Raw genomic sequence first — 54,795 nt, 5'->3', positions numbered from 1 at the left:
GCGGCATGGAAAGCATGTCGAACGCGCCGCATCTGATCCCCAATTCGCGAACCGGTCAGAGGCTTGGCCATGGCCGGACGCTGGATCACATGTTTTTCGACGGGCTTGAGGACGCCTATGACAAGGGCGCGCTGATGGGCAAATTCGCCGAAGCCTGCGCCGATGAATACAGCTTTACCCGCGAGGCGCAGGACGGGTTTGCCATCCGCTCCTTGCAGCGGGCGCTGGCGGCGCAGGCGGCTGGTGCCTATGCCGCCGAGATCGTGCCCGTCACCGTGCGCACGCGCAAGGGCGAAACGCTGGTCGATCAGGACGAACAGCCCGGTGCCGCCCGACCCGAGCGGATTCCCCATCTGAAACCTGCCTTCCGTACGGACGGAACCGTGACGGCGGCCAGTTCGTCGTCGATATCGGACGGGGCGGCGGCGCTGGTTTTGGCCTCGGATGATGCGGTTGCCGGGGCGGGCCTGACCCCGCGCGCCTGGATCGCAGGCGCTGTCGGCCACGCGCAGGCCCCCGCGCTGTTCACCACCGCGCCGGTTGCGGCCACGCGCAAGCTGCTGGAAAGGCTGAACTGGGCGGTCCCGGATGTCGATCTGTGGGAGGTGAACGAGGCTTTCGCCGTGGTGGCGATGGCCTTCATCCGCGATCTGGGCCTGCCCGATGACCGCGTGAACGTGAATGGCGGGGCTTGCGCGCTTGGCCATCCCATTGGCGCATCGGGCGCGCGCATTGTCGTGACGCTGCTGCACGCGCTTGAGGCACGGGGGCTGAAACGCGGCATCGCCTCGATCTGCATCGGCGGGGGCGAGGCCCTGTCGATCGCCATCGAGAGGGCGTGACATGCCGGCGGTGTTCAGCGACGAACAGCGCCTGATCCGGCAGACTGCCCGCGATTTCAGCCGCGACCGGTTGGCCCCCGGCGCGGCGGCGCGCGAGGCGGCGGGCCGGATCGAGCCCGAGGTGATCGCCCGGATGGCCGACCTTGGTTTTCTGGGCATGACCGTGCCCGAAGATCAGGGCGGAATCGGTGCCGACTATGTATCTTACGCGCTTGCGCTGATGGAAATCGCAGCGGGGGATGGCGCGGTTTCGACCATGATGTCGGTCCATAACGCGCCGTTCTGTTCCATCCTCAGCCGCTTTGCCGCGCCCGCGCAGCAGGATCGCTGGCTGCGCCCGGCGGCGCGGGGTGCGTTCATCGGCGCATTCGCCCTGACCGAGCCGCATACCGGCAGCGACGCCGCGGCGATCCGCTGTTCGGCGGAACGGACTGCATCGGGCTATGTCCTGAACGGGTCGAAACAGTTCATCACCTCGGCCCGGATCGCCGGGGGTGTGATCGCCTTTGCCGTGACTGACCGTGCAGCGGGCAAGCGGGGGATCAGCGCCTTTTATATCGAGGCCGGAACCGCCGGGCTTGGCATTGGCGAACCCGAGCGGAAACTGGGTCAGAAGGCGTCGGATACCTGCGCGCTGACATTCGACGGGCTGGAAATCGGCCCCGAAAACCTGATCGGCTCCGAGGGCGAGGGGCTGAGGATCGCGCTGTCCTCGCTGGAAACCGGGCGGATCGGCATTGCCTCGCAATCGGTGGGCATGGCGCAGGCGGCGCTGGAGGTGGCGGCCGCCTATGCGCAGGAACGTCACGCCTTTGGCAAGCCCATCGTGCAGCATCAGGCCGTCGCCTTCCGGCTGGCCGATATGGACATGCAGGTCGAGGCTGCGCGCCAGCTTGTTCTGAACGCGGCCCGGCTGAAGGATGCGGGGCAGCCCTGCCTGCGCGAGGCCTCGATCGCCAAGCTGTTCGCCAGCCAGATGGCCGAGCGCGTCGTGTCGGACGCGATCCAGACGCTTGGCGGGTATGGCTGTCTGGCCGATTTTCCGCTGGAACGCATCTATCGCGACGTACGGGTCTGCCAGATCTATGAGGGCACGTCGGACGTGCAGCGCATCAACATCTCGCGCGAATTGCTGAAAGGGACGGGCCGATGACACCGGGGCCACAGATTGCCGCAATCGTGACGGGCGCGGCTTCGGGGCTTGGCCTTGCGGTTGCCGGGGCGCTATCGGCCCGTGGCGTCCGCGTCGGCATCCTTGACATGGCCGAGGCCGGGGCGCGCGATGCTGCCGCGCGTCTGGGCGGGGCCTTTGCACGCTGCGACGTCTCGGACGCGGCTTCGGTCGCTGCGGCGCTGGCGGCATTGCGCGCGGCCCATGGTCAGGAACGGGCCGGGATCGCGCCCGCCCATCGTTCCGTGACGCGCGAAGGCGCGCATGATCCGGCCCTGTTTGCCAGGGTTGTCGCCATCAACCTGACGGGCACCTTCAACGTCGCCACGCAATCGGCCGCAGGTATGGTTGCGCTGGACGCGGATGCCGGGGGCGAGCGCGGGGTGATCGTCAACACCGCCTCGATCGCGGCATGGGACGGGCAGATCGGTCAACTGGCCTATGCGGCATCGAAATGCGGGGTCGTGGGGATGACCCTGCCGATGGCGCGCGACCTTGCCCGCCACGGCATCCGCGTCATGGCCATTGCGCCGGGGATCTTTGGCACCGCGATGGTCAGCGCCTTTCCGCAAGAGGTGCAGGACGGTCTTGCCCGCCACGCGCCATTCCCCGCACGGCTTGGCCATCCCGAGGAATTTGCCGCGCTTGTCCTGCATATCGTCGAAAACCGGATGCTGAATGGCGAGGCGATCCGCCTTGACGCCGCAACAAGGATGCCAGCGAAATGAGCGACCCGCATCTGATCCACCCGCACCCGCCCGCGCGTCCCGATCAGGCGCCCGATTTCTCGGAGATCGAGATCCCGCCCGCCGGCAGCCTGCCGGTTCCTCCGCTGGACAGTGCCGCCGATGATTGCCTGCCTTTCGCGGTCGGCATGATACGGGTTCTGGACGACGACCATCGGGCCGTGGGGCCATGGGCGGATTATCTGGGTACGATTTCCGCCGATGCGCTGCGTCAGGGCCTGCGCGACATGCTGATGATGCGCGCCATTGACCGCCGGATGCTGAATGCGCAGCGGCAGGGCAAGACTTCGTTCTATCTGCAATGTACCGGCGAAGAGGCGATCGGTTGCGCCTTTCAGCGGCAGTTGGAACAGGGCGACATGAATTTCCCGACCTATCGCCAGCAGACCCTGCTGGTCGCGGCGGGTTATCCGCTGGAATCGCTGATGGGTCAGCTTTATTCGAACGATCTGGACCCCCTGCTGGGCCGTCAGCTTCCGATCATGCATTCGGCACGGGATTACGGGTATTTCTCGGTCTCGGGCAATCTGGGGACGCAATATGTTCAGGCCGTGGGATGGGCCATGGCCTGCGCCATCCGGGGAAACGGCAAGATCGCGGCGGGCTGGATCGGCGACGGGGCCACAGCCTCGAACGATTTTCACAGCGCGCTTTTGTCGGCCTCGGTCTATCAGCCGCCGGTGGTGTTGAACGTGGTGAATAACCAATGGGCGATCTCGACCTATACGGGCGTTGCCGCAGGGAAAAGCCGGACCTACGCGGCGCGCGCCCTTGGCTATGGGGTGCCGGCGCTGCGCGTGGATGGCAATGATTATCTGGCGGTCATGGCGGTGTCGCGATGGGCTGTTGAACGCGCGCGGTCCGGCCTTGGGCCGGTGGTGATCGAATGGTTCACCTATCGCGCCGCCGCGCATTCGACCTCTGACGACCCGTCGGCCTATCGCGCCAGGGGCGAGGCGGCGGCATGGCCGCTTGGCGATCCCGTTGACCGGCTCAAGGCGCATATGATCGCGCGCGGCGAATGGAGCGAGGAACGCCATCTCCAGACCGCGGCGGAACTGCTGGCCGAAGTGTCCGAGGTTCAGAAAACCGTCGAATCCCACGGTACCTTTATCAGGCCCAAGCCCGTCTCGCCGGCAGAAATCTTTCGCGGTGTCTATGCCGAGATGCCTGAACATCTGCGCCGTCAGCGGCAGGACATGGGGTACTGAGATGGCCAGCATGACCATGATCGAGGCGCTGCGCAGCGCCATGGATGTCTCGCTGGCCACGGACCCCTTGGTCATCGTGTTCGGCGAGGATGTCGGCTATTTTGGCGGGGTGTTCCGCTGCACATCGGGGTTGCAGGCGAAATATGGCGAGGAACGCGTCTTTGACACGCCCATCAACGAAAGCGCCATTGTCGGGCTGGCGGTGGGCATGGCCGCGCAGGGGATGAAGCCCTGCGTCGAAATCCAGTTCGCCGATTACGTCTTTCCGGCCTATGACCAGATCACGCAAGAGGCGGCACGGCTGCGATTCCGGTCAAACCAGCAGTTTTCCTGTCCGCTGGTGGTCAGGATGCCGACCGGAGGCGGGATTTTCGGCGGCCAGACCCACAGCCAAAGCCCCGAGGCGCTGTTTACCCATGTCGCCGGGCTGAAGGTTGCCATCCCCTCGACCCCCTATGACGCCAAGGGCCTGCTGATCGCCGCCATCGAAGACCCCGATCCGGTGATCTTTCTTGAACCCAAGCGCATCTATAACGGGCCGTTCTATGGCGATCATTCGGGCAAGTCGGTGCCATGGTCCGCCCATCCCGCCAGCGAGGTGCCCGAGGGTCGCTATGTCGTGCCTCTGGGGCAGGCCATGATCACCCGGCCGGGCAGTGATGTGACCGTGCTGACTTATGGCACGATGGTCTATGTCGCCGGGGCCGCCGTGAAACAGGCCGGGATCGACGCCGAGATCATCGACCTGCGCACCTTGCTGCCGCTGGATCTGGATACGATCCGCGCTTCGGTCGAAAAGACCGGCCGCTGCGTCGTGGTGCACGAGGCGACGCGGACCAGCGGCTTCGGCGCGGAACTGATTGCCGAGGTGCAAGAGGCCTGTTTCTGGCATCTGCGCGCGCCCATCCTGCGGGTTGCGGGTTGGGACACACCCTATCCCCATGCGCAGGAATGGGATTATTTCCCCGGCACCGACCGCATTGCCCGCGCATTGACAATGGTCATGGAGGATTGAGATGGCGATTTCCAGCATTCGCATCCCCGATGTCGGCGAAGGCGTGGCACAGGTGGAACTGGTCGAATGGCATGTGAAACCCGGCGATGTCGTGCGCGAGGATGATGTTCTGGCCGCCGTCATGACCGACAAGGCGACCGTGGAAATCCCCAGCCTCTATACCGGAACCATCCTGTCCCTCGGGGCGGCAATCGGAGATACGGTCGCGGTCGGAGCAGATCTGGTCACGATCGAACATGACGGCGAAGGCAGCGAGGCCGCCCGCCCCGCCGAACCCGCCGAAGCCGGGGAAACCCGTGCAAGGCCAGACACCCCGCCGCCGCCCATGCCCAAGCCGCCGAAACCGCAGCCCCCCGCGCAGCAGGCCCCCCGCGCACCGCGTCCCGAAGGTCAGGCACCGCTGGCCTCGCCCGTGGTCCGTGCCCGCGCCCGCGAGGCCGGGATTGACCTGCGGCAGGTGGCGGGCTCGGGCCCGGCGGGGCGGATCACGACAGCCGATCTGGACGCGGTCTTTGCCGCCGGTCCCGCCCCCGTGCCGGGCGGGGCGCGGCGCGAGGGGCGGCAGGACATCCGTGTCATCGGCCTGCGCCGCAAGATCGCCGACCGCATGTCGCTGGCCAATGCGCGCATCCCGCATATCACGGTGATCGAGGAAATTGACGTCACAGCCATCGAGGATCTGCGGGCGGCGTTGAACGCGGACCGGGGCGAGCAGCCAAAGCTGACCATGCTGCCCTTCATCGTCGCGGCCCTGTGCCGCGCGGTGCTGAAACACCCCGAGATGAACGCGCATTTCGATGACGAGGCGGGTATCGTCACGCGCCACGATCCGGTTCATGCAGGCATCGCCACGATGACCGAAAACGGGCTGATCGTGCCGGTCCTGCGCCACGCCGAGGCGCTTGGCCCCTTTGCCATGGCCGCCGAAATCCTGCGCCTGTCCGAGGCCGCGCGCAGCGGCAAGGCATTGCGCGACGAACTGACGGGATCGACCATCACTGTCACCTCGCTTGGGCCTCTGGGCGCGCTGGCGACGACGCCGATCATCAACCACCCCGAGGTGGCCATTCTGGGCGTCAACCGGATGGCGATCCGCCCGGTCTGGGACGGCGGGCAATTCGTGCCGCGCAAGATGATGAACATCTCGGCCAGCTTCGATCACCGGGTGATCGACGGCTGGGATGCCGCCAGCTTTGTCGCGCGGATGAAAAAGCTGCTGGAGACTCCGGCGCTGATTTTCATGGAGGCCGGGTGATGCGGCATGAAGCCTGCAAGCTGCTTGTCATCGGGGCCGGGCCGGGCGGTTATGTCTGCGCGATCCGGGCCGGACAGGCGGGACTGGACACCATCGTGGTCGATGAAGGCCGCCCCGGCGGAACCTGCCTGAATGTCGGCTGCATCCCCTCGAAGGCGCTGATCCATGCCGCCGACGAATTTCACATCGCGGCGGGCCTTTCGCGCCCGAATGCGCTTGGCATCACCACCGCACCGCCAGCCATCGATCTGGGCCAAACCGTCGCGTGGAAAGACGGAATCGTCGCGCGGCTGACCGGAGGTGTCGGCGCCCTGCTGAAAAAGGCGGCAGTGCGGGTGATCGCGGGCCGGGCGGTGATCGTCGATGGCAAGACGGTCGAGGTCGCGGGCCCGGATGGCCCCCTTCGCATCGCGGCCGAACGTATCGTCATCGCCACGGGCTCGCGCCCGCAGGAACTGCCCGCGCTGCCCTTTGGCGGCGACATCCTGTCCTCGACCGAGGCACTGTCTCTGGATCGAGTGCCGGACCGCCTTGCCGTGGTGGGCGGCGGCTATATCGGGCTAGAGATCGGTACCGCCATGGCCAAGCTGGGGGCGCAGGTCACAGTGGTCGAGGCCGCCGCGCGCATCCTGCCGCAATATGACGCCGAACTGACGCAGCCGGTCTTGCGGCGGCTGGCGACGCTTGGCGTTACTGTCCTGACCAGAGCGCGGGCTGCGAGCTTTTCCAGGGGTTCCCTGGCCGTGACCATGGGGGACGAGCCGCGCGACATTCCGGCGGACAAGGTTCTTGTCGCCGTGGGCCGCGCGCCGGTTACGGACGGGTTCGGCCTGAAGGAACTGGGGCTGACCATGAACGGGCGGTATCTGGCCATTGATGACCGCTGCCAGACTTCGATGCGCGGTGTTTACGCCATTGGCGACGTGACGGGCGACCCGATGCTGGCCCATCGCGCCATGGCGCAGGGCGCGCTTGTCGCGGGGATCCTGTCGGGCTCTGCCGCCCGATGGGACAAGCGCGCGATTCCGGCGGTCTGCTATACCGATCCGGAAATCGTGACCGTCGGCAAGTTGCCCGGCAACGCGCCGGACGAAGAAACCGCGCTGTTCCCCTTTGCCGGCAATGGCCGCGCGATGACCTTGGGCCGCGACGACGGCTTCGTAAGGATCGTGTTCCGCAAATCCTCGGGGCTTGTTACGGGTATTCAGGCAGTTGGCCCCGGTGTGTCGGAACTGGCGGGTGAATTCGCGCTGGCGCTTGAAATGGCGGCAACACTGACCGACATCGCCGAAACGATCCACGCTCATCCGACTCTGGGCGAAACGGTCCAGGAGGCCACGATGAAAGCCCGTGGACAGGCGCTGCATATCTGACGCAGATGGTTTTCCGTGACGATGCTTGAGCCATATAGCCTGACGACTTTATTCTGACTATGCCGTCAGGCTATAAGCTTTTGATTTCACGCTGATGCTGCGCGGACAAATGACTGTTCCCGAAGGTCTGGTCTTGCGGCGATGGCACGGTAGACCCGGCCCGCTATCAAGGCGGATTGCACCGCCGGGCGCCCTCCGTGCGGCACCATAACGGCGTTGACCCCGGCCCTCAGAGGCCGCCCCCCGCAATCGTCCGCTGGCCCGGTGCCGGGCACGGATGGCAGGGCGGCGGTGTCGGCGGGTACGGGTGATCCCGAGGGCCGTTGGTATCAGTCCATTGCGCGGAAACTGAACTCTCCGCCTTCCTTGATCCCCGAGGGCCAGCGCGCCGTGACCGTCTTGGTGCGGGTGTAGAAGCGAAAGGCATCAGGGCCGTGCTGGTTGAGGTCGCCGAAGCCCGACTTCTTCCATCCGCCGAAAGTGTGATAGGCCAGAGGCACGGGGATGGGAACGTTGATGCCGACCATGCCGATATTGATGCGGCTGGCGAAATCGCGGGCGGTGTCTCCATCGCGGGTAAAGATCGCGGTGCCGTTGCCATATTCGTGGTCAAGCGCCAGCCCGATCGCCTCTTCATAGGTTTTCGCGCGGATGGTGGACAGGACGGGGCCGAAAATCTCGGTCTTGTAGATTTCCATGTCGGGGGTCACGCGGTCGAACAGATGCGGGCCGACGAAAAAGCCGTTCTCATAGCCTTGCAGCTTGAAATCGCGGCCATCGACGACCAGTTCCGCCCCCTGATCTATGCCGGATTGAACCAGCCGCAGGATATTTTCACGCGCGGCGCGGGTCACGACGGGGCCGTAATCGACATCGTTGCCCGCCGTCCACGGCCCGACTTTCAGCTTTTCGATCCGGGGCACCAGCCGTTCGATCAGCGCATCGGCGGTCTTGTCACCCACTGGCACCGCAACCGAGATCGCCATGCAGCGTTCGCCCGCCGCGCCGTAACCCGCGCCGACCAGCGCATCGGCCGCCTGATCCAGATCGGCATCCGGCATGATGATCATGTGGTTCTTGGCACCGCCAAAGCACTGCGCGCGCTTGCCCGTTGCCGCCGCGCGTTCATAGATATATTGCGCGATGGGGGTCGAGCCGACGAAACCCACGGCCTGAATGACCGGGTTGTCCAGAATCGCATCGACGCTTTCCTTGTCGCCATTGATCACCTGCAACACGCCATCGGGCAGCCCCGCCTCTTGCAGCAGCGCGGCCAGCATCAGCGGAACCGAGGGGTCACGCTCGGACGGTTTCAGGATCATCGCATTGCCCGCCGAAAGGGCGGGGCCCATTTTCCACAGCGGGATCATCGCCGGAAAGTTGAACGGCGTGATCCCGGCGACGACCCCAAGCGGCTGGCGCATGGAATACATGTCGATGCCAGGACCGGCGCTGTCGGTGAATTCGCCTTTCAGCAGATGGGGCGCGCCGATACAAAATTCGATCACCTCAAGCCCGCGCTGCACATCGCCTTTGGCGTCGGGGAAGGTCTTGCCATGTTCCGATGACAACGCCTCGGCCAGCTTGTCCATGTCGCGGTTCAGCAGATCGACGAATTTCATCATCACCCGCGCGCGGCGCTGCGGGTTTGTTGCGCCCCATTCCCGTTGCGCCTCGGCGGCGCTGGCGACGGCGGCGTCCAGTTCGGCCTTGGTGGCCAGCGACAGCCTTGCTTGAACCTCGCCCGTGGCAGGGTTGTAGACATCCGAGAACCGCCCCGAGCGGCCCTTGTATTCCTTGCCATCGACCCAGTGATGAATCTCTTTCATCGCATCCTCCTTTGCGTGGTTGAGCCAAGCATAGCCTTGCGAAAATGCCGTCAAAAGGGGAAAATCGGCAAAGATGATTTGCAAAAATGCCAAGTCAGGTGGTCTGCCCTGCCGCGCGGCGATAACGGAACGGCGCGTCGCCTTTCGCCGTTTCAGCCAGCAATTCCAGCACGGCCCCATGATGCGGCGATTTGTGGCAGACCGGATCGGTCGCCCCCGCATCGCCCGCCAGCGCCAGCGCCTGACAGCGGCAGCCGCCGAAATCCACATCCCGGCGGTCGCAGCCCTGACAGGGCTCGGGCAGCCAGTCGGTGCCGCGATAGGCGTTGAAGGCTGCGCTGTCATGCCAGATCTCGGTCAGGGACCGGTCGCGCAGGTTGTCAAAATGTAGATGCGGGATGGTCTGCGCGGCGTGGCAGGGCAGTACGGTGCCATCGGGCGTCACGTTCAGCCCGCTGCTGCCCCAGCCCCCCATGCAGGCCTTGGGATAGTCCGAGTAATAGTCTGGCGGCACGAAATCAAAGGCCATCACGCCGCGCAGCCGTCCCTGTTCGCGGGCGACAATGGCTTTGGCGGCCTCGGTCTGCGCCCGCGTCGGCAAAAGCTGCGCGCGGTTCAGCGCCGCCCAGCCATGGAACTGCACGCAGGCAACCTCCAGCCGCCGCGCCCCCATTTCCAGCGCGATGGCGATGGTCGCCTCCAGATCGTCCAGATTGTGCCGGTGCATGACGGCGTTCAGGGTCAGCGGGATGCCGCGCGCGCCGATTTCGGCGGCCAGCCGCATCTTGCGGTCAAAGCCGCCCCTGTAGCCGCCGATCCGGTCGGCCAGCACGGCATTCGTCCCTTGCAGCGAAAGCTGGATATGGTCCAGTCCGGCGGTCTCCAGCGCGTCCAGCCGGGCAGGCGTCAGGCCGATGCCACTGGTGATCAGGTTGGTGTAAAGCCCGGCCTCATGCGCCGCGCCGGTCAAATCGGCCAGATCGGCGCGGGATGCGGGCTCGCCCCCCGACAGATGCAGTTGCAGCACGCCCAGAGCGGCGGCCTGCCGGAAGGCGTCGGCCCATGTCGTCGTGTCCAGGTCCGCCTCGCGGCCCTGCAACTCCCCCGGGTTCGAGCAATAGGGGCAGGCCAGCGGACAGCGATGGGTCAGTTCGGCCAGCATCGCGATGGGGGGCGGCGCGGTCATTTGCTGACCGTGACAAAGACGCGGGCGCGCAGCGTCGTCAGGAAACGCTGCACGTCCTGTTCGATCCGGTCACGCGGTGCGGCATAGGTAGCGGCCAGATCGTCCACGATCCCGGCAAAGCTTGTGCGGCCATCCACCCGCGACAGGATCGCCTCGCCGATGGCATCCAGCGCGATGACCTTTTCCGGGGCCAGCAGAACCTTGCCGCCGCGCACCCGGTCGTCAGCCATGCGCACCCCGCGCGGCAGGCAGGGACGGTCATCGGGCGTAAGCGACAGATCCGTCACGCCAGCCCCCCGTCGGGATGCCCCTCACCGGGACGCCATGCGCCGGGCGGAATGCGCGCCGGTTCGACATAGGCCGCCCAGATCGCGTCAAGCTGTGCCCACAGCACTTCGGTCTTGAAGATCAACGCCTGACAGGCGGCATCGGCCTTGTCGGGTGTATCGGCATGATCCAGTACCCAGGCCAGACCGTATTGCACGTCCTTCGGGGCCTCGTTCAGGCGGGTGCTGAAATAGGACAGGCTGTCGGCATTGGCGAAATCGTAATGTTGCAGCAGCCCCTCGATCCGGCGTTCATGGATCGCGGGCGCGAAAAGTTCGGTCAGGGACGAGGCCACCGCCTGCAACAGCGGCATGTCCCGCACGTAACGGATATAGGCATCGACGGCAAAGCGCGTCGCGGGCAGGACGCCCCGGCCCGAGGCGACATAATCCGGGTCAAGCCCCACCGCCTCGGCCAGTCGCAGCCAGCGGCGCAGACCCCCGCCTTCGGTGATGCCGCCATCGTGATCCTCGATCCGGCTGCGCCAGGCGCGGCGCATCTGCGGATCGTCGCAGCGCGACAGGAAGGCCGCGTCCTTCATCGGGATTGCCGCCTGATAGGCCCAACGGTTGATAACCCATGCCCGCACCTCGTCGGGCGTGCAGCGCCCCTCGTGCAGGCGGTGGTGAAAGGGGTGTTTGTCGTGGTAACGCTCTGCCCCGATGGCACGCAGCCGCGCCTCCAGTTCGGATTTCGTCACGGCCCTGCGGTCATGCGCGGTCATATCGCGACCTCCATGCCGTCAAAGGCGATTTGCCAGCCCTGCGCCTGCGCCAAAGCGCGCTCGGGGCTGTCGGGTCGCCAGACGGGGTTGGTGTTGTTGATGTGAACGAATGTCTTGCCTGCCCGCAGCCCGGCCAGCCGCGAGATTGATCCATCCGGTCCGCTGATCGGTACATGACCCATGCGCCTGCCGGTTTTCGCGCCCAGACCGGCGCGGATCATCTCGTCATCGCTCCACAGGGTGCCGTCGAAAAACAGGTGATCCACATCGCCAAGCTGCGCGATCAGGCCGTCGGTCACATCCGCGCAGCCGGGGATATAGCAGGCGGTCTTTGCGCCGTCGCTCAGGCGTACACCGACGGTTTGTTCGCCCATCAGATCGGTGCGCACCGGACCCTCTTCCATGAACAGAGGGATCTTTCCGGGAACGGCGAAAATCTCGGCCATCAGACCCGGCAGGATCGGGAAAGGGCTGCCCATCGCAATATGCCGGCGGCTGACCTTGCCGGGAGACAACGCATCGAACACCCGGTTCGCCGCCAGCAGCGCAAGAATCTCGCCTGTGGCATGAATCACGAAGGGTGTCTGCTCGCGCAGTGACAACAGGCCCGCGATATGGTCGATATCGCCATTTGTCAGCAGGACCGACGCCAGAGGCGTATCGCGTGGTCCCCGAGGGTGCATCTGCGGGCAATGCTGCATCTGCGACCGGATGTCGGGCGAGGCGTTCAACACCGCCCAGTCGCGCCCGTCCAGCGACACGGCCAGCGAAGATTGCGTCGCAGGCGCTATCCGGCCCGCGCGGGCATCCACGCAATTGCGGCATCCGCAATTCCACTGCGGCAAACCTCCGCCTGCCGCAGCGCCCAGCACCAGAAACCGCATGGTCTGCCCGGCGGCGGATCAGAACAGATCGTCGTCGCGACGCTCGTCTTCGGCCGGGGCGTACATGTTGATCTCCATGCCGCAGTTCACTTCTTCAAGCTTCGGGGCAGTCCAGGTCATCGGTTGTCCTCCGTCAACAGATTGTTGGTTCCGGTACGTTAGCACCCAAGGGAGGTGATGCAACTACGCCATTGGTAGCGGTCGGGTTTGGTAAAGTCTGGGCGGTGCAGGCGTAGCGGATGATGTTTTCATGCGCAGTGTCTTTGGAATGGCGTCAAGGTCCTGCCACCGACCACCTGCGCCGACGGGCACTGTGGTCTGCCCCAGCGCGGCAAGCGGGGGGTCCGGGGGGCGCAGCGCCCCCGGCCACCGCGGGACGCAAATTCGCGGCGGTGCCGTTACACCATGGCTGGCTGGTCAGGCGCGGTCCCGTTACCGGGCCACCAGATAGGGAGCCAGCGCCTGCTGGATCTGCGCCCGGATCAGTGCCTTGGCCCATTGCATGCCCTTTGCTTCAAGTGCTTCGGCGCGGGTGATCACTTGCGGCGCGAAATACTGCTCGCGCAGGGGCAGGGGGGCGGGGCTGGTCAGCGCGGCCAGCAGCGACCCGACCGCCTGCTGCGCCCGCGCCTCGGGCCAGTAGTACCGGATCCGGTCGGCATAGCCGAAATGGCGTTGCAGGCGCAGGCTGGCCTCGTCGCCGTGATAGTGTTTTTGCCAATGGGCCGGCTTGGCCTGCATCAGCGACTCCATCACGCGGCTCAGTTCCATTCCGTCGCGGGTGGAATCCAGCCGGGCCGACAGGTGGTCCAGCGCATAGAGCGCCTGACGATAGGCGAAGGTCAGTGCCGGGCCGACCTTGAGCACCGCGAAATGCCGCCGGGCCAGTTCGGGAAAGACCTCGTCATGCTGGTAATCGGTCGAATGCGCCTCGAATGCGATGCCGGTCGTGCCTTCCAGCGCGGCGGACAGGTGGTCGGGCGCGGTCATGTCGAAGCGGTCCACATGGGTAGGCGCAAATTCCAGCCCCGGCTGCACGACCAGCCCGACGACGCGGTCCCAGGCTGCCGACAGGTCCAGTTCCGCGAATGCGGCCCTGTGGCGGGCCAGCGTATGCGCGGCGCGGTCGGGGCGCGTGGGGATGATGGCCTGACCTTCTTCCTCGATCCGGGCACCGCCGGGGGGCGGCACCTCGGTACCGACGACATAGCACAACGCCGAGGGGTCGGGGGCGTGCGCCTCGCACACCGCTGCAAGGGCGGCGGCGCGGATGGCGCTGGTGTCGTCATCCACCTGCGCGGCTTCGCCCGCGCAGCCCTCTGAGCAATCCAGATGGATTTTGGTGAAACCCGCCTCGACATAGGCGCGCATCAGATCGGCGGCCTTTGCCATCGCTGCATCGGCGGGTTCGGCCCGCCAGACCTGCGGCCCCAGATGATCGCCTCCGAATGCGACCAGCGTCGGATCGACGCCCAGATCGCGCGCCATGTCGCGGACCCAGGCGATGAAATCGGCGGGTGTCATACCGGTATAGCCGCCGAACTGGTTGACCTGATTGCTGGTCGCCTCGACCAGGATCGGCTGCTGATGCTGCTGCGCCAGCAGCAGCGAGGCGGCCAGCACATCCGGCTGGGCCGAGCAGACCGAGGCCAGCGCGACAGCGGTTCCGGCGCGGTTTTGCGCCACTGTATGGGCAGTGATATTCATCGGGTCCGGTCCTTGTCGGAGTGAAGCGCCAGGATCGCGGCCCCTCGGGTGCCGCTGCTGTCGCCGAAACGGGGGGTCAGAATGGCGGGTTGGCGCAGGGATGGCAACGCTGCGCGGGTCAGCCCCCCGGCAAGGCGCGGTGCAAGCCCGCCGATCCGCGACAGCCCACCGCCCAGAACGATGCAGTCGGGGTCGATATGCAACTGGATCGTATGCAGCAGTTCGGCCGCCAGTTCGGTCCAGATTTGCAGCACGCGGGCATTGCCGGGATCGTCGGGGGTTGCCGCGATCTCGGGCGCAGAGCGGTCGATGCCCAGAATGGCGCGGGCAAGCTGCGCCATGCCTGTGCCCGAAATGAGGGTTTCGGTGCAGCCGGTGCGCCCGCAGCCGCAAGGCAGCAGCGGCAGGCCGTGACGCTGGATCAGATGCGCGGGCAGGCCGTAATGGCCGATTTCGCCCGGCAGTCCGTTATGGCCCAGAACCAGCCGCCCGTCCTGACACAGGCCGCCCCCCAGCCCGGTGCCAAGGATCAGGCCGAAAACGCGGCCATATCCCTGACCCGCACCACCATTGGCCTCGGACAGGGCAAAGCACTTGCAGTCATTCGCGGTGACGATATGGCCCCCGGCCCGCGCCGCCAGATCATGCGCCAGCCGCTGCCCGTTGGCGGGCAGGTTCGCGGTGACGGCCACGCCGGTCTGCGCATCGACCAGCCCCGGCATGCCGATGCCCACCGGCAGATCGTCCCGGCCCGAGGCCGAACGCAGCCCCTCGACCTCTTGCACGAGGGCGTCCAGCAGCGCCTCGTAGGATGCGCGCGGGGTCGGGCGGCGGCGTGCCGTCAGCGGGGTGGCATCCGGGCCGAACAGCGCGGCCTCGATCTTGGTGCCGCCCAGGTCGATCCCTGCCGAGATCGCGCCATGCGGATCAGGAATACAGCCGGACATTCGCCACCACCCGCGTCAGGTTGCGTCCGAAGAACGGGTCGTCCACGTTCAGATCCAGCGATTTGGACCAGGCGACGGCAAGGCGCTGCGCCACCAGCACGGCGATGGGCGTGTTCCAGACATCGTCCAGTCCGGTCCCGAACGGTATATCCGGTGCGTCGGTGTCCGGCATGGCGCGGCCCATCGTCGTGACGCTGACCGCCGGGAATTGCGCGCGGATCTCGGTGGCGATGTCCTGATCGTATTTGCGGGTCAGCGGATCGGCGGACAGCAGGATATACACCGCCGTCCGGTCGTCGATCACCGCCTTGGGACCATGGCGGAACCCAAGCGTGCTGTCCCATGATGTCGTGACCCTGCCCGCCGTCAGTTCCAGCACCTTCAGCGCCGATTCCCGCGCCGAGCCAAGAAACGGCCCCGCGCCCAGAAAGACCACGCGTTCGGGCCGGGCGGGCGCAAGCGGCAGGGCCAGCAACGTGCGGGCGGCAGCGGCCAGTTGTGCGCCGCGCGCCGCCAGATCGCCGGTCGGGCAATCGTCATCCAGACAGGCCAGCGCCGTCAGCAGCATCGTCGTATAGCTGGAGGTCATGGCAAAGCCGGAATCGTGGCAGGCATCTGGCAGGGTGATCACCCGCTGCGCGCCGCCATTGGCAGGCTCGCGCGTGGCCAGCGCGCTGGTGGCGTTGCAGGTGATGTTCAGCCTCGCTGCGCCGGGGGCCAGCCGGTCAAGAATATCCAGCGTGCCGATGCTTTCAGAGCTGTTGCCGCTGCGTCCGAAAGACACGACCAGCGGGCGCAACCCATCGCGGACGTAATCCTGCGGACGCGCAACCAGATCGGTGGTCGGAATGGCGCGCACCCTGTGGCCCGTGCGGCCAAGGGCTACAGCCAGCGAATCGCCGATAAAGGCCGAAGTACCGGCCCCGCAAAGCCAGATCTCGTCGGGCGCAATCGTCGCGATCCAGCCCCGGACATCCTGCGCGATTCCGGGCAATTCCTGCGACCAGCTTTCCCAGATGCCGGGTTGCGACGCGATTTCCCTGTCAGTTGCGGTTGATGTCATGCTGCGGGCCCTTCGTTTTGTGCCGGTCCGGCCGCCCGCCGGACAGAATCACGGTTATGTTAGCGCCGTGAATCGCGCGTGCGGCGACGCTTGGCAAGTTCTCGTCTGTATCGGCGAGGTAGTTTTAAGGACAGATCGCGCGTCAGGCCCTTTGCAAGTCCGGTGCGAACTTGAGGCTGCGGCGGCTTGCCGCTAACAAGACGCGGAAGCAGAGGAAATCCATGCCGGTCACACTGAACACGTCAGATTCCGATTTCAACGCGCGTTTTGCCGACATGCTGTCGGCCAAACGCGAGGATGCCAGCGATGTGAACGATGTCGTCGCGCGGATCATCGCCGATGTCCGGGCCGGGGGCGATGCCGTTCTGTGCGATCTGACGGCGCGGTTCGACCGGCTGGAACTGACACCGGACCGGCTGCGCTTTTCCCCGGACGTGATCGCCGCCGAAACCGCGCGGATCTCGGCCATGGATCGCGAGGCGCTGACCCTGGCGGCGGACCGTATCCGCGCCTATCACACCCGGCAGATGCCCTTGGATGAAAGCTGGACCGATGCGCAGGGCGCGATGTTGGGCTGGCGCTGGACGCCGGTTTCGGCAGCGGGTCTGTATGTGCCGGGCGGGCAGGCGGCCTATCCGTCATCGGTGCTGATGAACGCCATTCCGGCGCGGGTCGCCGGGGTCGGGCGACTGGTCATCTGTGTGCCGACGCCGGGCGGGGTGGTCAATCCGCTGGTGCTGCTGGCGGCGCAGCTAGCCGGGGTGGACGAGATTTATCGCATCGGTGGCGCGCAGGCGATCGCGGCGATGGCCTATGGTACCGCCACGATAACGGCGGTGGACAAGATCACCGGGCCGGGCAACGCCTATGTCGCGGCGGCCAAGCGGCAGGTATTCGGCAGGGTCGGCATCGACATGATCGCCGGTCCCTCCGAGGTTCTGGTCATCGCCGAGGGGGCGCAGAATCCCGACTGGCTGGCCTGGGATCTGCTGGCGCAGGCCGAACATGACGCCGATGCGCAGTCGATCCTGATCACCACCGATCCCGCGCTGGGGCATGCGGTCGCGGGGGCGGTGGACCGCATCCTGCCGACCTTGCCGCGTGCGGAAATCGCCGGGGCAAGCTGGCGCGACTATGGCACGATCATCATCGCCCGCGATCTGGACGAGGCCGCCGCCCTGTCGAACCGCATCGCCCCCGAACATCTGGAACTGTGCGTCGATGACCCCGAGGCGCTGGCCGCGAAATGCGTCCATGCCGGGGCGATCTTTCTGGGCGCCTATACGCCCGAGGCGGTGGGTGATTATGTCAGCGGGCCGAATCACGTCCTGCCCACGGCCCGGTCAGCGCGGTTTTCGTCAGGACTGTCGGTGATGGATTTCCTCAAGCGCACGACCATCGCGCGGATGACCCCCGGCGCGCTGGCGTCGATCGGCCCGGCTGCGATGCGGCTGGCCGCGTCCGAGGGGTTGCAGGCGCATGGTGCCTCGGTCGGGGCGCGGCTGGCGGCGCTGAACGACGGGGGCGCGCATGGCCCTGACTGACGTCATCGGCTTTCTGGCCGCGATTCTGGGGACGTTGTGCTGGCTGCCGCAACTGGCCAAGACGCTGCGCAGCCGCGAGGTCCGCGACCTGTCGCTTGGCACCAATCTGCTGCTGCTGTTCACGCTGCTGCTGTGGCTGGTATATGGCTTGCTTCTGGGTGAATGGCCGATGATTCTGGCCAATATCCTGTCAATTTTCTGTATCGGCACCATTGTGGTGGCCAAACTGATCTGGGACCGCCAATGAGCCATCTGACCCGTATCGAGATCGACGATTCCGCCATCCCTCCGGCCACTCCGGAAATGGAGCAGGAACGCCGCGTGGCGATTTTTGACCTGATCGAGGATACCAGCTTTGCCGTGCCTGGCAGCGACGGACAGCCCGCGCCCGATGTCCACTATGCGCTGGATCTTGCGATCCGCGAGGTGCGGCTGGTCTTTGAAGTAACCACCTAACCGGGCGAGAAGGTGGACGATTTTCACCTGTCCCTTGGTACGTTCCTGCAGGTGGTGAAGGATTATTTCCAGATCTTCGAAAGCTATTTCGACGCGGTCAAGAAACTGCCCCCAGCCCAGATCGAGGCCATCGACATGGCGCGGCGGGGCATCCACAACGAAGGCGCGCGCACCTTGCAGGAAAGGCTGGAAGGCAAGGCCGATCTGGACATCGACACCGCGCGACGCCTGTTCACCCTGATCTGCGCCCTTCTTCCGCAGGGATGACGGCATGACGCAGGGCAAGTTCCCTCATGCGGTGCTGTTTTGCTGCGACCATAACGCCGTCCGCTCGCCCATGGCCGAGGGGATGATGAAGAAATTCTATGGCCATTCCGCCTATGTGCAATCGGCGGGGGTCAGGAACGATATGGAGATCGACGGCTTTGCCGTGGCTGTCTGCGATGAAATCGGCGTGGCGCTGTCCGATCATCGCAGCCGCAGCTTCGAGGAAATGCAGGATTGGGGCGACGATCTGGGCGGGTTCGACCTGATCGTCGCGCTGTCCCCCGCCAGTCAGCGTCTGGCGCTGGAAATGACCCGCGTTTACCATCTGGATGTGGAATACTGGCCGATCATGGACCCGACCGGGCTGGCCGAGGCGCGCGAGGCCAAACTGAACCATTACCGTCAGGCCCGCGACCAGATCCGCACCCGCATGATCAGCCGTTTCGGTCCGCCGGTCGAAACGGATTAGTGGCGGCGCCAGTTCGGCGGCACGTCCCACATCCTGCGCGACAGTTCTTCCTCGACCTCGTCGCGGGTCAGGCCGATGTCGTGCAACTGTTCGTCGGTCAGCCGGGACAGGTCGATGCGGGTCTTGCGCAGGTCGAACATGGTCAGGATGCGTTCCATCCAGCCGGGCCGGGGCACAAGGCCCTGACCGGTCAGGATGCGCAGCATGGCGGTTGATTTGGCGGTCATCGTTCAATTTCCCTGATAGGTCGTATCATCAATCTGGATGAATAATTCTTTCCAATTCATCTTTCATATTGATATGATGGCGGGGCAGGACGCATTCGTAAAATGAATGTTCCTGATCCGATTCATCAGCAGGGGTGAACAATGCGAAATCTGGACATTGCCACGCTGCGATCCCTTCAGGCGGTGGCGGAATATGGCGCGGTGACACGTGCGGCCGAGGCGCTGAACATGACCCAAAGCGCGCTGTCGATGCAGATCAAGCGGCTGGAAGAGGTCTTTGCGCAGCCTCTGCTGGAAAAGCAGGGGCGGGGGATTGTGCTGACCGATTTTGCCCAGCTTCTGCTGACCGAAAGCCGCAAGCTGGTGGCGCAGAACGACGCGATCATCGCGCGCTTTACCGGGGTGCGGCCCGATTGCCGGCTGCGCGTCGGGCTGACGACCGACTGGCCGACCCTGCATTTCACCCGTGCCGTCCGGCGGTTCCGCGAAAATCATCAGAATGTCGAGATGATCCTGACCGACGGCGTCAGCATCGACCTGCGCAAGCAGTTCGAGCGCGATGATCTGGACGTGATCCTGACGACCGAGGCCGATTGCGGCCGCGATGGGATCATGCTGATGCAGATCCCGCTGATCTGGGTGGGGGCGACCGGGGGCACAGCGTGGCATCAGCGCCCGCTGCCGCTGGCAAACGGGCTGTTCTGCGCCTTTCTGAAAATGGGGACCGATGCGCTGGACTGCGCCGGGATCGCGTGGAAACATGTTTTGGGCATTGGTGGATGCGAACGCAACCAGATGCTGACCGCGGCCGATCAGGGCGTCAACATCCTGCTGAAATCCTTTCTGCGCGAGGGGCTGGCCGAGGTTCCGCATGGCGGTGCGCTGCCGCCTTTGCCCCCTGCCTGCCTGAACATGTATCTGACGCGCGGCAAGCTTGGGGCGCTGGCGGGCGAATTCGGGCTGTATCTGCGCCGCGCCGTGCAAGAGGAAACCGAAACGCGCGCGGCCTGATCGTCAGACCACGCAGGCCGCGCCCTCGGTTGCGTCGCAGGCATTGGCGCGGAAAAAGGCGAACATTTCGCGGCCCATACCCTCGCTGCTGGCTGACGGGTCAAATGCGGCGGGCGCGCGCTGTTCGAACCCCTCTGTCAGGCAGTCGATGCTGCCGGTGGTCGCGTCCAGCCGGATCACGTCGCCATCGTGCACCCGCGACAGCGGCCCGCCGACCGAGGCTTCGGGCGAGATATGGATCGCCGCCGGTACCTTGCCCGAGGCCCCCGACATCCGCCCATCCGTCACCAGCGCGACCCGCAACCCGCGATCCTGCAACACGGCGAGGATCGGGGTCAGCGAATGCAGTTCGGGCATGCCATTGGCGCGCGGCCCCTGAAAGCGGACGACGACCACGGTATCCGCCGTGAACTCGCCCGCCCTGAACGCTGCCTTGACCTGTTCCTGATCGGTAAAGACGCGGGCCGGTGCCTCGATCACATGGCGGTCTTCGGCCACGGCGCTGACCTTGATCACGCCGCGCCCCAGGTTGCCCTGCAACTGCTTCAGCCCGCCGGATTTCGCGAAGGGATCATTGGCCGGGCGCAGGATCCGGTCGTTCAGCGACTGTTTCGCGCCCTCTTCCCAGCGGATGCGCGCGCCATCCAGCCGTGGCTCGGCGGTATAGCCCTCCATCCCGGTGCCGTTGATGGTGCGCACATCGCGATGCAGCAGCCCCGCATCCAGCAACTGCCCGATCATATAGCCCAGACCGCCAGCCGCGTGGAAATGGTTCACATCGGCCAGACCATTAGGATAGACCCGCGCCATCAGCGGCACGGTTTCCGAAATGTCGTGGAAATCCTGAATGTCGATCAGTACGCCTGCCGCCCGCGCCATGGCCGGGATATGCATCACAAGATTGGTGGACCCGCCCGTCGCCATCAGCCCGACAATGCCGTTCACAAAGGCTTTTTCGTCCAGCACCTCGCCCGCCGGCAGGTAATCGTTGCCCAGCCGGGTGATCGCCGCCGCGCGTTCCACCCCGGCGACGGTCAGCGCGTCGCGCAGCGGCGTGTTCGGGTTCACAAAGCTGGAGCCGGGCAGGTGCAGGCCCATGAATTCCATCAGCATCTGGTTGCTGTTGGCGGTGCCGTAAAAGGTGCAGGTGCCGGGGCTGTGATAGGATGCCATCTCGGCCGCCATCAGCGCGTCGCGCCCGACCTCGCCCGTGGCGAATTGCTGGCGGATCTTCGATTTCTCGTCATTCGGCAGGCCCGAAGTCATCGGTCCCGCCGGCAGGAAAACGGCAGGAACATGGCCGAATGTGGCCGCGCCGATCACCAGACCGGGCACGATCTTGTCGCAAACGCCCAGATACAGCGCCGCGTCGAAACAGTCATGCGACAGCGACACCCCGGTCGCCAGCGCAATCACATCGCGCGAGAACAGCGAAAGCTCCATCCCGGCGCGGCCCTGCGTCACCCCGTCGCACATGGCGGGCACACCGCCTGCCACCTGCACCGTCGCCCCCGCCGCATGCCCCGCGCGGCGGATCAGGTCGGGATAGCGCTCATAGGGCTGATGCGCCGACAGCATGTCATTATAGGCCGTGACCACCCCGATATTCGGTTTGCGCGCCGCTGCCAGTTCCTGCTTGTCGGGCATGGCGGCATAGGCATGAGCCTGATTGCCGCAGGACAGATGCGCGCGGCGCGGGCCATCATTCGCGGCTTTGGCGATCTTTTTAAGATAAGCGTCGCGCGTCTTGGCCGAGCGTTCGCGGATGCGGTCGGTGACGTGGTCGATGGTGGCATGCAGGGACATGTCGCGGGCTCCGGTGATTTGTCGCGACTATATTCCGTTAGCGATAACATGGCAACTGTCATGCCGCAGTTCCGGTTAACCCGACGCCTTTTCCGCAGCCTTGGCCTGATCCCACAGGCGATCCATCTCGGCCAGGTCGCTGTCCTCGGGGCGGCGGCCATCGGCGGCCAGCGCGGCCTCGATGGCCTGAAAGCGGCGGGTGAATTTCGCGTTGGCGCGGCGCAGGGCCTGTTCGGGGTCGATGTCCAGATGCCGGGCCAGATTGGCCATGACAAAGACCAGATCGCCGAATTCTTCCTCAAGTGCACCGGGACCAAGGCTGTCGCGCGCCTCGACCAGCTCGGCGGTTTCCTCGGCAATCTTGGCCAGCACGTCGCCAGGGCCGGGCCAGTCAAAGCCCACGCGGGCGGCGCGGTTCTGCAACTTGATCGCGCGGGTCAGGGCGGGCAGGCCCATCGCCACCCCGTCCAGCGTGCCACGTTCGGCCTTGCCCGCGCGTTCCCTGGCCTTGATCTCTTCCCAGTCGCGGACCTGCTGGGCGGCGGACTTGTCGCGGCTTTCGTCACCAAAGACATGCGGATGACGAAAGATCAGCTTGTCGGAAATCGCGGCCGCGCAATCGGCGAAGCCGAACATGCCGGCCTCTTGCGCCATTTGCGCATGGAACACGACTTGCAACAGCAGATCGCCCAGTTCGCCGGGCAATTCGTCCCATGCCTCGCGTTCGATGGCATCGGCGACCTCGTGTGCTTCTTCGATGGTATAGGGCGCGATCGAGGCGAAATCCTGTTCGATATCCCAAGGGCAGCCCGTGGCCGGGTCGCGCAGCCGTGCCATGATGTCGATCAGCCGCAGGATTTCGGTCGCGGCATCCTTTTGGGGGCGGGTATCGGCCATGGCTGTCTGTCCTTCGCGTGGGTCCGCTGACGGGACTGCCACAGCGACCGGGTCAAGTCCACCGCGCAGCGCCGCCGCGCTGTCGCGTCCGTGACCGGCGCAGTCCGCGCAGTTTCTTGCCAAGGCCCGCGGCTGCGGATAGGTTGCGCGCCAATTCGAACCCGACCGATCGTTCACTGGCCCGGTCTGACAGCCAAGAGGATATTCCATGTTTGCTACCCCCGCCTATGCTCAGGCCGCCGGTGGCGGCTCTGCCGCCTTTGCCCAGTTCATCCCGCTGATCCTGATTTTCGTGATCATGTATTTCCTGATGATCCGCCCGCAGCAAAAGCGCGTGAAACAGCACCGCGAGATGGTCTCGGCGCTGAAAAAAGGCGATCAGGTGGTCACGCAGGGCGGCCTGATCGGCAAGGTCAGCAGCGTCCGGGACGAGGAACTTGACATCGAGATCGCGTCGGGCGTCAAGGTTCGTGTCGTGCGCGGTACCATCTCGCAGGTGATCACCGTGACCACGCCGGTCGCCGCCAACAAGTGAGGGCTTGACGCCAGATGCTTCAGATCGACCGCTGGAAGCGAATCCTGATCATCGGGATCTGTGTGCTGGGGCTGGCCTATGCCATGCCCAACCTGTTCTATAAGCGGGTCGAGGCGCATAACGACGCCATCGCGTCGATCGAGAGGACCGGCGCCACCACCCCCGAGGCCCAGGCGGCCCGCGCCGGATGGCCGGGCTGGCTGCCAAACGGGCTGATCAATCTGGGTCTGGATCTGCGCGGCGGCGCGCAACTGCTGGCCGAGGTGCAGGTGGCCGAGGTGTACAAGGCGCGCATGGATTCGCTGTGGCCCGAACTGCGCCGCGCGCTGTCGGACGAACGCGCCACGATCGGCCCGATCCGCCGCCTTCAATCGCCCGACGGCACACTGAAGATCGAGATCGGCAATCCCGACCAGATGGCCCGCGCAGTGGAAATCGCGCGCGGCTTTTCCAACCCCGTCGCCACGCTGACCGGTGCCGGACAGTCCAGCCTTGCCATCGCCACCGATCGCGCGGCGCTGACCATCCAGTTGTCGGATGCCGAAAAGGCCGTTACCGATGACCGCACCATTCAGCAAAGCCTTGAGATCATCCGCCGTCGCGTGGATGAGGTCGGCACGCGCGAACCCACGATCATCCGTCAGGGCGAGGACCGGATCCTGATCCAGGTGCCCGGCCTCGGTTCGGCCGAGGAACTGAAGGGGCTGATCGGCACCACCGCCAAGCTGACCTTCAACACTGTGGTCGCAACCGGCGCGAACCCCGATGCCCGCACCGAGGCGGGGCAGGTGGTTCTGCCCGCGACCGACCAGCAGGGCGTCTATTACACCATCGACGAAACGCCGGTCGTCACCGGCGAGGAACTGACCGACGCGCTGCCCTCGACCGACCAGAACGGCATGCCCGCCGTGAGTTTCCGCTTTAACCCCACAGGGGCGCGGAAATTCGGGGCCTATACATCGGCCAATGTCGGCCAGCCCTTTGCCATCGTTCTGGACAATGCGGTGATTTCCGCCCCGGTCATCCGGCAGGCCATCACCACCGGCTCGGGCGAGATTTCCGGCTCGATGGATTTCGCCGAGGCGAACCGGCTGGCCGTGCTGCTGCGCGCGGGTGCGCTGCCTGCCAATCTCAGCTTCCTTGAAGAACGCACCATCGGCCCGGAACTGGGGCAGGACAGCATCGACGCGGGCCGTCTGGCTTCGGTCGTGGGCTTTGTCGCGGTGGTCATGCTGATGGTCATGTCCTATGGTCTGTTCGGCATCTTTGCCTCGCTGGCGCTGACGATCAACATGGGCCTGATCTTTGGCGTGCTGTCGATGATCGGCGCGACGCTGACCCTGCCGGGGATCGCGGGGATCGTTCTGACCATCGGCATGGCGGTCGATGCGAATGTGCTGGTATTCGAACGCATCCGCGAGGAACTGAAGACCGCGCGCGGCCCGGCCCGTGCCATCGAACTGGGCTATGACCGGGCAATGTCGGCCATTGTGGACGCCAATATCACCACGCTGATCATCGCGGCGATCCTGTTCGTGATGGGCTCGGGGCCGGTCAAGGGCTTTGCGGTGACGCTGACCATCGGGATCGTCACATCGGTCTTTACCGCCCTTTACGTGACACGCCTGATGACGGTCATTTGGTTCGAACGCGCCCGCCCGCGCCAGATCGAGGTGTAACATGGCTTTCCGTCTGAAACTTGTCCCCGACAACACTGCAATCGACTTTTTTCGCTGGCAGTTGCTGACCTTCGGGATTTCCTCTCTGCTGGCGGTGTTGTCGGTCGTGGCGCTGTTCATCTTTGGCCTGAATTTCGGCATCGACTTTCGGGGCGGCACCACGATCCGGACCGAGGCGACGCAGGCCGTCGATGTCGGCGCCTACCGTCAGGCGCTGCAACCGCTGAAACTGGGCGATGTCGTCATCTCGCGCGTCAGCGACCCCAGCTTCCGCGCCGATCAGTATGTCGCGCAGGTCCGCATCAGCGCGCAGGACGGCCAGCAATCGGTCACGCCGGAAACCATCGCCGCCGTCGAGGCCGCGCTGAAATCCGTCGATCCCTCGGTTACGTTCCCGTCGGTCGAATCGGTCGGTCCCAAAGTCTCGGGCGAGCTGATCCAGACCGCCGTATATGCGGTTCTGGCTTCGCTGGTGGCGATCTCGATCTATATCTGGCTGCGCTTCGAATGGCAGTTCGCGCTTGGGGCCATGGTCTCGCTTGTCCATGACGTGCTGATCACCATGGGCGTGTTCAGCGTCTTTCAGCTTAAATTCGACCTGACCACCATTGCCGCGCTGCTGACCATCGTGGGCTATTCGATCAACGACACCGTGGTCGTATTTGACCGGTTGCGCGAAAACCTGATGAAATACAAGACGCGGCCCCTGCGCGACCTGATGAACCTCTCGGTGAATGAAACGCTGTCGCGGACGGTCATGACCTCGGGCACGACGCTGGTGGCGCTGATTGCGCTGGTGGTTCTGGGCGGCGACGTGATCCGCGGCTTTGTCTTTGCGATCACCTTCGGGATCCTGATCGGCACCTATTCCTCGGTCTATGTGGCCAAGAACGTGGTGCTGTGGCTGGGGGTCAAGCGCGACTGGTCAAAGAAAAAGGACAATACCTCGCCCTTCTCGGGGGCCGAGGCTCCCTGATGGCGCAGTTGCAGCCAGCGGAATATGCGGGGGGCGTGCCGGTGGATGGCTATGGCCCCGGCTTTTTTCGCGTCGGCGGCAAGGTGTTGGACGGCGCGGTTCTGGTCGATCGCGAGGGTGCGCGGGCATGGGGCGGGCTTCAGGATGACGCCCCGCTGCTGGCGCTGGCTGGCCGGGTCGATGTGCTGTTTCTTGGCATGGGCGAACAGATCGCCCATCCGCCAAAGGCGCTGGTTCAGGCGCTGGAAGCAGCGGGCGTGATGGTCGAGGCGATGGCCTCGCCCACCGCCGCGCGCACCTATAACGTCACCCTGTCCGAGGGGCGCCGCGTCGCCTGCGCGCTGTTGCCGGTATGACCAGCCTGCTGGCCGTCCATGACCTTGCCGTCGCGCGCGGCGGTCTGAGGGCGGTCGAAGGGCTGTCTTTCTCGCTGTCGGCGGGCGAGGCGCTGATTCTGCGCGGCCCCAACGGCATCGGCAAGACGACGCTGCTGCGCACGGTGGCCGGGCTGCAATCGCCGGTCGCGGGCCACATCGACATGGCCGGGGACGCGGTGGCCTATGCCGCCCATGCCGACGGGCTGAAAGCCGCGCTGACCGTGACCGAAAACCTGCGCTTCTGGGCCTCGGTCTTTGGCGGAGGCGCGGTCGGGGCGGCGCTGGTGGCCATGGATTTGCAGGCGCTGGCCGGGCGTCCGGCGGCGGCGCTGTCCGCCGGTCAGAAACGCCGGCTGGGGCTGGCGCGCCTGCTGGTGACGGGCCGACCGCTTTGGGTGCTGGATGAACCGACCGTGTCGCTGGACACGGCTTCGGTCGAACGTTTTGCCGGGGCGGTGCGTCACCATCTGGCGGGGGGCGGGGCGGCCCTGATGGCTACCCATATCGACCTTGGTCTGGACGATGTGGCCCGCGTGCTGGACCTGACCTCGTTCCGGGCCAACCCCACCGCGACCGCGAAGCCCCACAGCTTCAACGAGGCCTTCGCATGACCCGCGCGGCCCCCGCCCGCTGCCCCCGCCCGACGCATGGCGTCGGGCAGCGCCCGGCCATCCGGTTGCGTCAGCCGGGTGCAAAGGGCAGGGCGGGCCACAGGCGCGGCACCGGGCGCTTCCCCTCCGCCGGCAGCGCAGCGCCGGCAATTTCGGCGAGGCGTGCATGCTGGCGCTGCTGACCCGCGATCTGATCCTTGCCACACGGGCGGGCGGCGGTTTCGGCCTTGCCGTGGCCTTTTTCCTGATCCTCTGCGCGCTCGTCCCCTTTGGCGTCGGACCGGAAACCAGTGCGCTCAGGCCCATTGCGCCGGGGATCCTGTGGGTGGGGGCGTTGCTGTCCTGCCTTCTGTCGCTGGACCGCATCTTTGCGCTGGATCACGAGGATGGCAGCCTCGACCTGCTGGCCACTGCGCCGATTCCGCTGGAGGGCGTGGTGGCGGTCAAGGCCCTCGCACATTGGATCACCACCGGTCTGCCGCTGATTGCCGTTGCGCCGCTGTTCGGCGTCCTTCTGCATCTGCCCGGTGCGGCGATGCCCTGGCTGATCGTCTCACTGCTGATCGGCACGCCGGCCCTGTCGATGCTTGGGGCCTTTGGCGCAGCAATCACCGTAGGGTTACGGCGGGGCGGGCTTCTCTTGTCGCTGCTGGTCCTGCCGCTTTATATTCCCACCCTGATCTTCGGGACCGAGATCATCCGCCGCGGGACCGAGGGCGGCAATCCGGCCAGTCCGATCCTGTTTCTGGCCGGAATCACCGCCGGAGTGATTGCTCTGGTACCATTTGCCGCAGCCGCCGCCTTGCGCGTGAACCTGCGATGATGTGACTTGAGCCCGTGCCAAGCCGCCGCTAGGGGAAACACATGTCGATCTGGGAATACGCAAACCCCGTCAAGTTCATGCGCATATCCGGCGCGATCCTGCCCTGGGTGGTGGCGGGGGCTGTGGCCTGTACGCTTGGCGGGCTGGTCTGGGGCTTTCTGACCCCCGAGGACTATAAGCAGGGCTCGACCGTCAAGATCATCTTCCTGCATGTGCCCGCCGCGATGATGGCGATGAATATCTGGATCATGATGCTGGTCGCTTCGCTGATCTGGATCATCCGCCGCCACCATGTCAGTGCGCTGGCCGCCCGTGCCGCCGCCCCTGTCGGCGCGGTGATGACGCTGATCGCGCTGGCCACCGGCGCGATCTGGGGGCAGCCGATGTGGAACACATGGTGGGAATGGGATCCGCGCCTGACCAGCTTTCTGATTCTGTTGCTGTTCTATGTCGGCTACATGGCGCTGTGGTCGGCCATCGACGACCCCGACAGCGCCGCCGACCTGACCGGGGTGCTGTGTCTTGTCGGTTCGGTCTTTGCGCTTTTGTCGCGCTATGCGGTGCTGTTCTGGAACCAGGGCCTGCATCAGGGTGCCAGCCTGTCCGTCGCACCGGGCGAAAGGATGAGTGCGGTCTATCGCTATCCGCTATACCTGTCGATGCTGGGCTTTTTCCTGCTGTTTCTGGCGCTGCTGCTGATCCGCACCCGGACCGAGATCCGCCGCCGCCGTCTGGCCGCGTTGCAGGCAAGGGAGATGCGGGCATGATCGAACTGGGCAAATACGCGGGCACGGTCCTGACCGCCTATGGCATTTCGGCCTTGCTGCTGATCGGCATCGTCTGGCAAAGCATCGCGGCGAATGCCCGCGCCCGCCGCGATCTGGAAGAACAGGAAAAACATGGCTAGAATCACGCCGCTTGTCGCCTTGCCTCCGCTGGTTTTTGCCGCGATGGCGGGACTGTTTCTGTGGGGCATGGGCCGCGACGATCCCAATGCGCTGCCCTCGACCATGATCGGGCGCGAAGCACCGGCACTGCCCGCGACCACGCTGCCCGGCAAGACGCAACTGACCAGCGACCTGCTGCGCCAGCCCGGCGTCAAGCTGGTGAATTTCTGGGCAAGCTGGTGTCCTCCTTGCCGGGCCGAACATCCGACCCTGACGCAATTGTCGCAGCAGTTGCCGGTCTATGGTGTCGATCTGAAGGATACCGACGTCAACGCCATGGGCTTTCTGGGTGAACATGGCGATCCGTTTCATGCGCTGGCCACCGATCCCCGAGGCCGCACCGCGATCGACTGGGGCGTGACCGCGCCACCCGAGACCTTTATCATCGACGGCGAGGGCAGGGTGCTGTACCGCCATGCCGGGCCCCTTGTGCGCGAAGATTATACCAACCGCTTCCTGCCGCAGCTTGAAAAAGCGCTTGCCGGGGCGCAGTAATCCACAAAGCTTGCGCGTGCTGCGCCAAGACGACAGACTGCCCCCATTGTTCAGGATTTTTGGGGGGAAAGCCATGTCACGGATAAATCTGGCGGTTCTGCTTCTGGGGGGAGGCATTGCGCTGTCAGCCCATGCGCAACAGGCAGCCGACGAGACTGCGCCCGAGGCGGCGACCACGGCGCAGGAATTTCAGGGACTGGGCGAGGCAGCGCGGGCCGCGATGGCCGAAAAGGCTGCGGGCAGGCCGGTCACTGCGCAGCACTGGATGGTCGCGGCGGCCAACCCTCTGGCGGTCGAGGCCGGCGGTGCCGTGCTTGAAGCGGGTGGCAGCGCCGCAGATGCGATGATTGCGGTCCAGACCGTTCTGGGGCTGGTCGAGCCGCAAAGCTCGGGTCTGGGGGGCGGGGCATTTCTGGTCTGGTACGATGCCGCCACGGGCCTGATCACCACGCTGGACGGTCGCGAAACCGCGCCTGCCGCCGCAGCCCCGACGCTGTTTCAGGATGAAAACGGTCAGCCGCTGGAATTTATGTCGGCGGTCGTGGGCGGGCGCTCGGTCGGGGTGCCTGGAACACCCGCGCTGCTGGAAGAGGCGCATCGTCGCTGGGGCAGGGCGAACTGGGCGGGGCTGTTCGGCCCCGCCATTGCGCTGGCCGAGAACGGATTTGCCGTCTCTCCCCGGCTGGCCGAACTGGTCGCGGGCGAGGGGCAGGATTTGCAGGCCGATCCCGCCACGGCGGCCTATTTCTTTCCCGGCGGCCAGCCCGTCGCGGCGGGCGCGACGCTGACCAACCCGGCCTATGCCGATGTGCTGCGCCGTCTTGCTGCGCAGGGCAGCCGCGCCTTTTATGAGGGCGAGATCGCGCAGGATATCGTCGCGGCGGTGCGCGGGGCGGTCTGGAATCCCGGCGTGTTGAGCATGCAGGATATGGCCTCCTATCGCGTTGTCGAACGCCCGCCGGTCTGTGTCGAATACCGCGCGCATGATGTCTGCGGCATGGGGCCGCCCTCGTCCGGCGGGCTGACGGTCGGGCAGATACTGGGGATGCTGCGAGGCTATGATCTGGCGTCGCTTGGGGCAGAAAACCCCGAAAGCTGGCGGCTGATTGGTGACGCCTCGCGTCTGGCCTTTGCCGACCGGGGGCGGTACATGGCCGACAGCGATTTCGTGCCCATGCCGACCGAAGGGCTGATCACGCCCGATTATCTGGCCGGACGGGGCAAACTGCTGGCGGGCGACGATGCCCTGCCCGAGGTCAGCGCCGGTTCGCCAGGCTGGAGCCATGCGCTGCTGTGGGGGCAGGACAGTGCGCTGGAACTGCCCTCGACCTCGCATATCTCGATCGTGGATGCCGACGGAAACGTGCTGTCGATGACCACCACCATCGAGAACGGCTTTGGCGCGCGGCTGATGAGCCATGGCTTTCTGCTGAACAACGAACTGACCGATTTTTCCTTCGAGACCCATGACGATGCGGGCTATCCCATCGCCAACCGGGTCGAGCCGGGCAAGCGCCCGCGCTCGTCCATGGCACCCAGCATCGTGCTGAAGGATGGCAAGCCGGTGCTGGTCACGGGTTCGCCTGGCGGCAGCCGGATCATCGGCTATGTCGCGCAGTCGATTATCGGTTATCTGGATTGGGGGCTGGATGTGCAGCAGGCCGTGGCGCAACCGCATCTGGTGAACCGCTTTGGCACCATGGATATAGAGGCGGGAACCACGGTCGAATCCATGTCGCAGGCACTGACCGATATGGGCTTTGAGGTGAACGCGCGCGAGCTGAACTCGGGCTTGCATGCCATCGCGATCACGGCTGACGGTCTTGAGGGCGGGGCCGATCCGCGACGCGAGGGGATCGCGATGGGGAAGTAGGGCAATGATGGCCGGGGCAGGCGGGAACTTTTGTCTTATCCGGCAGTTACATAAATTTGCACAAATTCCGCCGCAGCTTTGCTATTCTTGCGGCGGGAGGAATCATGTCTCGGAAGTCGCATGCGGAATTTGTGGCAGAGCAGTCGCAATCGGCCAGCGCAGTGTCGGCGGTGGTGTCGTCCTGGCGGCGCTCGATGGAGAAATACGGCCTCGATCCGGCAGACGGGCGGCGCCCTGACAAGCTGACCGAGGCGGCACTGAAAGACCGGCGCGGCGGGACCGGCCTGTTGCTGCATGTCGCGGCCCCCCAACTTGACCAGCTTTTCGCGCTGGTCGGCCTGTCGGGCTGCAATGTGCTTTTGACCGATGCGCAGGGCGTGGTTCTGGCCCATCGCGTCAGGGCTGGCGATGCCGCGCAATTCGATGAATGGGGCCTGTCGGAAGGGTTCGACTGGTCCGAGGCCGCGCAGGGCACGAATGGCATCGGCACCTGTCTGGCCGAAGCGCGGCCCCTGACCATTGATCGCGACGAACATTTCCACACGCGCAACACCGGCATGTCCTGCACCGATGCCCCCGTCTGGGGGCCGGATGGAAGGCTGATCGCGGCGCTGGATGTCAGTTCGGTACGGGCACCCGCTCAGGACGGTCATGCCCGCCTGATCGAGGCGCTGGTCATGCAGACCGCCCGTGCCATCGAGACGCTGCTGTTCCGCGCCAGTTTTCCCAAGGCCCGGATCGTGGTCGCCAGCGACGATTCCCTGCCGCTGGCCGCGCTGATCGCGGTGGATGCCGACGATCTGACCATTGGTGCCACACGCGGCGCACGCAGGCTGCTGGGGCTGGAACGCGAGGGCGCGCTGCGCCCGCGCCCCGCAGGCGACCTGCTGCATCGCGACGACGGGATGCGCGGCTTTGACAAGGGCGAACGGACCGCCATCATGCGGGCACTTGCGCGCAGCGACGGCAATGTCTCGGCGGCGGCGCGGGCGCTGGGGATCGGGCGGGCAACGCTGTACCGGCGCATGGCGCGGCTGGGGCTGGACCAGAAATAGCTGCGGCTGTCTCGGATGTGAGACAGTTTCGCAGGTCATCGCCCCGCTGCCGGTTGTTTCGCTGCCGCTTTGCGCCCAGCTTTTCTTGATCGTCGGCAATGACAGCCGGGCGACATCGAGGAGGAGAAAACACATGGCCAACGATCAGGCTACACAGTTTCAGGGGGGCACAGCCGTCCCCTTTGCCACGCGCTACGACAATTTCATCGGCGGCAAGTGGGTCGCGCCGCGTTCGGGCAAGTATTTCGACAATCTGACGCCGATTACCGGGGCCAGTGTCGGCCAGATCGCGCGTTCGAATGCCGATGATATCGAGGCCGCGCTGGATGCCGCACATGCCGCCAAGGACGCCTGGGGGCAGACCCCGCCAGCCGAACGGTCGAACATGCTGCTTCAGATCGCCGACCGTATGGCCGCAAATCTGGAACGACTGGCCGTCGCCGAGACATGGGACAACGGCAAGCCCATCCGCGAGACCATGGCCGCGGACTTGCCGTTGGCCATCGACCATTTCCGTTACTTCGCCGGGGTGCTGCGCGGGCAGGAAGGTTCGATTTCCGAAATCGACCATGACACCGTGGCCTATCATTTCCACGAACCGCTTGGTGTTGTCGGGCAGATCATCCCGTGGAACTTTCCGATCCTGATGGCCTGCTGGAAGCTGGCCCCGGCATTGGCCGCCGGGAATTGCGTCGTGCTGAAGCCCGCCGAACAGACCCCCGCCGGGATCATGGTGCTGATGGATGTCATCGGCGACATCCTTCCGCCGGGTGTGCTGAACGTGGTCAACGGTTTCGGGCTTGAGGCTGGCAAGCCGCTGGCCTCGAACCCGCGCATCGCCAAGATCGCCTTTACCGGCGAGACGACGACGGGCCGGCTGATCATGCAATACGCATCCGAAAACCTGATCCCCGTCACGCTGGAACTGGGCGGCAAATCCCCGAATATCTTCTTCGAGGATGTCGCGCGCGAGGATGACGATTTCTTCGACAAGGCGCTGGAAGGCTTTGCCATGTTCGCGCTGAATCAGGGCGAGGTCTGCACCTGCCCGTCACGTGCGCTGATCCAGGAATCGATCTATGACCGCTTCATGGAACGCGCCATCAAACGGGTCGAGGCGATCCGGCAGGGCGATCCACGCGTGGCCGACACGATGATCGGGGCACAGGCCTCGGGTGAGCAGCAAGAGAAGATCCTGTCCTATATCGATATCGGCCGGAAAGAGGGGGCCGAACTTCTGACCGGAGGCGAGGCCGCCGATCTGGGCGGGGAACTGTCCAGCGGCTATTACGTCAAGCCGACGATCTTCCGCGGCAACAACAAGATGCGAATCTTCCAGGAGGAAATCTTCGGTCCGGTGCTGGCCGTCACCACCTTCAAGACCCGCGACGAGGCGATGGAGATCGCCAATGACACGCTTTACGGTCTTGGCGCCGGTGTCTGGAGCCGCGACGCCAACACCTGCTATCGCTTTGGCCGGGGGATCAAGGCGGGCCGCGTCTGGACCAACTGCTATCACGCCTATCCGGCCCACGCGGCCTTTGGCGGCTACAAACAGTCGGGCATCGGGCGCGAGACCCACAAGATGATGCTGGATCATTATCAGCAGACCAAGAACATGCTGGTCAGCTATAGCCCGAAAAAGCTGGGCTTCTTCTGATCAGGACAATTGCAGGGGCCGCCACTGCGGCCCCTTTCCCGCCCGAGACGCGCCATTCGAGCGAAGGGCAACGGCGGCACTGTCGTCGGCTTGACAAAGCCCGACGCGCTTAAAGTGATCATGTTCTATGGCTATAACCTTTTGATTTAACGCTGATGTTTCGCAGATTTTGCGATCAAGGCCAGCTTCCTTCAGCTATACCTGCCCCCTGACCGCAATCCGCGCGGAGGATCGGCTGAGGTGCAGCGGGGTCGCGCAGCTCGTCTGATACTGCCGACCCGGACAACCGGCCATTCAGGAAAATCGGCATTGCCAGCGGGGGCGGTGGATCACCGGACAAGCCTTTTTGCGCAACGGTCGGAGGTCGGACTGACCACGCGCCAGCCGATTCCGGAACCGACTGTCCGTTTCGGCACGGTCAGGGCGAACGGATAGGGGCGCATGCAACCCCTTGTCGTCTGAAGGTATGTGATCGATAACAGTGCCGTCTTTTCAGCATATTTCCTTCGTTCGCAGTTTCAGCGGTAGCGCCGTCACGGGCCACGGCCCGGAACATTTTCGGAGGCAAGACCATGAAACCTATCCCGTTCGGCGCATTCACAGCGCTGCCATGCCGGATCAGATCTGTCAGGATGGCGGCGGACCGATGACCGGCAAGCTTTCGGACAGAATTTATGACGCGCTGATCGTCGGATCGGGCGCCTCGGGCATGTTCGCCGCCAGCGAGCTGACCGCGCAGGGCCTTGATGTGCTGATGCTTGAGGCCGGGCCGGCCCTGCAGGCACGGGATTTTGACCCGGCGCTGAAATCCGGCGCGAAAGCCGGGCTGAATGTCTCTGCCCGCGCCATGACCATGCTGCGCGGCCAGCCGATCCAGTCGCGTGCGGTGTTCTATCGCCGTTGGCAGGCGCATTTCTTTGTCAATGACCGTCGCAACCCCTATACCGCGCCCAGAGACGCGCCCTATCTGTGGATCCGGGGGCGGCAGCGCGGCGGGCGGCTGCACAGTTTCGGGCGGGTGCTGATGCGCTGGTCCGACGCGGAATTTCAAAGCCGAACCCTGCGCGGCTTTGGCTGCGACTGGCCGATCCGCTATGCCGATCTTGCCCCCTATTATGACGAGGTCGAAACCGCGCTTGAGGTGCAGGGCAACCGCGACAGGGTCGCCAGCATGCCCGATGGCGTCTATGCGCGCCCCTCGGGGCTGACCCCGGCCGAGGCGCTGTTCAAGGCGCGGGTCGAGGCGGCGCGACCCGGACAGCGCGTCGTCGCGTGGCGCTATGTCGCGCCCGACCCCGAGCGACTGCACCGCCCGTTGCGAAACGCGCTTGCCACGGGCCGGCTGACCCTGCTGAACGGAGCGGCGGCCTGCAAGGTTCTGACCGACCCGCGAAATGGACGGGCAACCGGCGTCGCCTTCACCGAAGCCTCAAGCGGAATCATCCGGCTCGCGCGGGCGCGGGCAGTGGTGCTGTGCGCCTCGTCGATCGAATCGGTCCGGCTGCTGCTGAATTCCCGTGGCGTCCGGCACCCCGACGGGATCGGTAACAGTCACGACCAGCTTGGCCGGTATTTCCAGGACCAGCTTCCTCTGGTCGCACAGGGCGAATTTCCAGAGGCCAGCGGCAGCTTTGCCGACCCGCTGGCCCCGCGTGATCCCTTTTACGATACGACCGGCGGCATCTTTATTCCGCGCAGCGACGGGCACGACTTCGCCTTTCAGGGGCTGGTCGGACGGGCCGAGGTCCGGGCCGATCAGCCTGCCCGCCTGGCCTTTTTCGGATTTGGCGAAATGCAGCCCGACCCCGGCAACCGCATCACGCTGGACCCGCGCCGCAAGGATGCCTGCGGCATTCCCGTGCCCCATATCCGTTGCAAGATGGGCTGCCGGGATACCCGGAACCTGCACCGGCAATGCCAGACGCTTCAGGACATCGTCGAGACCGCCGGCGGACGTCTGGATTTCATCGGTTCGCCTTTGGGGCTTAGGGAATGGGGGCGCGGTGCCTATTGCCGCGAGGGCCGGCTAAGCCGTTTTCTGTTCCGCCAGATGTTTTGCCGCAGCATGATCATGGGCGCGGCAATTCACGAAAGCGGCGGGGCCAGAATGGGCATATCGCCAGCAGATTCGGTCCTGAACCCGTGGAACCAGTGCTGGGACGCGCCGAATCTGCTGGTCACGGATGCCAGCGCCTTTGCCGGGGGCGGAGTGACGGGAACGACGCTGACCCTGATGGCCCTGACCCTGCGCGCCTGCCGACATCTGGCGGCAGAGATGGCGGCAGGGCGGGTTTGACGGCAGGCCGCGTCTCCATGCCCTGCCACGGCGCATCAGGTTGAACTTCCGGTAGGCGTCCGGCGTTTACAGTGATGTCACGTCTTGACGAGATTTGCGGCCTTCCAGTTTCCGGTCGGGGCCCCAGGCGATACCGCCCTCGTCGTGCCCCGCGAATAATGCATTGGAGATGTCGCGCCCTGCCCGCAATGGGCGCGACTGGCACCACATGCTGAAGCTTTGCGGTCTGGCCCTTGCGCGCGTCGTGGATCATGATGGCGTCGTGGATCCCCGTCACCCAAATGATTGGCGGCTTCCGGGCATGAAGGGCAGCATCGCCGATGCAGGTCTGCATGGTCTCCGGGCGCGTCATGCGGTCCATTAGCCGATCAAAGGCAGAAGTCGCAACTGCCAGCGCGCGGCGCAGCCGTTCGGCTTTGTTCGCGGCGTGATTGAATGCGTGCGACATGGCCAGTGTCGGGCGTTCCGTCCTGCTCATTCCGCGCGCGGTCCTGAAGTCCTCGATCAGCGCCCGCGATCCGCGCATCTTTTGCAGACTGCCCGGTTCGGTATGCACGCCGTCAGCAAAGCGGCCAGTGACCGTCCGCATGTTTTTCTGCGTGTCGGAGTAATGGTCAACCGCCTTGATGTCAGTTGCGTTTCCATGCGTTTGGCTGCCATGGCTGCGCCCTTGTCGATAATCCGGGATACCGATAACATTGATGGCATGGAAACCCTTGCGATCACCTTTTCCGTCTTGATGATTGCCGCCGCCATCGCGGCGACGATCCTTGTCGGGATGTTTGCCGGGGGCCTCTGGGGAGCGCTGGCATTCGCAGCAGTTCTGGTCGCGACATACCGCGCGCTGACGCGTCAAAGCGGCTCGCTGCGGCCCATGTGCCGCAGCCAATTGAACGCCTTTCAGCGCCCGCTTGCCACAAAGAGACCTGAGGATTGAACCGGCCAGGCTTGGCCAGACATCCGGCACGATCTGCGATTAACAGGCCGCTGAAAAGCCGGTGTGATCGTCGAGTGACCGTGTCTTGCGGTTGATGCCGTGATGTTTTCCCTGCGCCGGCAGTCCGTCCTTTACTGCTATTGAATTGATCGAGACATCTGCCACCATTTATGCGACACGGGAATGATGCGCAAACGAGATCCTTTTCATGTCACGCCCGAGGACCGGAAACGCCTTGAGGGCATCGTCTCCCGCCCCGCCCCTCCACGCCGCAGCGGCATGTCTGGCGTTGCCGGATCGTTCTTCTCGGTGCCGAGGGCTTGGGAACGACGGCAATCGGTGCGGCCAGCGGCACGTCGAATACAACCGTCTGGCGCTGGCAGGCGCGGTTTCTGGCCGAGGGCGTTGATGGGTTGCTGCGCGAGAAGACCCGCCCGCCCGAGACGCCGAAAACCGGGAACGCCGATAACCGGGGCAGGCAAGGTGGCGGAGCTGATCCGTCTGACGCAGTCCCCGCCGCCGCACGCGGCGACCTCCGCCTCCTGGCTCAACGCCGTCGAGGGCTTCTTTGCCAAGCTGACGCGGCGGCGTCTCAAACGCGGGGTGTTCCGCTCTGTCGCCGAACTGGAGGATGCCATCACCCGTTTCATCGCCGAGCACAACGAAACCGAAGCAAAGCCCTTCGTCTGGCGGGCCAATCCGGACGATACCATCGCTGCAAGAAACCGAGGGTTCCAAATGTTGGATTCAATCCACTATAGCTGACGGAAGCCGATTTGATCAACAAATAGGCAAAGGATCAGCGTAGAATCAAATGGTTATATCCTGACAACACAATCAAAGGAAAGTCGTCATTCTATAGGCCCGCGCCCATGCGTCGGATCGGTCATGCATGTCACGCATGGGCCGCGACCTTGCCCAGATAGCTGTGGTGCAGGGTCGGATCATTGCGCAAATCCTCGCCGGAACCTTCGGCGCTGACACGCCCGACCGCCAGCACATAGCCGTAATCGGCAAGCTTCAGCGCGGCATCGGCGTGCTGCTCTACCAGCAGAATGGTCAGGCCATCATCGCGCAGGCGATCCAGGATCTCGAAAATCTTGTCCACCACCATGGGCGCAAGGCCAAGGCTCGGTTCGTCCAACATCAAGAGCTTCGGCTCGGCCATCAAGGCGCGCGAAACCGCGACCATTTGCTGTTCGCCGCCCGACATCGTGCCCGCGCGTTGGGTCAGCCGCTCCTTCATCACCGGAAAGAGATCGAGCACATAGTCCAGCCGTTCCCGATAGCGGGCCGCCGCATCGGGTCGCCGGGCCAGGCGATGGAAGCCCAGCCGCAGATTTTCCTCGACCGTCAGCGGCGCGAAAAGCTGCCTGCCTTCGGGCACCTGCACGATGCCCAGTTCCACCACATCCGCCGGTTTCAGGCGGGTGATGTCGCGATCCTCGAACCAGATGCTTCCCGAATAGGTCGTCACCAGCCTTGAGATGGTATTGATCGTCGTCGATTTTCCGGCGCCATTGGCCCCCACGATCGACACGATCCTGCCCTTGGGTACCGCAAGCGTCACGGCGTCGAGGGCGATGGAGGAATGGTATCCGGCGGTAATCTTGTCAAAGCGTAGCATCTGCGGCCCTCTGTCCGATATAAGCCGCGATCACCTCGCGGTTCTGGCTGACCTCGGCCGGCGTGCCATCGGCGATCTTGGTGCCGTGATCCATGACCACGATCGTGTCGCAGGTGGACATGATGAAGTCGATGTCGTGCTCGACCAGCAGCATGCTCATTCCGCGCTTTTTCAGCAGGGCCAGCATTTCCGCTAGATTGCGGGTTTCGACATCGTTGAGTCCGGCGGCCGGCTCGTCCAGCATCAGCAGTTCGGGGCCTGATGCCAGCGCCCGCGCGATATCCACCAGCCGGATCTGTCCCAGCGTCAGCGCCTCGATCCGCTCGTCCGCCCGGTCGGCCAGGCCGACGAAATCGAGCAGTTTCATGCCGCGCTTGCGGCTTTCCGCTTCGGTCGCGCGACGTCGCGCATTGCCAAGGATCGACGGCACGATCCGGTCCGAAAAGTCCGGATGCATGCCCATCTGCACGTTTTCCAGAACCGTCAGACCGCGGAACAGGCGGACGATCTGGAAGGTGCGGGCCATGCCCATGGGGCTGCGGGTATAGGCCGGCTGCTGGGTGATCCGCGCGCCCTTGAAGTGGATTTCCCCGGAAGTGGGGGGGCGGACGCCCGTGACCAGATCAAAGGTCGTGGACTTGCCCGCGCCATTGGGGCCGATCAGGCCCTTCACCTCGCCGGGCGCGATCATGAACGAGACGTTGTTCACAGCCACCAGCCCGCCGAATCTCTGAACGACGCCGTCCAGTTGCAGCAGCGGAAGCGGCCCGCCGGTCCCTCGCGTGGATGTCATCGGGTTGCTCCGTTGATCTCTTGGCTGCGACTCGGCGCTGCACCCTGGTTTCCGCGCCACCGCTGTCGGTCCTGCCGTTCGATCAGGCCCGACAGGCCGTGCGGAAGGAACAGCAGGAAGACAAGTATGAACACGCCATAGATCACCGTTTCCAGCTCGCCGAAGCCGGTCAGGAATTGAGGCAGCAGGACCACGATCACCGATCCGATGATGGGTCCGAACCGTGTTCCGAGGCCCCCCATCACCGATATGGTCAGAACCGACACCAGGACGTGGAATTCGGACAGCGAAGGGTCAACCCGCAGTGACGTCAGGCCGAAACAGATGCCTGCAACTGCGGCGATGACCGCCGACAGCACCAGAATGCGCAGCTTCAGCCGGATGACCCTCACGCCAAGCGCCTGCGCGGCGGTTTCATCGTCGCGGATCGCCTGCATGGCGCGGCCGATATGCGACCGGGCGAGGAAATCGTGCAGCAGCAGGACGCAGACCGCCATGCCGAGAACGACATAGTAGAGGCCGGTCCGGCCGATATCCTCGCCGCCCCATTGCAGGGGCGGCACCGCAACGCCGCTCTGCCCGCCGGTGAAGCCGATCCAGCGGTTCGCCACGCCATTCTCGATCAGCATGAAGGCCAGCGTGGCCATGGCCAGGTAATGCGTCCGCAGGCGCAGGAACGGCAGGGCGACCAGCAAGGCGATCACCGCCACGATGGCAAGCGCGCCGAACAGGGCCAGGATTGCGGGCCAGCCGGCCATGGATTGCAGCATCGCATAGCCGTAGGCGCCGATCGAATAGAATGCTGGCAGACCCATCGAGATCTGGCCGGAAAACCCGTATTGCAGGTTGAAGCCCATGCAGAGGATCGCGTAGATCCAGACCAGCATTGCCAGCCGGACATGGAAGCCGCTGCTTAGCAGCAGGGGGACCACTGCCCCGATCACGATCAGGAAAATGACCGGCAGCAGGGACGGCGCTTTTGGGGCCTCGGGAATGCTCTGTTCGCTCATCTCAACGCCGCTCCGCCTCGTAATCGCCCAGCAAGCCGTAGGGCCGAACGATCAGCACCAGAAGAATCACGACGAAGATGGCGGGTTCGGCGTAAAGCGAGGTTCCGAACCCCGCCATCAGCGCCTCCATCATCCCGATGGCAAGCCCGCCGGCGGCTGCGGCGAAGGGGGAACCCAGCCCGCCGAGAATCGCGGCCATGAAGCCCTTCACCGTCAGCAGCAGGCCCATGCCGACGCTGGCGCCCAGCAGCGGGCCGACCATCAGGCCGGCCATGCCCGAAATGGCGGCGGAATAGACGAAGGTGAACTGGACGATCCGTTCCGAGCGGATGCCCATGAGAAGCGATACCTTGGGATCGACCCCGGTTGCCCGGACCGAAAGGCCAAAGCGGGTCCGATAGAGGATATACCAGGTCAGCAGCAGGAAGACGGCAAACATCGCGATCAGCGAAAGCTGCTGAAGGTTGGTGATGACGAAGCCGAACTTCAGCGGCACCAGCGGCAGCAGCGGCGGAACGAATTGCTGATCCGGCCCCCAGGCCAGAAACGAGACCCCGTAGATGATGATCGCGCCCGCGAGCGTGCCGATCATGATGGTCATGGGTTCGGCCCGGCGCTTCATCATTGGGCGGTAGATACCATAGTCGACACCCAGAGCCACGACCGCCACCAGCGCGAGGATGCCGGGCACCGCGACCTGCCAGGGCAAGGCCAGCGTGACCAGAAACAGCACCGCGCTCATCGCCCCGAGCATCACGAACTCGCCTTGGGCGAAATTGATGACGCGCGAGGCGCCATAGATGACCGAAAGGGACAGGGCGATAAGCCCGTAGACGCTGCCGTTGGTCAGGCCAGCCAGCAGAAGATAGCTGAGTTTCATCAACATGGGCGGACTCCGATCTCTACCAGGGTCAACGGTCCGGCGGCGGGCACGGCCGCGCGCCAGCCGCCGTCGATCTCATTCAGCAAGCTTCGAGATATCTGCGGGAACGAGGTCTTGGCCGTCATTGGCGACCTCGACAATGACAAAGAAGCCGCCATCCGGCGGGCCGTGATGAGCCGCCGCAAAGTTGTAGCTGACACCCTTTTGACCCTGCAGGCCGGCAAAGCTGCCCAGCCGCCGGGTCGCCTCGATGATCGCATCGCGCGCGCCCTGAAGGTCGCCGGCCTGGATCTTTTCCTGGACCATGGCGTCTTTCAGGATATCGACCAGAAGCGTCCCGGCATCGTGCCCCTGGGGCGGCGAGGGCGACAACGCAAGCGGACCGAACTTTGCGGTGTAGTCATCGAAGAACGCCGTCACGTCCTCGCGCGAGGGATCGACCGATGACGGGACCATGACGCCGTTACCTGCATTGGCCGCCAGTTCGCGAAACGCCTTCATCAACCCGACGCGCGGCATGATGATCGGCTGGCTCAACCCGAGTTGGCGGATGGTCCGGACGACACGGGCGCCATCGGCGGGATAGGGGTAGATCAGGACGACTTCGGGATCGGACTGCATCACGTTGATCACCTGCGGCGTGACATCGGCTGCGGTGATGTCATAGGTCTGCTGCGTGGTGATCGCGATTCCCTTTTCGCCAAGCGCCTCGATCACCGAGGCCGCGCCCTCGATACCGAACGGAACCGAATTGTTGATGATGGCGACCTTCTTCACGCCCTCTTGGGCCAGGGCTTCGGCCACCGCGATCGCATCCTGCGTCACCTTGGGGCCGAAGCGGAACTGATACTGCGCATCGTCGGTCAGGCCCGGCGAGGCGGCAGAGAGGATATAAAGCGGGATCCGGTTCTGGTTGGCAACCGTCACCAGCGAGTTCGCGACCGCCGACGGGCTGCCGCCGATGATGATCAGCGCCTTGTCGTCCTCGGCGCAGCGCGTTCCGAAATTGGCGGCAAGCTGCGGGTCGGTCTTGCTGTCATAAGTGACAAGCCGGATCTGCTGACCATTGACGCCGCCCGCGGCATTGACTGGCTCAAGCACCATGTTCAGGCCATTAAGACTTTCGATGCCGGTATCGGCCGCCGAGCCCGAGCGGTCATCGACATCGCAGACCACGAGGTCGAGGGGCGCGGCATAGGCCTGGCCGGCGCCCAGTGCAACCGCAAGGGCCAGTCCGCAGGCGGAGTGTCTCAGCTTTCCCATCATGTTCCTCCCGTTGGATTCCGGGACGTCTCCCGCGTCCCGGTCGATAATTTTAACAGGTACCATTCGGTATGACTGCTTTCAATACGTTACATTACTATTTTGTTGCGAACAAGAAAAATCACATCTTCCGCCGAGGATACCGGCCGGTCCGGAAAAGGGGCGATGGGCGGGGATGAAGACCGGACCGGTCGTCAGGAAGATCCGCGATCCGGCGCGGCGCGCGACCGGCAGCGGTCCGCGCACCGGCCCTGCAATGGAATGTCCTTCCCGCCCTGTCGGCGGCAGGGCGGGATCAATGCACCATTTCGGTGATTATCTGGATGATCTCGACATAGCTCTTGAACAGGAAATAGCTTGCCGCAAGAATCAGGGGCGCAGGGACCAGCGCCCACCAGCCCAGCCCGGCAGGGACCAGGCAGAGGAACAACCCGGTGATCGCAAAGGCCATGGCTGCGGCACCAAGCCGCCCCAGCCTCAGGATCAGGCGCAAGGCCGGGAAACGCTCCATGTCCGGCCTCAGAGGTTGCTCTGCAGGGTGCTCAGCAGCGACCGCAGGCCACCCTTGCGCGGCGCAGGCTGCGTCTCGCGGGGATCGACCGCCAGTTCGGGAACGCCGCGGCAACCGGGGATACAGGCCTTGTCCTCGCGCATCTGTTCCTCGCGGGCCATATCCTCCTTTTCCGAGATCAGCATCTGGCGATTCTCGGAACGGAAATCGTCGAGGCCGATCAGCGCCGCGCCAAGCGCGCCCGCGATCTGGGGACGATCAGGCAAAATCAGCGGCATTTCCAAGGCCTGCTCGATATAGTGGACCGCCGCCGGGTTGCGCGCCACGCCTCCGGTCATGACGACCGGGCCCTTTTTCCCGACCCGACCGACCAGACCCAGCGTCCGCGCCGCGATTGCGACATGAACCGCGCCCATGACATCGGATTTGGGATGCCCCTCCGCCAGCAGGGAAATCACCTCGGTCTCGGCAAAGGTCGCGCACATCGACGAAATCTTCAGCTTTTCCTGGGCCTCCAGCGCCAGATCGCCAAGATCGTCGAGATCCACCTCGACCGCCCGTGCCAGGACTTCGAGAAACTTGCCGGTGCCGGCTGCGCAACGGTCGTTCATGGCGAATTGCGCCACCAGGCCGTTTCCGTCCACCGCGATCACCTTGCTGTCCTGCCCGCCGATATCGATGACCAGCCGGGCACCGGGCACCATGGCGACGGCACCGCGGGCGTGGCAGGTGATCTCGGTATAGTTCTTGTCAGCATTGTCGAGCATGCGCCGACCGTATCCGGTTGACACCGTGCGCCCCATGTCCTCCTGGGCAAGCCCGGCCTGATCAAGCGCGCTGGCGATCGATGCCTTGACGCCATCGCCCGAGACCGCGCCCATATGCGCCACGGACTGCGCCACCAGCCGGCCCTCCAGATCGAGGATCACGGTCTTGGCGGTGGTAGAGCCGAAGTCGACCCCCATGACAAAGCGTTTCATGTTCCGTTCCTCCTTTCGCGTGGCTAGGCGGCACCCGCCATGCGCCGCGAGTCGATTGCCTCCAGCATGGCCTCGACGCGACTGTTCAGAATCTCGTCCTTGTAGAAGCTTTCGTCGGTCACATCGCCCTCGAACATCGAGACCGGGATACCCAGTTCCGTCTGCGCGGTTTCGGCGATCAGGAATTGCGGGTTCGTGAAGGCCCGGCAGGTGCGTGAGGCATGGATCACCATGCCGTCGACCTGGAACTTGCGGCACAGATCCATGATCAGCCTGATCAGGATGGGAGAAGCGTGATTGTTCGGGCAGATCAGGAAATTCTGCGCCATGCCCCGCAGCGGTGCATTGGGGTCGATCAGCCCGGGCTCCTGCCAGAACGCCATGTGGGTATAGCGCCCGGCAATCACGGCTGCGTCGTAATTGGCGAATTTGTTGGCCAGCCAGCCGACCTTGTTCCAGTTCATGATCCCGTCGAAGAACAGCCGGTACTTTTCGTCCGGGACGCAGCCCTCGCCGCTGGCGACACGGCCCTTCACCTCGTCGAGCACGGTCTCGAAATAGTCCTTCACCCCGGCCACCGGCAGGTTGTTGATGGGGGCAATCGAGACGACCCAGTCGAAAAAGCTCGCGGGCGCGGGCTGCGCGGTGCAAAGCTCCATCGCCTCCAGACGCAGTTCCGAGGCGCGTTTGATGTCGGCCATCAGCGCATAGAGACGGTCCCACGGATAGGGCTTGCCGGTCTGCTCCTCGATGAACCTGATCATGTCGTGAAGCTGGCGCGTCACGTAGTCCGAGGTCTCTTCCCATTCCTGCCCCTGGAGATAGGCGGCATCGGGCTTCGAGCCCCAGATCCACGGGATCGAGACGTTGAAGATGGGAACCTTCTTGCCGAAGACCCGGCTGGTCATCTCGTCCCACTGCTGGCCGGTCGAGCAATAGGCATAGGCCGAGATGATCATGTCCGGCTCGGGCAGTTTCCAGGTCAGGTCGTCGTCATCCGGCACCGCCGCGCCGTTGTCGCCCTTCAGCCGCTGGTTGGAGACCGCGCAGCCGAGATGCGTCCGGGCGTAGGAGCAAAGTTCGCGCATGTAGCCGCGTTCCTCGGCCACCTGCTGCGCCTTCACCTCTTGGTGGCGGGCGGCGAGCATGGCCGAATAGGCCTCGCCATGCACCCAGCAGATGTCGGCGGCTTCGAGGAAGGGGTTTATGGCCGATCCCTCGTACCAGCAGATCAGCTTGCCCTCTTTCTTGGCGCGCCAGACCATTTCCCAGTAATCGTTGACGAGCTTGCCCGCGATCCGGGTCGATTTCAGCTTGTTGGCTTTCTTGCCTTCGGTCGGCTGCACGGCGATGTTCATGACATGTCTCCTGTTCTCGCGGTATGGCTCAGGCGGCTTCGCGGCGCTTGACGATTTCGACGAAGGTTTCGACCCGGGTCTTGAGGCTTTCCAGCGCCATGCCCTCATGCTCGGTCTCGATCAGCAGATGCGGCATCCCGGCCTTTTCGAAGGCCTCCTTGACCTCGGGGTAATAATACATGTGCGGTTCGCAGAACTTGGCCATCAGCACGATCATGCCGGCGGCTTGCTCCTCGCGCATGGCGTTCAGCAGATAGGCGTCCCAGTCGACATTGTTCTGGACGCGGGTAGGGCAGGGCACGCCGGTATTGCGGTCGAGATACCAGCGGGCCAGACTGGCAATCGGGTTTGCGCCCTGGGGCACGTCGGTCGAGATGTAGCGCAAGCCGTGATAGAGATCGTCGCCGACGATGGTGACTCCGCATTCCTCGATCATCTCCAGCAGTTCCGGCTTTGGCGCCTGGCAGAAATGCCCCGAAAGATGCAGTCGCACCTCTCGCGAGGGTGCGGCCGATGCGGTTTCGAAATGCCGCACCAGAGCCTCGGCCAGTTCGGTATGTTCGGCCTTGTCCATGATCATCGACGACTTGACCACATGCTGCATCTCGACCGAGCTCAGCGTCGCCCTGCCGGTCCGGCGCATGTCATAAAGCTTGCGCAGAAGCTGGCGATTGCGGTTGAACAGCCGGATCGAGGCATTGAGGGCGTCGTCCCGGACCGGCGCACCAATGAAATCCTCCAGCTCTTCGCGCAGCTTGGCGAAGGTCTCCTCGGAACGGCCCTGGGTCCAGGGATCGCACATCGACGAAATCAGCTGAAAGAAGATCACCCGCGTATCCGGCAGTTTCATGCGGATCGCGTCGGCCATGCCCAGCAGCTGCACGCAGTGGTCGCCAAACATGATGGCGTCGAGTCCATCGAAGCGCCCCCGCGCCGCCTGATCGACCATCGAGCGCGTATAGCCGCAGTAGAACGGGAAAAGCACACCGTGACCGACGGTGATAGCCTCGTCGCTTTCCTGAAGGATCATCGGCAGGGTGTCGGCGGCATGGGCCAGCTCGCCTGGGAAATTCATTGGGAAGGATCCGATCACCTTCCTTCCGGTGCGGGCCTTCCAGGCCGCAGCGTAGCCCAACGGGTCGCCAGCCGCCGCAGCGAAGGTTCCGATAATCTGTTCCTTGTCCAATTTCCCCTCCCGCGTGCTTGGCCACGCAATGTCGAAGCCACTAATAAGTATAACTCATTAAATAAAGCAGTCAACCGAGATAGTGCGCTAGCATTTGTATTTGACTGCCTCCGGCAAAGGCACTATTTTTATAGAGAATTTTTAGGGAAATACCGTGAGATTGGGCCACCGGTCATCTCCGGGGGCAGAAATAATAAGTTAGACTCAACAAGGGAAAATCATGGGACCGCTTTCAGGTGTGAGAATCGTCGAGATGTCGAATATCGGGCCGGCGCCGTTCAGCGCGATGCTGCTGGCCGACATGGGGGCGGATGTGATCAGCGTGCAGCGGCTTGCCGCCAGCGATCTGGGCTTCGCCATCGATTCCCGGTTCGATTTTCTTAACCGCTCCAAGCGGGCGGTCGGCGTCGATCTGAAATCCGACGAGGGGATCGGGCTGACGCTCGATCTCATCGCCGGGGCGGATCTGCTGATCGAGGGCTTCCGCCCCGGCGTGATGGAACGGCTCGGGCTTGGCCCAGACATTTGCCACGCGATCAACCCAAAGCTGATCTACGGGCGAATGACGGGTTGGGGGCAGGATGGCCCGATGGCATCCATGGCCGGGCATGACATCAATTACATCTCGATGACCGGCGCCCTTGCAGCGATCGGCCCCAGAGGCGGAGCCCCGACGGTTCCGCTAAACCTCGTCGGCGATTTCGGCGGCGGCTCGCTTTACCTCGCCATGGGCCTGCTTGCCGCCCTGGTCGAGGCCCGTGGTTCCGGCCGGGGGCAGGTCGTCGATGCAGCGATGGTCGACGGGGTGTCCAGCCTGCTGTCCATGCTGTCGGGCTATCGCCAGGCGCGCTTCTGGTCGCTCGAACGCGGCACGAATGCCGTGGATGGCGGGGCGCCCTGGTATACGACCTATAAGACCGGCGACAACAGATGGATGGCCGTCGGCGCGGTGGAGGCGCGCTTCTATGCCACCTTCATCGCCCTTCTGGGGCTCGATGCGGCGGATCTGCCGCCGCAGAACGACCGCCAGCGATGGGACGAACTCAGAACGGCCATCGCCCGGCGTTTCGCGGAACGGACCCGAGATGAATGGGAGGCGGTCTTTGCCGGAACGGATGCCTGCGTGACGCCGGTTCTGGACATGGACGAAGCGCCGCACCACCTTTCGGCCAGGGCCCGCAACACCCATCTCGAAGCCGATGGCGTGATCGAACCCAGCCCGGCACCGCGCTTCAGCCGCACGCAGGGACGGGTGCAGGGGCCGCCGCCGGATGCCCGGATCACGACCGCGCCCGCCCTGCTGGACTGGGGCATCGCCGCTGACAGGATCTCGGCCTTGGCCGAGGCCGGCGTGATCGCGTCGGGGGCATGATCGTCATTCCCTGTCCAGCCGCGCCTCCAGCCGGTCGGCCACCCGTTCGAACCGGGTCAGCAGCGTCGCGACCGGATCGGCCCCAGGCGCGCCCACCTGCAGGCCGCGCATCACGATCTCGGTGATGCCGGCTGCCGCAGAATCGACCGAGAAATCGCCCTGACCGCGCAGATAGGCCCAGGTCTGGTGCTCGATCGCGCCGAAGATCAGGTCGCGGACAAGCTTGCGATTGACCTCGGCGCGAAACGCGCCGGACTCCTGCCCTTCCATCACCACCTGCATGACCCGGTCCACCACCTGCCGGTTCTGCTGGTAGATGCCCATGTCGCGATAGCCGGGATCGGCGCGCAGTTCCATCAGGACAAGCCGCGTCAGCGCCGGCTCCCTGCGGATGATCGACAGCGCCCACCAGATCACATGATACAGCCGTTCGCCGATAGGGCCATCCTTGCGCGCGGGATAATCCTCGGCCAGGAACTCCTCGAACCAGCTTTCGGCGACCTGCAACAGCAGGTCGCGGCGGGTCGGAAAATACTTGTAGATCGTGCCCTCCGAGGTGCCGCAATGCTCAGCCACCTCGGCGGTGGTGAATTGCTCCGATCCGCGGGCGCGCAGCACGCCGCGCGCCGCCTGAAGGATCGTCGCGACCCGCTGATCCCGCGGCAGACGTCGAGTCGCCGGCTTGGCTGTCCTTGCTTGCACCATGTCGCCTTCGCACCCAGTTGCATCGAAAGCTGTCGTCGCACGATTTGGCGCCGCTGTCCAACGGTCGGCGGCGGGGCGTCATGCCGCCGGGAACAGATCCCCCACCCTGCTGCCCACCGGGGCGCTGTGTTTCGTGATCCGGTGAATGGCACTGGAGCGGAACACCAGCCGGTCGCCGACCGAGGCGATAGTCTGCTGGAACAGGGTCGAGCGGGTGGCGTTCAGCAGGGTTGTGTCTCCGACCAGCCATTCGCCCAGGACCGCAGGCGACAGATAGTCGATGGCAAGCTGGATGGTCGGCATCAGCCGGTGGCGCAGATCCCGGTCCTGCATCTGGCTGGCATAGATCTGGAGATCGGCGAAAGAGGCGATGATGCCGCCATGGGTCGTCTGATGCGGGTTCAGATGCCGTCGGCCGATCCGCATCCCCAGGCGCAGGCGGCCATCCTCGATCTTTCCGTAGACCGGGCCGAGCCAGAGGTTGAACCCGGTTCCCGTCGGCAGCGGGGCAAAGCCCGCCGGCGGGTCGTCGTCTATGTCGTCGCGCAACATGCGGATCGCTTCCTCACGGTTCATGCGCTTCCCCTTTTTCACCGTCATGACGACCGGTCGCGGCCTTGTCCGTAATTAGTACTCTATATTATGATATATGTATAGTATGGTAATCAACGGATCAATCTGCGGAAAGCCGGCTGCGGAGGAGAAACCGATGAACGATATTGCCGCCTGTGGTCGTCTGCTCCGCACGGCCTCTGTCTCGTGGCTTTGCTGATGGGTATAGCTATTGGATCGATGAGCTCAACGAGGCCAAGGTGAAGATATCGATGGATGGCAAGGGCCGCTGGATTGACAATCGCATGATCAAGCGCCTCTGGCGGTCGCTGAAATACGAATGCGTCTACTTGCGTGGCTTCGAGACCGGGTCACAAGCCCGGAAGGGTATCGGTCAATGGCTGGCCTATTATAGCTGACGGAAGCCAATTTGATCATCAAATTGGCGCAGCATCAGCGTAAAATCAAATGGTTATAGCCTGACAACATAATCAAAAGAAAGTCGTCAGGCTATACAACGCCGATCGACCGCACTCGACCCACGGCATCTTGATCCCCGACGAGATCTATGCCAGCAAAACGGAACTCATGAAAATGGCAGCCTGATGTGGAACCCTGATCCACCTTAACCGAGCTGCATTCTGGTCGAAAAAAACAGGACCACCTCTCTCCATGTGGTCTCGGCCTTCTGCACCGCTCTTCAGGCCACGCTCGGGCATGAGGCGTCGCGTGGCAGCGGCTTCGAGCTTCCCGATGCGCTGCGGTTGCTGGACCGGATTGACCTTGCGGGGCAGGTCGTCACCGACGACGCGCTGTTCTGCACGCGGGTGGTCGCGGCCAGGATCACCGGGCATGGCGGCGATTTCCTTCTGCCGGTCAAGGACAACCAGACGGAACTGCGCAAGGATAGGCTTCTGCACTCTCCGGCATCAGACCCCACATGATCGGGCGCTGCTTCGACAAGCCCAAAAACAGCCGTCGATTGGCCACCCGTTACGACAAAACCGCCGAAAGCTTCCTTGGCTTCCGCGATCTCGTCGGCATCAGACTATGGACCCGCCATTTGTCAGCCTGACCTGGAAATTCATAAATATTAACTATACTGTCCTTTTGGCCATGTGCGCTGGAAGTGGCTTGACTTGCACAAAAAATTTGACTTTTGAAATTAAAAGGCAAGTAAAAATAAGGATTTGATATGTGCATCATGTGCCAAACCTCTCCTGTTAATCTTCTTAATGGCGCGCATAATCTGTGGGTAGAGCAGTATCTGGATCAGTCGGGTCGCGTCACCGCGACCGGCAGCTATCAGTCCCTGCAATACGCGGCACTTGGCACTGCGGCTCTTGCCGATGGCGGGCCCCTTCTTGAGGATTACGTCATCGATTACGGTGCCACGCCGTTCCGATATCTGGACGGGCCGACGGGTAACGATCTGATCGACGGCACGCTGAGCAGTTTGGCATGGGTCAGTCCGAACCTGACCTACAGCTTCCCCGATTCAGATGCCGATTACGGACCGAATGCTGCGGGAACCATCGAAGGCCTGGCCGAAATGAACGCCGCCCAGAAATACTGGATGCGCTATTGGCTGGATCAGGCCGCCAGCGTCAGCGGCCTGACCTTCCGGGAACTGGATGGACCCGAGGGATCGCTGACCGCAGACCAGGAAGCGACGCTGAAATTCGCCAACATGTACTTCCCCGTTGGCGGTATCACGACCCTGCCGAACCCCTATCCGTCCGGTGGCGATGTCTTTATCGGAGATTTCTACGCCGCGCCCTCGCTTGGCAACTGGGACATGTTCGTTCTCGGGCACGAGCTTGGACACGCGCTTGGGCTGAAACATGGCCACGCAACGACCGGCAGCTATATGGCACTGCAGGGCAATCACGACAGCGCCGAATATTCGATAATGACCTATAATTCGACACCGGGCGGCGGTCATACCCAATCGCTTTATGCGCATAGCTTCATGATTGCGGATATCGCCGGTCTTCAGCACATGTATGGTGCCAATTTCGACTATAATAGCGGTCATACGGTCTATTCGTTTTCAACCGAAACCGGCGAAATGTCCGTGAACGGTGTCGGAACCGGCCACACGAATGCCTCGATTCTCAGGGATGGCACGATCTTTCGCACGATCTGGGACGGAAACGGAACGGATACCTACGATTTCTCGAATTTCGGCACCAATCTGGCGATCGACCTGACACCGGGCGGTTACAGCGACCTTGATGTCGGCGGCGCCACACACAAGATGATCCTGGCCTATGACGCTGCAACGCGGCAGTTCACCTATGCAAGGGGCCATGTCTACAACGCGTTGCAGTATAAGGGCGACGCGCGCTCGTTGATCGAGAATGCCAATGGCGGCTCGGGTCATGATGTCATCAGGGGTAATCAGGCCAACAATGTCCTGAACGGCAATGCTGGCAACGACCAGATTTTCGGCGGCGCAGGCTATGACTGGCTGAATGGCGGCGATGGCAATGACCAGTTGTTCGATTCCGATGGTTATGGCGTGTTCAACGGCGGCGCGGGGATCGATTGGCTGAATTTGTCCGAAATGACCAGCGGAATCACGCTGTACGCTGCGACGAAAATAGGGGTCTCGGCCGCCGGCCTCTTCCGGTATTCGGAGATCGAGGTGATCACGGCGACCAATTACGGCGACCTGATTTACAGCTGGGCAGGGCCCACGATCTACGCGGCTGGCGGCAACGACACCATCCACGGAACCGGCAGCGACGACCGGCTTTTCGGCGAGAACGGAAACGATTTTCTGAATGGCGGGACCGGCAATGACGGCCTCTACGGTGGCAATGGCGACGACACGCTGGTCTCGGGGTCGGGGAACGACACGCTGGATGGCGGTACGGGATCGGACTGGGTCGATTTCGCCGAAACCACGACCGGCATCACTGTCGATCTGGGCGCAGGTCGCATCAACGATGGCCGGTATGTCAGCAGCCTTCGGTCCATCGAGAATATCCGTGGTTCCGAGACGGCGGATTACCTGCTTGGCGACGATGGCGGCAACCGCATCGTCGGCCAGAACGGCAGGGACCGGATCGAGGGCCGGGGCGGCAACGATCTGATCGACGGCGGGGCAAGCTGGGATACATTGCTGGGCGGCACGGGCAACGACACCATCCTTGGCGGCGGTGGCAATGACGTGATCCTGCAGAACTTGTCCTGGGAGGTGGACAGCATCGACGGCGGCGCTGGTGGCGACACGCTGGATTATGGCCAGATCAATGAACCGTCCGGCTACATGGCAGTGTCCTATGGCATCTATGCCCGGCTGGATCTGGGCTATATCGTGAAGGCGCCCTATTACGGCGGTATCAAGGATTCGGTGACCGGGATCGAACATATCAACGGAACGGCCATCACCGATCACATCTATGGCGACGCGATCGGCAACCGGCTTGACGGGCGCGCGGGGAACGACCTGCTGGATGGCGGGGCGGGCAATGACGTCCTGATCGGTGGCGAGGGCAACGACACGCTGCGCGGCGGGGACGGCAACGATACGTTCCAACAGCATCTTCTGTGGGCCTATGACACGATCGAGGGCGGCGCGGGAGTCGATACGATCGACTACGGCGCCCTGAACGCCCCAGCCGGCTACATGGCGGTGTCCTATGGCATCTATGCCCGGCTGGATCTGGGCTATGTCAGCAAGGCGCCCTATTACGACGGTATCGTGGACCGGATCAACGGCATCGAGAATATCAACGGCACAAAAATCAACGACCTTTTCTACGGCGACGGGGCCGGCAACCGCTTTTCGGGACGCGAGGGGAACGACCTGATGGATGGCGGCGCAGGCAACGACACGCTGATCGGCGATGCGGGCTCGGACACCTTGAAGGGCGGCGCGGGCAGCGACCTGTTCATCTTCAGGAACTCGACCGGCGGCGATGTCGATATGGTCGTGGATTTCGAACGAGAGATCGACCGGATCGACATGTGGGGACTGAATTATGCGTCCGGTCAACGCCTGACGAACCCCGACACGAATGGCGACGGCTATGTGAACGCGGCAGATGCCGGCTGGTCATATCGCAACAACACACTGACATTCGACGGCGACGGCATAGACGTGTCGTTCGTCGGCCTGTCCTCACTCCACAGCGGTTCTTTCTCGACGTTCCAGTAGCGCACGATTGCAAGCGCCACGGCACCACCACGCTGTTCGCCGCGCTCGACGTCGAGTCGGGCCCGGTCATCGGCGACTGCATGCCGCGCCACCGCGCAAAGGAGCTCCTGTCGTTCCTGCGCCGCATCGACCGCGCCGTCAGCAAGCCGCGCGACATCCACCTCGTTCTCGACAACTACGCCACGTATAAGACGCCCGAGGTGATGGCGTGGCTCGCTGGCCGATTACCTGCTCGTGATCGCCCGCCTCGGCGGATATCTCGCAAGGAAAAGCGACCCGCCACCAGGCAACATGGTCATCTGGAGGGGATGGAGTAGACTGGCCGATATCGCACTCGGCGCGGACATCACAACTTGTGGGTAATTGAAAGAGAAATCGGACGGTTACCGCTTCCCGCAGGCGTCAGGCCGTCAAACTGCCCCCGAGCAGTCGAAAGCGGAAAAAAGCGAGGTTCCTTAATATGTTGAAATTGTTATATTTTCCCTTGAGACCTCGGATGCCACGGCCATTCTCATCCGGACAGCGGAGGACGTGAAAAAGCGGGCCGCTGCGCTTTCACGTTGTGGCCCGCCCTCATCCTTTGCGATCACGTCCGGCGCTTGCGCCTGACACCGGCGAAGGCCGCCATGCCGCTCAGCATCAGCAGGGCCGGTGCGGGTACGGGGATTGTCGAAAGGTTGTTCGGCTGAACCTCGAATTCGCCTACCGCTATCGTCGGCATGAAGAACCTTCTGTTGTTTCCCCAACCTTCCATCGTGATGTCGGCCTTGCCGTCATTGACCAGAGTTTTCCCCGTCGTGAAGGACAGGGTGCCAATCAGATTTCCACCTGCAAGATTGGCCAGCGGGCGATAGCGGAAGCCGAGTTTTTGGGCACCCGCAGCGTTGCCCTCGGGCACGACAAAGGCAGAATGCCTGAAGCTGAAAGTTTTGCTGCCCTTCAGGATTTCATCCGTATCGGCAATGGAAAATTCCAGCCCCCAAATCTTGGTGGCGTCCCCCCCAAGAGCATCAGTTGCGTCGAACAGGACGTCGATCATATACGCCGTGTTTGCGGTATGGCTGCATACTCCTTTCAATTCGGCCATGGGGTCGCCATCGCCGCAATCCCTGGCCGAAAAGGTGACTGCGGCATTGGCCGCCGCAGCTGTCATCGCCATCGCCAAG

Annotated in this window: 53 protein-coding genes and 6 pseudogenes (1 of these 59 only partly in view); 35 read left to right on the top strand and 24 right to left on the bottom strand. The window is 64.1% G+C overall.

Annotation, left to right across the window (positions count from 1 at the left end):
* The 7 genes in view from ACK5L9_RS02455 to lpdA are tightly spaced (at most 1 nt apart) and all read left to right on the top strand, a layout consistent with a single transcriptional unit that may run on beyond the window.
* Positions 1 to 842: the 3' portion of a thiolase family protein gene (locus tag ACK5L9_RS02455; protein WP_416909859.1), read on the top strand. 337 nt of this gene lie to the left of the window's left edge; the window shows 842 of its 1,179 coding nt (coding positions 338-1,179); the start codon falls outside the window, past its left edge; the stop codon is at positions 840 to 842.
* 1 nt (position 843) lies between these two features.
* Positions 844 to 1,995, top strand: a complete 1,152-nt coding sequence (locus ACK5L9_RS02450) for an acyl-CoA dehydrogenase family protein (RefSeq protein ID WP_416909858.1) — start codon at positions 844 to 846, stop codon at positions 1,993 to 1,995.
* Positions 1,992 to 2,741, top strand: a complete 750-nt coding sequence (locus tag ACK5L9_RS02445; protein ID WP_416909857.1) for an SDR family NAD(P)-dependent oxidoreductase — start codon at positions 1,992 to 1,994, stop codon at positions 2,739 to 2,741. Before ACK5L9_RS02450 ends, ACK5L9_RS02445 begins: the two co-directional genes overlap by 4 nt.
* Positions 2,738 to 3,970, top strand: a complete 1,233-nt coding sequence (locus ACK5L9_RS02440) for a thiamine pyrophosphate-dependent dehydrogenase E1 component subunit alpha (RefSeq protein WP_416909856.1) — start codon at positions 2,738 to 2,740, stop codon at positions 3,968 to 3,970. The genes ACK5L9_RS02445 and ACK5L9_RS02440 overlap by 4 nt, the downstream gene beginning before the upstream one ends.
* A gap of 1 nt (position 3,971) precedes the next feature.
* On the top strand, positions 3,972 to 4,985 hold the full coding sequence (locus ACK5L9_RS02435) for an alpha-ketoacid dehydrogenase subunit beta (RefSeq protein ID WP_416909855.1): 1,014 nt from the start codon (positions 3,972 to 3,974) through the stop codon (positions 4,983 to 4,985).
* A 1-nt stretch (position 4,986) separates the two neighbouring features.
* Entirely contained in the window at positions 4,987 to 6,240 is a 1,254-nt protein-coding gene (locus ACK5L9_RS02430) for a dihydrolipoamide acetyltransferase family protein (RefSeq protein ID WP_416909854.1), read from the top strand.
* Entirely contained in the window at positions 6,240 to 7,613 is a 1,374-nt protein-coding gene (gene lpdA / locus ACK5L9_RS02425; RefSeq protein ID WP_416909853.1) for a dihydrolipoyl dehydrogenase, read from the top strand. Before ACK5L9_RS02430 ends, lpdA begins: the two co-directional genes overlap by 1 nt.
* 329 nt (positions 7,614 to 7,942) lie before the next feature.
* On the opposite strand, the gene ACK5L9_RS02420 is transcribed toward lpdA, so the two are convergent.
* From ACK5L9_RS02420 to ACK5L9_RS02380, 9 genes are all read right to left on the bottom strand, one after another.
* Positions 7,943 to 9,442 (bottom strand): CoA-acylating methylmalonate-semialdehyde dehydrogenase, encoded by a 1,500-nt coding sequence (locus tag ACK5L9_RS02420; RefSeq protein WP_416909852.1) that lies wholly within the window; start codon positions 9,440 to 9,442, stop codon positions 7,943 to 7,945.
* A gap of 94 nt (positions 9,443 to 9,536) precedes the next feature.
* Positions 9,537 to 10,628 (bottom strand): pyrroloquinoline quinone biosynthesis protein PqqE, encoded by a 1,092-nt coding sequence (gene pqqE / locus ACK5L9_RS02415; RefSeq protein ID WP_416909851.1) that lies wholly within the window; start codon positions 10,626 to 10,628, stop codon positions 9,537 to 9,539.
* Complete coding sequence (gene pqqD, locus ACK5L9_RS02410) at positions 10,625 to 10,858, bottom strand: pyrroloquinoline quinone biosynthesis peptide chaperone PqqD (RefSeq protein WP_416909907.1); 234 nt, start codon at positions 10,856 to 10,858, stop codon at positions 10,625 to 10,627. Before pqqD ends, pqqE begins: the two co-directional genes overlap by 4 nt.
* A gap of 53 nt (positions 10,859 to 10,911) precedes the next feature.
* Positions 10,912 to 11,679, bottom strand: a complete 768-nt coding sequence (gene pqqC / locus ACK5L9_RS02405) for a pyrroloquinoline-quinone synthase PqqC (RefSeq protein WP_416909850.1) — start codon at positions 11,677 to 11,679, stop codon at positions 10,912 to 10,914.
* Positions 11,676 to 12,563 (bottom strand): pyrroloquinoline quinone biosynthesis protein PqqB, encoded by an 888-nt coding sequence (pqqB, locus tag ACK5L9_RS02400; RefSeq protein ID WP_416909849.1) that lies wholly within the window; start codon positions 12,561 to 12,563, stop codon positions 11,676 to 11,678. Before pqqB ends, pqqC begins: the two co-directional genes overlap by 4 nt.
* Positions 12,564 to 12,581: 18 nt before the next feature.
* Positions 12,582 to 12,683 (bottom strand): pyrroloquinoline quinone precursor peptide PqqA, encoded by a 102-nt coding sequence (gene pqqA, locus ACK5L9_RS02395; RefSeq protein ID WP_416909848.1) that lies wholly within the window; start codon positions 12,681 to 12,683, stop codon positions 12,582 to 12,584.
* A gap of 312 nt (positions 12,684 to 12,995) precedes the next feature.
* Complete coding sequence (locus ACK5L9_RS02390; RefSeq protein ID WP_416909847.1) at positions 12,996 to 14,270, bottom strand: class II D-tagatose-bisphosphate aldolase non-catalytic subunit; 1,275 nt, start codon at positions 14,268 to 14,270, stop codon at positions 12,996 to 12,998.
* Positions 14,267 to 15,217, bottom strand: coding sequence for an ROK family protein (locus ACK5L9_RS02385; RefSeq protein WP_416909846.1), 951 nt, complete (start codon positions 15,215 to 15,217; stop codon positions 14,267 to 14,269). The genes ACK5L9_RS02390 and ACK5L9_RS02385 overlap by 4 nt, the downstream gene beginning before the upstream one ends.
* Positions 15,198 to 16,280 (bottom strand): SIS domain-containing protein, encoded by a 1,083-nt coding sequence (locus tag ACK5L9_RS02380; RefSeq protein ID WP_416909845.1) that lies wholly within the window; start codon positions 16,278 to 16,280, stop codon positions 15,198 to 15,200. Before ACK5L9_RS02380 ends, ACK5L9_RS02385 begins: the two co-directional genes overlap by 20 nt.
* 221 nt (positions 16,281 to 16,501) lie before the next feature.
* Between ACK5L9_RS02380 and hisD the strand changes: the two genes are divergently transcribed.
* The 4 genes and pseudogenes from hisD to ACK5L9_RS02360 all read left to right on the top strand — a co-directional run bounded on the left by hisD (position 16,502) and on the right by ACK5L9_RS02360 (position 19,016).
* Entirely contained in the window at positions 16,502 to 17,824 is a 1,323-nt protein-coding gene (gene hisD / locus ACK5L9_RS02375) for a histidinol dehydrogenase (RefSeq protein WP_416909844.1), read from the top strand.
* Positions 17,811 to 18,071 carry a SemiSWEET family sugar transporter gene (locus ACK5L9_RS02370; RefSeq protein ID WP_416909843.1) on the top strand — a complete coding sequence of 87 codons (261 nt, stop codon included), beginning with the start codon at positions 17,811 to 17,813 and terminating at the stop codon, positions 18,069 to 18,071. The genes hisD and ACK5L9_RS02370 overlap by 14 nt, the downstream gene beginning before the upstream one ends.
* Positions 18,068 to 18,547 (top strand): annotated as a pseudogene (locus tag ACK5L9_RS02365) (UPF0262 family protein). Before ACK5L9_RS02370 ends, ACK5L9_RS02365 begins: the two are co-directional and overlap by 4 nt.
* A 4-nt stretch (positions 18,548 to 18,551) precedes the next feature.
* Positions 18,552 to 19,016, top strand: coding sequence for a low molecular weight phosphatase family protein (locus tag ACK5L9_RS02360; RefSeq protein ID WP_416909842.1), 465 nt, complete (start codon positions 18,552 to 18,554; stop codon positions 19,014 to 19,016).
* Here the strand turns inward: ACK5L9_RS02360 and ACK5L9_RS02355 are convergent.
* Positions 19,013 to 19,243: a DUF1127 domain-containing protein gene (locus ACK5L9_RS02355; RefSeq protein ID WP_416909841.1), complete on the bottom strand. Its 231-nt coding sequence runs from the start codon at positions 19,241 to 19,243 to the stop codon at positions 19,013 to 19,015. The genes ACK5L9_RS02360 and ACK5L9_RS02355 overlap by 4 nt on opposite strands.
* Positions 19,244 to 19,384: 141 nt before the next feature.
* Between ACK5L9_RS02355 and ACK5L9_RS02350 the strand changes: the two genes are divergently transcribed.
* Positions 19,385 to 20,254, top strand: coding sequence for a LysR family transcriptional regulator (locus ACK5L9_RS02350; RefSeq protein WP_416909840.1), 870 nt, complete (start codon positions 19,385 to 19,387; stop codon positions 20,252 to 20,254).
* 3 nt (positions 20,255 to 20,257) lie between these two features.
* Here the strand turns inward: ACK5L9_RS02350 and edd are convergent, their stop codons facing one another.
* Positions 20,258 to 22,060 (bottom strand): phosphogluconate dehydratase, encoded by a 1,803-nt coding sequence (edd, locus tag ACK5L9_RS02345; RefSeq protein WP_416909839.1) that lies wholly within the window; start codon positions 22,058 to 22,060, stop codon positions 20,258 to 20,260.
* 75 nt (positions 22,061 to 22,135) lie between these two features.
* The gene (mazG, locus tag ACK5L9_RS02340) at positions 22,136 to 22,957 is read right to left on the bottom strand and encodes a nucleoside triphosphate pyrophosphohydrolase (protein WP_416909838.1); all 822 of its coding nucleotides are present in this window, start codon (positions 22,955 to 22,957) and stop codon (positions 22,136 to 22,138) included.
* A gap of 208 nt (positions 22,958 to 23,165) precedes the next feature.
* Between mazG and yajC the strand changes: the two genes are divergently transcribed.
* The 17 genes and pseudogenes from yajC to ACK5L9_RS02255 form a co-directional block, all read left to right on the top strand.
* Positions 23,166 to 23,492 (top strand): preprotein translocase subunit YajC, encoded by a 327-nt coding sequence (gene yajC, locus ACK5L9_RS02335; RefSeq protein WP_416909837.1) that lies wholly within the window; start codon positions 23,166 to 23,168, stop codon positions 23,490 to 23,492.
* 14 nt (positions 23,493 to 23,506) lie between these two features.
* The gene (secD, locus tag ACK5L9_RS02330) at positions 23,507 to 25,171 is read left to right on the top strand and encodes a protein translocase subunit SecD (protein ID WP_416909836.1); all 1,665 of its coding nucleotides are present in this window, start codon (positions 23,507 to 23,509) and stop codon (positions 25,169 to 25,171) included.
* A gap of 1 nt (position 25,172) precedes the next feature.
* On the top strand, positions 25,173 to 26,147 hold the full coding sequence (gene secF / locus ACK5L9_RS02325) for a protein translocase subunit SecF (RefSeq protein ID WP_416909835.1): 975 nt from the start codon (positions 25,173 to 25,175) through the stop codon (positions 26,145 to 26,147).
* Positions 26,147 to 26,503: an Mth938-like domain-containing protein gene (locus tag ACK5L9_RS02320; protein WP_416909833.1), complete on the top strand. Its 357-nt coding sequence runs from the start codon at positions 26,147 to 26,149 to the stop codon at positions 26,501 to 26,503. The genes secF and ACK5L9_RS02320 overlap by 1 nt, the downstream gene beginning before the upstream one ends.
* Positions 26,500 to 27,135: a heme ABC exporter ATP-binding protein CcmA gene (gene ccmA / locus ACK5L9_RS02315; RefSeq protein WP_416909832.1), complete on the top strand. Its 636-nt coding sequence runs from the start codon at positions 26,500 to 26,502 to the stop codon at positions 27,133 to 27,135. The genes ACK5L9_RS02320 and ccmA overlap by 4 nt, the downstream gene beginning before the upstream one ends.
* 166 nt (positions 27,136 to 27,301) lie before the next feature.
* A complete protein-coding gene (ccmB, locus tag ACK5L9_RS02310) occupies positions 27,302 to 27,958 on the top strand; it encodes a heme exporter protein CcmB (RefSeq protein ID WP_416909831.1) in 657 nt (218 codons plus the stop codon).
* Between the two features lie 41 nt (positions 27,959 to 27,999).
* Positions 28,000 to 28,725, top strand: a complete 726-nt coding sequence (ccmC, locus tag ACK5L9_RS02305) for a heme ABC transporter permease CcmC (protein ID WP_416909830.1) — start codon at positions 28,000 to 28,002, stop codon at positions 28,723 to 28,725.
* Complete coding sequence (gene ccmD / locus ACK5L9_RS02300) at positions 28,722 to 28,865, top strand: heme exporter protein CcmD (protein ID WP_416909829.1); 144 nt, start codon at positions 28,722 to 28,724, stop codon at positions 28,863 to 28,865. The genes ccmC and ccmD overlap by 4 nt, the downstream gene beginning before the upstream one ends.
* Positions 28,858 to 29,400 carry a DsbE family thiol:disulfide interchange protein gene (locus tag ACK5L9_RS02295; RefSeq protein ID WP_416909828.1) on the top strand — a complete coding sequence of 181 codons (543 nt, stop codon included), beginning with the start codon at positions 28,858 to 28,860 and terminating at the stop codon, positions 29,398 to 29,400. The genes ccmD and ACK5L9_RS02295 overlap by 8 nt, the downstream gene beginning before the upstream one ends.
* A 73-nt stretch (positions 29,401 to 29,473) precedes the next feature.
* A complete protein-coding gene (gene ggt / locus ACK5L9_RS02290) occupies positions 29,474 to 31,273 on the top strand; it encodes a gamma-glutamyltransferase (protein WP_416909827.1) in 1,800 nt (599 codons plus the stop codon).
* A gap of 104 nt (positions 31,274 to 31,377) precedes the next feature.
* Positions 31,378 to 32,328 (top strand): GAF domain-containing protein, encoded by a 951-nt coding sequence (locus ACK5L9_RS02285; protein ID WP_416909826.1) that lies wholly within the window; start codon positions 31,378 to 31,380, stop codon positions 32,326 to 32,328.
* A 133-nt stretch (positions 32,329 to 32,461) separates the two neighbouring features.
* On the top strand, positions 32,462 to 33,988 hold the full coding sequence (adh, locus tag ACK5L9_RS02280) for an aldehyde dehydrogenase (RefSeq protein WP_416909825.1): 1,527 nt from the start codon (positions 32,462 to 32,464) through the stop codon (positions 33,986 to 33,988).
* A 610-nt stretch (positions 33,989 to 34,598) separates the two neighbouring features.
* The gene (locus tag ACK5L9_RS02275; RefSeq protein ID WP_416909824.1) at positions 34,599 to 36,284 is read left to right on the top strand and encodes a GMC oxidoreductase; all 1,686 of its coding nucleotides are present in this window, start codon (positions 34,599 to 34,601) and stop codon (positions 36,282 to 36,284) included.
* A 169-nt stretch (positions 36,285 to 36,453) separates the two neighbouring features.
* Positions 36,454 to 36,648, top strand: a complete 195-nt coding sequence (locus tag ACK5L9_RS02270) for a hypothetical protein (RefSeq protein WP_416909823.1) — start codon at positions 36,454 to 36,456, stop codon at positions 36,646 to 36,648.
* A gap of 186 nt (positions 36,649 to 36,834) precedes the next feature.
* The gene (locus tag ACK5L9_RS02265; RefSeq protein ID WP_416909822.1) at positions 36,835 to 37,221 is read left to right on the top strand and encodes a hypothetical protein; all 387 of its coding nucleotides are present in this window, start codon (positions 36,835 to 36,837) and stop codon (positions 37,219 to 37,221) included.
* Between the two features lie 320 nt (positions 37,222 to 37,541).
* Positions 37,542 to 37,625 (top strand): annotated as a pseudogene (locus ACK5L9_RS02260) (hypothetical protein); the annotation flags it as partial.
* A gap of 127 nt (positions 37,626 to 37,752) precedes the next feature.
* Positions 37,753 to 37,986, top strand: a pseudogene (locus ACK5L9_RS02255) (IS630 family transposase); the annotation flags it as partial.
* A 130-nt stretch (positions 37,987 to 38,116) separates the two neighbouring features.
* Here ACK5L9_RS02255 and ACK5L9_RS02250 read toward each other — a convergent pair.
* The 9 genes from ACK5L9_RS02250 to ACK5L9_RS02210 all read right to left on the bottom strand — a co-directional run bounded on the left by ACK5L9_RS02250 (position 38,117) and on the right by ACK5L9_RS02210 (position 46,721).
* Entirely contained in the window at positions 38,117 to 38,848 is a 732-nt protein-coding gene (locus ACK5L9_RS02250; RefSeq protein ID WP_416909821.1) for an ABC transporter ATP-binding protein, read from the bottom strand.
* Positions 38,835 to 39,641 carry an ABC transporter ATP-binding protein gene (locus ACK5L9_RS02245; RefSeq protein ID WP_416909820.1) on the bottom strand — a complete coding sequence of 269 codons (807 nt, stop codon included), beginning with the start codon at positions 39,639 to 39,641 and terminating at the stop codon, positions 38,835 to 38,837. The genes ACK5L9_RS02250 and ACK5L9_RS02245 overlap by 14 nt, the downstream gene beginning before the upstream one ends.
* The gene (locus tag ACK5L9_RS02240; RefSeq protein WP_416909819.1) at positions 39,638 to 40,651 is read right to left on the bottom strand and encodes a branched-chain amino acid ABC transporter permease; all 1,014 of its coding nucleotides are present in this window, start codon (positions 40,649 to 40,651) and stop codon (positions 39,638 to 39,640) included. Before ACK5L9_RS02240 ends, ACK5L9_RS02245 begins: the two co-directional genes overlap by 4 nt.
* Before the next feature lies 1 nt (position 40,652).
* Positions 40,653 to 41,537, bottom strand: a complete 885-nt coding sequence (locus ACK5L9_RS02235; RefSeq protein ID WP_416909818.1) for a branched-chain amino acid ABC transporter permease — start codon at positions 41,535 to 41,537, stop codon at positions 40,653 to 40,655.
* 72 nt (positions 41,538 to 41,609) lie between these two features.
* On the bottom strand, positions 41,610 to 42,800 hold the full coding sequence (locus tag ACK5L9_RS02230; protein WP_416909817.1) for an ABC transporter substrate-binding protein: 1,191 nt from the start codon (positions 42,798 to 42,800) through the stop codon (positions 41,610 to 41,612).
* Positions 42,801 to 43,092: 292 nt separating this feature from the next.
* Positions 43,093 to 43,308, bottom strand: a complete 216-nt coding sequence (locus ACK5L9_RS02225) for a hypothetical protein (protein WP_416909816.1) — start codon at positions 43,306 to 43,308, stop codon at positions 43,093 to 43,095.
* 8 nt (positions 43,309 to 43,316) lie between these two features.
* Positions 43,317 to 44,288 (bottom strand): acyl-CoA dehydratase activase, encoded by a 972-nt coding sequence (locus tag ACK5L9_RS02220; protein ID WP_416909815.1) that lies wholly within the window; start codon positions 44,286 to 44,288, stop codon positions 43,317 to 43,319.
* A gap of 23 nt (positions 44,289 to 44,311) precedes the next feature.
* Positions 44,312 to 45,646, bottom strand: a complete 1,335-nt coding sequence (locus ACK5L9_RS02215; RefSeq protein ID WP_416909814.1) for a 2-hydroxyacyl-CoA dehydratase subunit D — start codon at positions 45,644 to 45,646, stop codon at positions 44,312 to 44,314.
* A gap of 28 nt (positions 45,647 to 45,674) precedes the next feature.
* Positions 45,675 to 46,721 (bottom strand): 2-hydroxyacyl-CoA dehydratase subunit D, encoded by a 1,047-nt coding sequence (locus ACK5L9_RS02210; RefSeq protein WP_416909813.1) that lies wholly within the window; start codon positions 46,719 to 46,721, stop codon positions 45,675 to 45,677.
* 331 nt (positions 46,722 to 47,052) lie between these two features.
* Here ACK5L9_RS02210 and ACK5L9_RS02205 point away from each other — a divergent pair, with 331 nt between their 5' ends.
* Entirely contained in the window at positions 47,053 to 48,204 is a 1,152-nt protein-coding gene (locus tag ACK5L9_RS02205) for a CaiB/BaiF CoA transferase family protein (RefSeq protein WP_416909812.1), read from the top strand.
* 3 nt (positions 48,205 to 48,207) lie between these two features.
* Here the strand turns inward: ACK5L9_RS02205 and ACK5L9_RS02200 are convergent, their stop codons facing one another.
* Positions 48,208 to 48,909: a TetR/AcrR family transcriptional regulator gene (locus ACK5L9_RS02200; RefSeq protein ID WP_416909811.1), complete on the bottom strand. Its 702-nt coding sequence runs from the start codon at positions 48,907 to 48,909 to the stop codon at positions 48,208 to 48,210.
* A 78-nt stretch (positions 48,910 to 48,987) separates the two neighbouring features.
* Positions 48,988 to 49,485: a PaaI family thioesterase gene (locus tag ACK5L9_RS02195; protein ID WP_416909810.1), complete on the bottom strand. Its 498-nt coding sequence runs from the start codon at positions 49,483 to 49,485 to the stop codon at positions 48,988 to 48,990.
* Positions 49,486 to 49,724: 239 nt separating this feature from the next.
* Between ACK5L9_RS02195 and ACK5L9_RS02190 the strand changes: the two are divergent.
* From ACK5L9_RS02190 to ACK5L9_RS02170, 5 genes and pseudogenes are all read left to right on the top strand, one after another.
* A pseudogene (locus ACK5L9_RS02190) lies at positions 49,725 to 49,877 on the top strand (integrase core domain-containing protein); the annotation flags it as partial.
* Between the two features lie 258 nt (positions 49,878 to 50,135).
* Positions 50,136 to 50,405 (top strand): hypothetical protein, encoded by a 270-nt coding sequence (locus ACK5L9_RS02185; RefSeq protein ID WP_416909809.1) that lies wholly within the window; start codon positions 50,136 to 50,138, stop codon positions 50,403 to 50,405.
* Positions 50,399 to 50,536 (top strand): annotated as a pseudogene (locus tag ACK5L9_RS02180) (IS5/IS1182 family transposase); the annotation flags it as partial. The gene ACK5L9_RS02185 and the pseudogene ACK5L9_RS02180, both read left to right, overlap by 7 nt.
* Before the next feature lie 120 nt (positions 50,537 to 50,656).
* Complete coding sequence (locus ACK5L9_RS02175) at positions 50,657 to 53,629, top strand: M10 family metallopeptidase C-terminal domain-containing protein (RefSeq protein WP_416909808.1); 2,973 nt, start codon at positions 50,657 to 50,659, stop codon at positions 53,627 to 53,629.
* A pseudogene (locus ACK5L9_RS02170) lies at positions 53,626 to 53,844 on the top strand (IS630 family transposase); the annotation flags it as partial. The gene ACK5L9_RS02175 and the pseudogene ACK5L9_RS02170, both read left to right, overlap by 4 nt.
* Positions 53,845 to 54,215: 371 nt before the next feature.
* On the opposite strand, the gene ACK5L9_RS02165 reads toward ACK5L9_RS02170, so the two are convergent.
* The coding region (locus ACK5L9_RS02165; RefSeq protein ID WP_416909807.1) for a VPLPA-CTERM sorting domain-containing protein at positions 54,216 to 54,795 on the bottom strand (580 nt) is incomplete at its 5' end.

The sequence above is a fragment of the Paracoccus sp. (in: a-proteobacteria) genome, assembly GCF_047973135.1.
Taxonomy (GTDB): Bacteria; Pseudomonadota; Alphaproteobacteria; order Rhodobacterales; family Rhodobacteraceae; genus Paracoccus.
This window is presented reverse-complemented; position numbering and strand designations above follow the sequence as displayed.

What these genes read in the sequence shown, in the direction of transcription:
- ACK5L9_RS02230 (WP_416909817.1), bottom strand. Translation starts at nt 42,800, where the DNA reads ATGATGGGAAAGCTGAGACACTCCGCCTGCGGACTGGCCCTTGCGGTT.
- pqqC (WP_416909850.1), bottom strand. Translation starts at nt 11,679, where the DNA reads ATGACCGCGCATGACCGCAGGGCCGTGACGAAATCCGAACTGGAGGCG.
- ACK5L9_RS02435 (WP_416909855.1), top strand. Translation starts at nt 3,972, where the DNA reads ATGGCCAGCATGACCATGATCGAGGCGCTGCGCAGCGCCATGGATGTC.
- ACK5L9_RS02320 (WP_416909833.1), top strand. Translation starts at nt 26,147, where the DNA reads ATGGCGCAGTTGCAGCCAGCGGAATATGCGGGGGGCGTGCCGGTGGAT.
- lpdA (WP_416909853.1), top strand. Translation starts at nt 6,240, where the DNA reads ATGCGGCATGAAGCCTGCAAGCTGCTTGTCATCGGGGCCGGGCCGGGC.
- adh (WP_416909825.1), top strand. Translation starts at nt 32,462, where the DNA reads ATGGCCAACGATCAGGCTACACAGTTTCAGGGGGGCACAGCCGTCCCC.
- pqqB (WP_416909849.1), bottom strand. Translation starts at nt 12,563, where the DNA reads ATGCGGTTTCTGGTGCTGGGCGCTGCGGCAGGCGGAGGTTTGCCGCAG.
- ACK5L9_RS02215 (WP_416909814.1), bottom strand. Translation starts at nt 45,646, where the DNA reads ATGAACATCGCCGTGCAGCCGACCGAAGGCAAGAAAGCCAACAAGCTG.
- ACK5L9_RS02450 (WP_416909858.1), top strand. Translation starts at nt 844, where the DNA reads ATGCCGGCGGTGTTCAGCGACGAACAGCGCCTGATCCGGCAGACTGCC.
- ccmC (WP_416909830.1), top strand. Translation starts at nt 28,000, where the DNA reads ATGTCGATCTGGGAATACGCAAACCCCGTCAAGTTCATGCGCATATCC.
- yajC (WP_416909837.1), top strand. Translation starts at nt 23,166, where the DNA reads ATGTTTGCTACCCCCGCCTATGCTCAGGCCGCCGGTGGCGGCTCTGCC.
- ACK5L9_RS02225 (WP_416909816.1), bottom strand. Translation starts at nt 43,308, where the DNA reads ATGGAGCGTTTCCCGGCCTTGCGCCTGATCCTGAGGCTGGGGCGGCTT.
- ACK5L9_RS02270 (WP_416909823.1), top strand. Translation starts at nt 36,454, where the DNA reads ATGTCGCGCCCTGCCCGCAATGGGCGCGACTGGCACCACATGCTGAAG.
- ACK5L9_RS02195 (WP_416909810.1), bottom strand. Translation starts at nt 49,485, where the DNA reads ATGAACCGTGAGGAAGCGATCCGCATGTTGCGCGACGACATAGACGAC.
- ACK5L9_RS02350 (WP_416909840.1), top strand. Translation starts at nt 19,385, where the DNA reads ATGCGAAATCTGGACATTGCCACGCTGCGATCCCTTCAGGCGGTGGCG.
- secD (WP_416909836.1), top strand. Translation starts at nt 23,507, where the DNA reads ATGCTTCAGATCGACCGCTGGAAGCGAATCCTGATCATCGGGATCTGT.
- ACK5L9_RS02385 (WP_416909846.1), bottom strand. Translation starts at nt 15,217, where the DNA reads ATGTCCGGCTGTATTCCTGATCCGCATGGCGCGATCTCGGCAGGGATC.
- ACK5L9_RS02390 (WP_416909847.1), bottom strand. Translation starts at nt 14,270, where the DNA reads ATGAATATCACTGCCCATACAGTGGCGCAAAACCGCGCCGGAACCGCT.
- pqqA (WP_416909848.1), bottom strand. Translation starts at nt 12,683, where the DNA reads ATGACCTGGACTGCCCCGAAGCTTGAAGAAGTGAACTGCGGCATGGAG.
- ACK5L9_RS02370 (WP_416909843.1), top strand. Translation starts at nt 17,811, where the DNA reads ATGGCCCTGACTGACGTCATCGGCTTTCTGGCCGCGATTCTGGGGACG.
- ACK5L9_RS02175 (WP_416909808.1), top strand. Translation starts at nt 50,657, where the DNA reads ATGTGCATCATGTGCCAAACCTCTCCTGTTAATCTTCTTAATGGCGCG.
- ACK5L9_RS02445 (WP_416909857.1), top strand. Translation starts at nt 1,992, where the DNA reads ATGACACCGGGGCCACAGATTGCCGCAATCGTGACGGGCGCGGCTTCG.
- ACK5L9_RS02235 (WP_416909818.1), bottom strand. Translation starts at nt 41,537, where the DNA reads ATGTTGATGAAACTCAGCTATCTTCTGCTGGCTGGCCTGACCAACGGC.
- ACK5L9_RS02285 (WP_416909826.1), top strand. Translation starts at nt 31,378, where the DNA reads ATGTCTCGGAAGTCGCATGCGGAATTTGTGGCAGAGCAGTCGCAATCG.
- ccmD (WP_416909829.1), top strand. Translation starts at nt 28,722, where the DNA reads ATGATCGAACTGGGCAAATACGCGGGCACGGTCCTGACCGCCTATGGC.
- ACK5L9_RS02250 (WP_416909821.1), bottom strand. Translation starts at nt 38,848, where the DNA reads ATGCTACGCTTTGACAAGATTACCGCCGGATACCATTCCTCCATCGCC.
- ggt (WP_416909827.1), top strand. Translation starts at nt 29,474, where the DNA reads ATGTCACGGATAAATCTGGCGGTTCTGCTTCTGGGGGGAGGCATTGCG.
- ACK5L9_RS02205 (WP_416909812.1), top strand. Translation starts at nt 47,053, where the DNA reads ATGGGACCGCTTTCAGGTGTGAGAATCGTCGAGATGTCGAATATCGGG.
- ACK5L9_RS02210 (WP_416909813.1), bottom strand. Translation starts at nt 46,721, where the DNA reads ATGAATTTCCCAGGCGAGCTGGCCCATGCCGCCGACACCCTGCCGATG.
- ACK5L9_RS02275 (WP_416909824.1), top strand. Translation starts at nt 34,599, where the DNA reads ATGCCGGATCAGATCTGTCAGGATGGCGGCGGACCGATGACCGGCAAG.
- ccmA (WP_416909832.1), top strand. Translation starts at nt 26,500, where the DNA reads ATGACCAGCCTGCTGGCCGTCCATGACCTTGCCGTCGCGCGCGGCGGT.
- ACK5L9_RS02245 (WP_416909820.1), bottom strand. Translation starts at nt 39,641, where the DNA reads ATGACATCCACGCGAGGGACCGGCGGGCCGCTTCCGCTGCTGCAACTG.
- ACK5L9_RS02220 (WP_416909815.1), bottom strand. Translation starts at nt 44,288, where the DNA reads ATGAAACGCTTTGTCATGGGGGTCGACTTCGGCTCTACCACCGCCAAG.
- ACK5L9_RS02295 (WP_416909828.1), top strand. Translation starts at nt 28,858, where the DNA reads ATGGCTAGAATCACGCCGCTTGTCGCCTTGCCTCCGCTGGTTTTTGCC.
- ACK5L9_RS02265 (WP_416909822.1), top strand. Translation starts at nt 36,835, where the DNA reads ATGCACGCCGTCAGCAAAGCGGCCAGTGACCGTCCGCATGTTTTTCTG.
- ACK5L9_RS02440 (WP_416909856.1), top strand. Translation starts at nt 2,738, where the DNA reads ATGAGCGACCCGCATCTGATCCACCCGCACCCGCCCGCGCGTCCCGAT.
- ACK5L9_RS02380 (WP_416909845.1), bottom strand. Translation starts at nt 16,280, where the DNA reads ATGACATCAACCGCAACTGACAGGGAAATCGCGTCGCAACCCGGCATC.
- hisD (WP_416909844.1), top strand. Translation starts at nt 16,502, where the DNA reads ATGCCGGTCACACTGAACACGTCAGATTCCGATTTCAACGCGCGTTTT.
- ACK5L9_RS02355 (WP_416909841.1), bottom strand. Translation starts at nt 19,243, where the DNA reads ATGACCGCCAAATCAACCGCCATGCTGCGCATCCTGACCGGTCAGGGC.
- edd (WP_416909839.1), bottom strand. Translation starts at nt 22,060, where the DNA reads ATGTCCCTGCATGCCACCATCGACCACGTCACCGACCGCATCCGCGAA.
- mazG (WP_416909838.1), bottom strand. Translation starts at nt 22,957, where the DNA reads ATGGCCGATACCCGCCCCCAAAAGGATGCCGCGACCGAAATCCTGCGG.
- ACK5L9_RS02200 (WP_416909811.1), bottom strand. Translation starts at nt 48,909, where the DNA reads ATGGTGCAAGCAAGGACAGCCAAGCCGGCGACTCGACGTCTGCCGCGG.
- ACK5L9_RS02430 (WP_416909854.1), top strand. Translation starts at nt 4,987, where the DNA reads ATGGCGATTTCCAGCATTCGCATCCCCGATGTCGGCGAAGGCGTGGCA.
- pqqE (WP_416909851.1), bottom strand. Translation starts at nt 10,628, where the DNA reads ATGACCGCGCCGCCCCCCATCGCGATGCTGGCCGAACTGACCCATCGC.
- ccmB (WP_416909831.1), top strand. Translation starts at nt 27,302, where the DNA reads ATGCTGGCGCTGCTGACCCGCGATCTGATCCTTGCCACACGGGCGGGC.
- secF (WP_416909835.1), top strand. Translation starts at nt 25,173, where the DNA reads ATGGCTTTCCGTCTGAAACTTGTCCCCGACAACACTGCAATCGACTTT.
- ACK5L9_RS02240 (WP_416909819.1), bottom strand. Translation starts at nt 40,651, where the DNA reads ATGAGCGAACAGAGCATTCCCGAGGCCCCAAAAGCGCCGTCCCTGCTG.
- pqqD (WP_416909907.1), bottom strand. Translation starts at nt 10,858, where the DNA reads ATGGCTGACGACCGGGTGCGCGGCGGCAAGGTTCTGCTGGCCCCGGAA.
- ACK5L9_RS02420 (WP_416909852.1), bottom strand. Translation starts at nt 9,442, where the DNA reads ATGAAAGAGATTCATCACTGGGTCGATGGCAAGGAATACAAGGGCCGC.
- ACK5L9_RS02360 (WP_416909842.1), top strand. Translation starts at nt 18,552, where the DNA reads ATGACGCAGGGCAAGTTCCCTCATGCGGTGCTGTTTTGCTGCGACCAT.